Here is a 56,322-nt window from a genome sequence, read left to right as displayed (position 1 = left end):
ACGGTCCGGGCGGCCGTCCGGGCGGGGGGCGCCGCCGACCTGCGGGACGTGCTCCCGGACGCCGTCGACCCGGTCGGCACGATGGCCCGGGAGCGGCTGCGGGCGCTCGGCTGGGAGCCGGCCGGGCGGGACACCCAGCCCCGGTTCACCTTCCGGCTGCCCCTCGCCGGGCGTGAACCCGAGGGCCTGTGGGAGGGGTTGAGCCCGGAGTGGCGGCGGAACATCCGCCGCTCGCGGGCGGCCGGGGTGTCGGTCGCCGAGGGGTCCTTCGCGGACCTGGAGTGCTTCCACGCGCTGGTCGCGGAGACGCAGCTGCGCGGTGACTTCGACCTCGGGCGCGGACTCGGCTACTACCAGCGGCAGTTCACCGAGCTGAACCGTGAACTGCCCGGCCGGATGCGGTTGTTCCTCGCCCGGTACGGCGGCGAGGTGCTGGCCGCGCACAACCTCGTCACGGCCGGCCGGCGGGCCTGGTACCTGACCGGCGGCTCGGCTTCGCACGAGCGGTGGGTGCGGCCGAGCAACGCCCTGCAGTGGGCGATGATCCGGGCCGCGCACGGGCTCGGCGCCGAGGTGTACGACCTGCGGGGCGTGCAGCCGTCGCTGGACCCGGCCGCGCCGGGCCACGGGCTGCTGCGCTGGAAGCTCGGCACCGGCGGCCGGGTGGTGGAGGGCGCCGGCGAGTGGGAGATCGCGGTGAACCGTCCGCTGCACAAGGCGTTCCGGCGCTACCTCGCCCGGCGGCAGGGGTGAGTCGTTTGAGGGCAACTCTGCCTGAGAATAAGGGAGTTGTGGTCGACGGGGGGAGGCCGCCCGTGCTGCGACCAAGCCACCGCCGGCCGCGCCGACGGCTCCCGGCCGGCCTGGTGATGGCCGCCGGCACCGTCGTCTCCCGGGCCACCGGCTTCGTCCGGGCCGCCCTGGTCCTCGCCGTCCTCGGCTCCGGACTGCTCGCCGACGGCTACAACGTCGCCAACACCGTGCCCAACATCCTCTTCGTGCTGCTGATCGGCGGCGCGCTGAACACCGCGCTGGTGCCGCACCTGGTGAAGGCCGCGCGGGAGTCGGAGGACGGCGGCGCCGCGCACGTCGACCGGCTGGTCAGCCTGCTGGTGGTGGCGCTGGCCGGCATCACGGCGGTGGTCGTCCCGGCCGCGCCGCTGATCGTGCGCGCCTACACCTCGTACGGCGGTGCGCAGTTGCACCGCACGGTGCTGCTGGCGTACCTGTGTCTGCCGCAGGTGTTCTGCTACGGCCTGTTCACCGTGCTCGGCCAGGTGCTCAACGCCCGGAAGCGGTTCGCGCCGATGGCCTGGGCGCCGGTGCTCAACAACCTGGTGGTGATCGCCGTCTTCGGCTCGATGCTGGGGACGCGCAGCCTCTCGGACACCCGGCTGATGGTGCTGGGCGCCGGCACCACGCTCGGCGTGGTCGTCCAGAGCGCCGTCCTGCTGCCCTGCCTGCGGGCGGCCGGGGTGCGGCTGCGCCCGCGCCGGGACTGGCGCGAGGCGGGCCTCGGCGAGCCGCTGCGGGCCGCCGGCTGGACGCTGCTGCTGGTGCTCACCGACCAGCTCGGCTACTGGGTGGTGACCCGGCTCGCCACCTCGGTCGGCGAGCGGGCCGAGGCGGCGGGCGTCGTCGGCGGCGTCGGCTACACCGCGTACAGCAGTGCCTACCTGCTCTGGATCGTGCCGCACGGGGTGATGACGGTCTCGCTGGTGACGGCCGTCCTCCCGGGCATGAGCGCGGCGGCGGCCGCGGGCTCGGTGGCCGAGGTGCGGGCACTGGCGTCCCGGGCGCTGCGGACCGTCGCCGTCGTCACCGTCCCGGCCGCGGCCGGACTCGTCGTGCTGGCACCACGGTTGGCGGCCGTCGCGTTCGGGCACGGGAAGGCAGGGGAGGCGGATGTGCGGGCGATCGGGTGGATGCTGACGGCCTTCGCGCCGGGGCTGGTGCTGTACTCGGCGGCGTACGCGCTCACCCGGGTGTTCTACGCGATGCGGGACAGCCGGACGCCGTTCCTGCTCAACCTGCTGCCGGTGACGGCCGCGGCCGCGGGCTCGCTGCTCTGCTACGGGTGCCTGCCGCTGCGCTGGGCGGTGACCGGGATGGCGGCCTGCTACGGCGGCTCCTTCCTGCTGGCGGCCGGCGGGGCGGCGGCGCTGCTGCGGCGCCGGCTGGGCGGGCTGGACGCGGCGCGGATCCTGGGCACCCACGCCCGGATCGTGGCGGCCGCCCTGCCGGCGGGCGCGGCGGCCTGGGCGGCGGCGCGGCTCGTGGACGGGGCGTGGGCCGGGCTGGCGGTCGGCGGGGCGGTGCTGGCCGTGGTGTTCCTGGTGCTCGGGCGGCTGCTGCGGGTGGAGGAGCTGTCGGTGCTGACGGCGCGCCTGCGGCGGCGCTGAGCCGCGGGCGCGCCGTCGGCGCCTGCGCTCACAGGCCGGCGACGAGCTCCGGCAGTTTGCGCATGTCGTCGAAGACGACCGTCCCCGGGCCCTCCAGCAGTGCGGCGGCGGTCAGGCCGCCGGCGTAGCCGAGGGCGCGCATCCCCGCCGCCCGGGCGGCCTGGACGCCGGGGCGGCTGTCCTCGACCACCACGCAGGCGGCCGGGTCGACGCCCATCCGCTCGGCGGTGTGCAGGAAGAGGTCCGGCGCGGGCTTGCCGTGGGCGACCTCGGTGGCGCTGAAGATGCGGCCGGCGAAGTGCTCGTAGAGCCCGGTCCGGCCGAGGGTGTGGCGCATCTTCTCGTGCGAGCCGCTGGAAGCGACGCACGTCGGCAGGTCGATCCCGGCCAGCGCCTCGGGCAGCCCCTCGACGGCCTCCAGCCGGGTGTCCACCTCCACCCGGTGGAGCTGCTCGAAGCGCTCCCACCACACCGCCGCCGTCTCCGCGCCGAGCCGCTCCGCGATCTGCGCGCCGATCGACGCCTGGGACCGGCCGATGAACCGGGCGACGACCTCCTCCTCGGTGAGCGGCCAGCCCAACTCCGCCCCCAGCGCGACCTGGACGCGCAGCGCGATGCGTTCACTGTCGACCAGCACGCCGTCGCAGTCGAAAATCACGAGTTCCACCGGCTTGATCATCCGGCCATTCAACCGCAGGCCCCGCTCGCAGCGGCGGGAACCCGGAGACCGGCCACGCTCTAGGGTCGTCGGCATGAGTGAGATTCAGAACGGGGCCCCGTCCGTCCGCGTGCTGCTCGCGGAGGACCAGGGCATGGTCCGGGAGGCGCTGGCCGCCCTGCTCGGGCTGGAGGGGGACATCGACGTCGTCGCACAGGTGGGCCGGGGCGACGAGGTGGTCGCGGCGGCGGCCGCCCACGACGTGCAGGTCGCGGTGCTGGACATCGAGATGCCCGGGATGACCGGCATCGAGGCGGCGGCGCTGCTGCGCAGGGAGCGGCCGCAGACCAAGGTGGTCATCGCGACCACCTTCGGCCGGCCCGGCTACCTGCGGCGGGCGATGGAGTCGGGGGCGGACGCCTTCCTGGTGAAGGACGCCCCGGCGTCCGAGCTGGCCGAGGCGATCCGCCGGGTGCTGCGCGGCGAGCGGGTGATCGACCCGGTGCTGGCCGCCGCCGCACTCGCCGAGGGGGCGAACCCGCTGACCGCCCGCGAGCGGGACGTGCTGGCGGCCGTCGCCGACGGCGCCGTGAACGCGGACATCGCCCGGCGGCTGCACCTCTCCGAGGGGACGGTGCGCAACTACCTGTCGATGGCGATCCAGAAGACCGAGGCCCGCAACCGCACCGAGGCGGTCCGGATCGCCCGGGAGAAGGGCTGGCTGTAGGGGCTGTCCGCCGGACAACCCCTGGGGGCTGTCCGGCGGATCCTGCCGGGCCCGGGCGTCGGGCCCACCGCCCGCGGCGGGCCTCAGTTCAGCCGGTGTCGCGCCGCCCGGGCGTCCTGGCGGACCCGGGCGGCCGCGTCCGGGTCGAAGGCGTCCAGGATCTCCGCGTACGCGTCCATCTCCGCCGAGCCGCCGAGGAAGTCGCCGGTGCGGACCAGCAGCTCCGCCCGTTCCAGCCGCAGCTGGGCCGGGTGGCGGGGGAGGAGCAGGGCGAGTTCGGTGGCCCAGAGCTGGGTGCGGGCGTGCTCGGGGCGGTCGGCGGCCCAGACCCGGATGTTGCCGAGCACCCGGTGCACGACGTCCAGGGGCTGCGCGGGCGTCAGCAGCCGGGGGCTGAAGGCGTGCCCGGCGCGCTCGACCAGGGCCTCCGCGTCCTCCTGGTCGAGCAGCCGGCCGCCGTGGAACGGGTCGGCGAGGACGTACTCCTCGCCGCCGCCCGGCCCGCCGACCGCGACGATGAAGTGGCCCGGCAGGGCGACGCCGTGCACGGTCAGCCCGGCCCGCCGGCCGACGGCCATCCACACCAGCGAGAGCAGGATCGGCAGCCCGCGCCGCCGCCGCAGCACCTCCGGCAGCAGCGAGGACTCGAGCCGCCGGTAGTCGGACTGCCGCCCGTGGAACCGCTCGCGCCCGCCCAGGACGGCGGCCAGCAGCGCGGCGGTCTCCTCCGGCCCGGCCGGCGCGCGCTCGGCGACGGCCTGCCGGACGGCGGAGGCGTGCCGCTCCAGCGCGGCCTCGCAGGCGGCCAGCAGCGCGTCCAGGGTGGGCGGTTCCCGGTGGTCGCCGGGGTCCGGGGCGGGGCTGTGCTCGGCGGCGGCGAGCAGACAGAGCAGCACCGGATCGGGATGCTCGGCCCGGGCCTCGGTCCGGAAGCGTGCTCGGCTCTGTTCGGTCACGGTGGCTGCGACGGCTTTCGTGGGAACGGGCGGATCGGGGGCGGCTGGCGCGGGGCGCCCTACTCCTGGGGGAGACGGGCGTAGTGGTAAGTGTGACTGGTCGTGAAGCCGAGGCCGTCGTAGAGCGCGACCGCACCGTCGTTCTCCGCCTCGACCTGGAGGTACGCGCCGGTGGCGCCCTCCTCGGCGGCCCGGGCGGCGAGCACCGCCATCACCGTGGTGGCCAGGCCGGCCCGGCGCGCGTGGGGGGCGACCTCGATCGCGCCGAAGCAGGCCCAGGGTCCGTCGATGACGCAGCGTCCGATCGCCAGCGGCGGCCGGCCGGGGGCGCCCGGCACGGTGGCGAACCACACCGACGGGCCGCCGTGGAGGACCAGGGCCGCCGCCTCCTCCACCGCCGGGTCGTCGGTCACCCGTCGGTACAGCGACATCCAGTCGGGGCCGGCCGTCCGGGACAGCCGGACGCGGTCGTGACCGGTGCCGAGCCGGGCCAGCGCTCCCAGGGCGGCGACCCGCACCAGGGTCGGCGAGTACACCGCGCCCAGCCGGTCCAGCTCCGCCCGCAGCGCCTCCGGGGAGCCGGGCGTGCTGACCTCCACCCAGGCCGGCAGCCCGCGCGCCGCGTACCACCGGCGCACCGTGGCGAGCGCCTCGGCGAGCGGCAGTCCGGGACCGCCGAGGGCCTGCACCGAGTTGGCTCGCCGGGTGAAGCCGGCCGAGGCGCGCAGCGTCCACTCGCCGAGCGGCTCCTGCTCGACGGCGGGCCAGCCGCGCGCGGCGGTCCGCTGCAGCTCCACCGGCGACACGCCCGGGAGCGGGGCGCGTCGGGCCGGGAACGGCGGCACCACCTTGCCCGCGACCAGCAGCTTTTCGTCGAAGGAGACCGGACTGCCGCTGCGCGGGACGACCGTCAGCCCATGATCGTCCCAGGATGTGAGCACGCCGATCACATCGCGGAACACCGGGCGGCCGTCGGCGAACTCCGCGACACGCCGGACGGAGACCCTGCGCCCCACGTCAGAGCGGTCTATCCGGACCTCCGGACGGTCCTCGACCGGTCCTCCAGCCGCCATCTGGGCACCTCCTGTGCATTTGCGGTCTCCGACCCGCGATACTAGGGGCGGGCATCGACGACGCCGCGCTCACCCGCGCACGCGAGCAGAACAGAATGGGCCACCAAGGCCCTTCCGAGGAGGAACGACAGCGTGACCTACGTCATCGCGCAGCCTTGTGTCGACGTCAAGGACAAGGCATGCATCGAAGAGTGCCCGGTTGACTGCATCTACGAGGGCGAGCGATCGCTCTACATCCACCCGGATGAGTGTGTCGACTGTGGCGCTTGCGAGCCGGTCTGCCCGGTCGAGGCGATCTTCTACGAGGACGACACTCCCGAGGAGTGGAAGGACTACTACAAGGCGAACGTCGAGTTCTTCGACGACCTCGGTTCGCCCGGTGGTGCCTCGAAGCTCGGCCTGATCGAGCGCGACCACCCGTTCATCGCCGCTCTGCCGCCGCAGAACGCCGACCACTGACCGATCGGTGGCAACTGAGCTGTGAGTAGCAACGACAGCACGCACGCGCCGTTCCCGGGCCACCCGGGGGCGGCGCGCCGCGTTTCCGACCTCCTGCCGGTCTTCCCCTGGGACAAGCTGGAGCCGTTCAAGAGGACCGCGCTCGCCCACCCGGGCGGGCTGTGCGACTTCTCGGTGGGCACCCCGGTCGACCCGGTCCCCGAGGTGATCCAGAAGGCGCTGGCCGCCGCCACCGACACGCCCGGGTACCCGACCGTCTGGGGCCCGGCGGAGCTGCGCGAGGCGATCGCCGGCTGGCTGCACCGCCGGGTCGGCGCCGAGATCGGCCCGCAGGCCGTCCTGCCGACCGTCGGCTCCAAGGAGCTGGTGGCCTGGCTGCCGACCCAGCTCGGCCTCGGCCCGGGCGACCAGGTGGCCTACCCGCGCCTCGCCTACCCGACCTACGAGGTGGGCGCGCGGCTCTGCGGCGCCGAGCCGGTCGAGTACGACTCGGTGGACGAGCTGGACGGCTCGCGGGTGCGCCTGCTCTGGGTCAACTCGCCGTCCAACCCGACCGGCCGGGTGCTCGGCAGGGACGAGCTGCGCCGCGCGGTGGCGTGGGCCCGGGAGCACCGGGTGCTGCTGGTCAGCGACGAGTGCTACCTGGAACTGGGCTGGGAGGCCGACCCGGTCTCGGTCCTGCACCCGGACGTCTGCGGCGGCCCGGCCGACGGACGGCAGCACGAGGGCCTGCTGGCCGTCCACTCCCTCTCCAAGCGCTCCAACCTGGCCGGCTACCGCGCCTCCTTCGTGGCGGGCGACCCGGTGGTGGTCAAGGAACTGCTGGAGGTGCGCAAGCACGGCGGCATGATCGTCCCGGCGCCGGTCCAGGCGGCGACGGTCGCGGCGCTCGCGGACGACGCGCACGTGGCCGAGCAGCGCGGGCGGTACGCGGCGCGGCGCTCGGCGCTGCGGGCGGCGCTGGAGGCGTACGGCTTCCGGATCGAGCACTCGGAGGCGAGCCTGTACCTCTGGGCGACCCAGGACCGGCCGTGCTGGGAGACGGTGGCCGAACTCGCGGAGCTGGGCATCCTGGTGGCGCCCGGTGACTTCTACGGGCCGGCCGGCGAGCGGTTCGTCCGGGTCGCGTTCACGGCGACGGACGAGCGGGTCGCGGCGGCCGTGGAGCGGCTGCGCGGCTGAGCCCGCGGTCTGCACGGCGGAGGGCCGGTGTCCGGGACGGGACACCGGCCCTCCGCATTGCTGCTGCGGGGTGCCTGCGCGGCGGCGCTGCTCGACGGTGCGGCTGTGCGGTGCTGCTTCGCCGTGCTGCTGCGCGGTGCGGCTGTGCGGTGCCGCTGCGCGCTGCGGCGGGAGGGTCAGCCGATCGGCAGGCCGCCGAGGCCGCCGCCGCCGATGGCGCCCAGCAGGCCGGTGATCGGGGAGAGCCCGGACAGCGGGGAGTTCGGGCCCAGGTCGGCGCCGCCGAGGCGGTTGGCCGAGCCGTGCTCGGCCAGGCCCAGCACGTCGGCGCCGGGCAGGGCGGAGGTGGCCTCGGCCGGCAGCGCGCGGCCCAGTGCGCCGAGCGGCAGCGCGTCGGTGACGGCGTTGGTGCCGGGGACGGCGCCGGCGAGCGAACCGGCACCGGGCAGGTTCTGGGTCAGGCCGGCGGTCTGGGAGAGCCCGCCGACCGGGTTGGCGCCGGCACCCGCGCTGCGGCCGGCCGCGCCGTGGCCGCCGGTGACGGCATCGCCGAGCTTGCCGGCCAGTGCGGCGGCGACCTTCGGGGTGATGGCGGAGAGCTGGCCGGTGGTGGCGGCGGTCTTGTCGACCGGGGCGGTCAGCGAGCCGGCCTTCTCGTTCGCCTCGGGGAGCTGCTGGGCGACGATGTTGCCGGTGGCGTCGGCGGTGGCCGGAACGCCCGCGGCGACGGTGGCGGCGCCGGTGTCCCCGGCGGCCCGGCCCAGCTCGTGGGTGGTGTGCTGCAGGGTGGAACCCGCGTCGGTGTTGGTCAGCTGGCCCAGCGGGGCGGCCAGGTCGGACTTGGGCAGCAGGGCGTCGGCGGCGGACGCGGAGCCGGCCGCGACCAGCGGGGTCGCGCCGGCCGCCACGAGCAGCGCAGCCTGGGCGATCCGGCGCGTGAGGGGGTGAGACATGGGGCTCCTCGAAGGGTCTGGGTCCGTCCCGTCCGCCGGGCGGACGAGGGTATTACCGCTTGAGAAGCCAGAAGGTTTCGGCCGGAGCAAGGAAGCGGACCGGCCGACGATCTGATCGTATGTCCGGTGTCGGGCCGGGTCGGCGGTCCCTGTCGTGGGGCGGAGGTCCGGTGCGCCAAGGGAGAGACGGTTCTGCACCCCGGCTCGCCGCAACCGGCCGACCGTCCAGTGGAGTTGACCGCAACCACCCGTTCGGCGGCCACCCGGACACCAGTGCGTCAACGCGCCGCGACGCACCGCCCGGAACAGGTGCCGGGGGTGAGCTCAGGCCTTGGTCAGGCTCAGGCTCAGGCCTCGGTGAGGCTCAGGCCTTGGCCAGCGAGACCAGCACCAGCTTCGTCGAGGTGCCGGTCGGCTGCGGCTTCCAGCCGTCCTCGGACTTGGCCTTGCGCCAGATCTTCCCGTCGTAGGCGACCGTCTCGATGCCCAGCTGCTGGGCCTGGGTCACCGCCCAGTGGGCCACCGCCCAGCCGTTCTGCCGCTCGGCGTCCGGTCCGGCGTCGGTGCTGGCGGCCGGGTCCGGGGTGAGCGAGACGGCGTTCTCGGCGCCCTTGACCGACGAGGTGTACCCGGTGGCGGGCGTCACCGTGCGGCCGAACTCGCGGCGCACCCGGTCGCCCAGCACCTGCGCCCGGTCCGGCTTGGCGGCCGGGGAGGCGGAGGCCGTGGCGGGGGCGGCGGCCGGGTCGGTCGCCGCCGCCGAGGCGGCCGCGTCGTCGCTCTCCGGCGCGGCGAAGTCGTGCACCACGCAGGTGAGCGAGGCCGGCTCGCGGCCGGTCAGCGCGGAGGCCAGCAGCGTCGCCTTGGTCTCGTGCTTGGCGTACGCCTGCGGGTAGCCGCTCTTCTGCACCTGCTGGGCCGCGTCGGTGAGCGGCAGCCGGGTGTAGCCGGGGACCTTGACCAGCCCGTCCAGGAACTTGTTGGTCGCGTAGACCGGGTCCATGATCTGCTGCACCGTGCCCCAGCCCTGGGAGGGCCGCTGCTGGAACAGACCGACCGAGTCCCGGTCGCCGCCGGCCAGGTTGCGGATCTTCGACTCCTGCATCGCCGTCGCCAGCGTGATGGTCACCGCCCGGTCGGGCAGACCACGGGCGTGCGCCACGGCGGCGATCGTCGCCGCGTTGGCCGCCTGCGGGACCTCCAGCGTGCCCTCGCCGGCCGGGGTCTTCACCGAGCAGCCCTCGGCGGTCAACAGCTTCTGGTCGCGCAGCCAGAACAGGCCCGCCGCGACGACCGCGAGCACCAGCAGCCCGATCAGCACCAGGCGCAACGGCCTGCGGCGCCGCCTGGGCGTCGCGTCGCCGCCCCTGCCGCCGCTCTTCCTCCTGCCGGCCACCGCCGCCCCTCTCCACCGTGATCCTGCCCCGACACCGTACCCACTCGGACGGATGTGCGGCGCAAGCGGTTCTGTGATTCGCCCTTCGCCGCCGGGCGCTCGGACCCGGCGCCGACGCTCATCGCTTCGTCGCGCCCTCCTTCGTCGGTTGCTCCCGCGCTCCCTCGCTTTCGGCACCGGCGCGCCCTTCGGCTCAGGGCGGGTGGGTGATTCGCCCTTCGCCGCCGGGCGCTCGGACCCGGCGCCGACGCTCAGGGCGGGCGGGCGATTCACCCGCCGCCGGGTCCGCGCGGACTAGGCTCACCACCATGAGCAGCCCGAACACGCCCCTGGACCTCACCCTCGACGGCGGCGCGCTGACCGCCCGGCTCGTCGACTTCCCGTCGGTCAGCGGCGACGAGCAGGCGCTCGCCGACGCCGTGGAGGCCGCCCTGCGCGGCTACCCCCACCTCACCGTCGACCGGCACGGCAACAATGTGGTCGCCCGGACCGGCCTCGGCCGCTCCGAGCGCGTCCTGCTCGCCGGCCACCTGGACACCGTGCCGATCGCCGACAACCTGCCGTCCTACGTCGAGGGCGACCTGCTCTACGGCTGCGGCACCTCGGACATGAAGTCCGGCGTGGCCGTCCAGCTCCGGCTGGCCGCCACCCTGACCGAGCCCAACCGGGACCTCACCTTCGTCTTCTACGACTGCGAGGAGGTGGAGGCCCACCGCAACGGCCTCGGCCACCTCGCCACGGAGCACCCGGACTGGCTGGCCGCCGACTTCGCGGTGCTGATGGAGCCCAGCGGCGCCGTCGTCGAGGGCGGTTGCCAGGGCACCCTGCGGGTGCAGGTCCGGCTCACCGGCGTGCGCGCCCACGCGGCCCGCAGCTGGCTCGGCGACAACGCCATCCACCACGCCGGCGAGGTGCTCACCCGGCTCGCGACGTACGAGCCGCGCCAGGTCGAGATCGACGGCCTGGAGTACCGCGAGGGCCTCAACGCGGTGCGCATCGACGGCGGTGTGGCCGGCAACGTCATCCCGGACGAGTGCGTGGTGACGGTCAACTTCCGCTACGCCCCCGACCGCAGCGAGGCGGACGCGGAGAAGCACGTCCGCGAGGTCTTCGACGGCTTCGAGGTGACCGTCACCGACTCCGCGCCGGGCGCGCTGCCCGGCCTCGACCGGCCCGCCGCGCAGGCCTTCCTGGCCGCGACCGGCGGCGTCGCCCGGGCCAAGTTCGGCTGGACCGACGTCGCCCGGTTCAGCGCGCTCGGCGTCCCCGCGGTCAACTACGGCCCCGGCGACCCGAACCTCGCGCACAAGCGGGACGAGCACTGCTCGCTCGCCGCGATCGCCGAGACCGAGGCGCGGCTGCGCGCCTGGCTGACGGCCTGATCCCGGCGGACGCCGCGGCGGGGCGGCCGGGGGAGAGGGGGCCGAGCGCCATCTTCCGGTCGCCCAACCGACCTTTCGGCGTTGCCTGAAAACGGGGATCAACGGGCGTAGGGTTTCGTCATGACAGGCACTGGAGACGAAAAGCACTACGGTCACGGTCCCGAGCGGGTGGGCGAGCCGCGCCCGAAGAAGGCCTGGCCCGAGAAGCAGAAGGGCCCGGTGCTGGTGCGCCGGGACCAGGTCGGCACGAGCACCACGGACCAGCGCCTGCTGGACACCACCGGCCCCACCGACTGGCTGCACACCGACCCGTGGCGGGTGCTGCGGATCACCTCCGAGTTCGTCGAGGGCTTCGGCGCGCTGGCCGAACTCCCTCCCGCGATCAGCGTCTTCGGCTCGGCCCGGACCCCGGTCGACTCGCCCGAGTACGCGGCCGGCGTGGCCATCGGCCGGGCGCTGGCCGAGGCCGGCTACGCGGTGATCACCGGCGGCGGTCCGGGGGCGATGGAGGCGGCCAACCGCGGCGCCTCGGACGCCGGGGGCCTGAGCGTCGGCCTCGGCATCGAGCTGCCCTTCGAGCAGGGGCTCAACGAGTTCGTCGACCTCGGGCTGAACTTCCGTTACTTCTTCGTCCGCAAGACGATGTTCGTGAAGTACGCCCAGGGCTTCGTCGTGCTGCCCGGCGGCCTCGGCACGCTGGACGAGCTGTTCGAGGCGCTCACCCTGGTGCAGACGAAGAAGGTCACCCGCTTCCCGGTGATCCTCTTCGGCAGCGAGTACTGGGGCGGCCTGGTCGACTGGCTGAAGAACACCCTGGTCGCGCAGGGCAAGGCGGCCCCGCACGACCTGGAGCTGTTCCACATCACCGACGAGATCGACGAGGTCATGAAGATCCTCGCCGACGCCCGTCGGCCGGTGAACGAGATCTAGGAAGACCCGGGGGTCCCGGGCCGGTTCAGGCCAGCCCCCGGCGGGCGACCGCCGGGGGGCGGGTGCCCCGGATCGAGGCGACCATGTCGAGCACCTGCCGGGTCTCCGCGACCTGGTGCACCCGGTAGACCTGCGCGCCGAGCCAGGCCGAGACCGCGGTGGTCGCCAGCGTGCCGAGCAGCCGCTCGTCCACCGGCTTGTCCAGGGTCTCCCCGACGAAGTCCTTGTTGGAGAGCGAGACCAGCACCGGGAACCCGGTCGCGGTCATCTCCGGCAGCCGCCGGGTCGCCTCCAGCGAGTGCCGGGTGTTCTTGCCGAAGTCGTGCCCCGGGTCGATGATCACCGCGTCCCGCCGCACGCCCAGCCGTACCGCCCGCTCGGCGAGCCCGACGGTCACCCGCAGGATGTCCGCCATCACGTCCTCGTACCCGACCCGGTGCGGCCGGGTGCGCGGCTCGGCGCCGCCCGCGTGGGTGCAGACCAGGCCGGCGTCGTGCCGCGCGGCCACCTCGGCGAGCTTCGGGTCCACCCCGCCCCAGGCGTCGTTCAGCAGGTCCGCGCCGGCCTCGCAGACCGCCTCGCCGACCTCGTGCCGCCAGGTGTCCACGCTGATCACGGCCTCCGGGTGGCGCTTGCGCAGCTCCGCCACGAACGGCACGGTGCGCCGCAGCTCCTCCTCGACGGTGACCTCGTCGCCCGGCCCGGCCTTCACCCCGCCGATGTCCAGGATCGCGGCGCCCTCGGCCATCGCCCGGTCGGCGGCGGCGAACGCGGCCTCGTCGGCGAAGGTGGCGCCCTTGTCGAAGAACGAGTCCGGAGTCCGGTTGACGATCGCCATGATCACCAGCTCGTCGTCACCGAATTCCCGTGGTCCCAGGCGCAGTGCCACCGATGTCTCCTCCACAGCTGCTGCGGGTGCGATGATGGCCCCCGGTCTCTCGGGAACCATGATCCCACCAGGACGGAGGCCGGCCGGGATGTCGGGAGGACAGCACGTGTTCTGGGTGATCGTGGTGGCCATGGCCGTGGTGGTCGGCGGCGCCGCGCTGGTGGCGCTGGGCGGGGGCGGCTCGCTGCCGGAGGCGGTTCACGACCGGATCGCCGCGCGGCTGCCGCAGGACCGGCCGCTGAGCCAGGACGACGTGGACGGGATCCGGCTGCCGATGGCCGTCCGCGGCTACCGGATGGACGAGGTGGACGACGTCCTCGACCGGCTGGGCGCCGAGCTCGCCTACCGGGACGCGCGGATCGCCGAGCTGGAGGCCGCGGCGACGGTGCACGGCGCGATCGAGGCCGGCGGCGGCCCGGTTGCCGGCGCCGAACCGCTCCCCGGCCTGGAGGAGTTCGCCAAGGTGGTCGAGCCCGCGAACCTCACCAAGCAGCCCGGGGGCGCCGGGCAGCCCGAGGACGCCGAGCCGGCGGCGGGCGCCGAGCGGGCGGTGGACCAGTGAGCGCCGGCGGCGCCGTGACCGGCCCGGACGGCCTGCGCCGTTGCGGCTGGGGCGACTCCACGGACGACTACCGGGTCTACCACGACACCGAGTGGGGCCGTCCGGTGCACGGCGACGACGCGCTGTTCGAGCGGGTCTGCCTGGAGGCCTTCCAGTCCGGGCTGTCCTGGCTCACCATCCTGCGCCGCCGCGAGGGCTTCCGGGCCGCGTTCGCCGGCTTCGAGATCGCCAAGGTCGCCGAGTTCGGCCCGGCGGACGTCGAGCGGCTGCTCGGCGACGCCGGCATCATCCGCAACCGCGCCAAGATCGAGGCCGCCGTGGCCAACGCCAAGGTCGCCCGCGACCTCGACGGCGGCCTGGACGCGCTGATCTGGCAGCACGCGGGCGACCCGGACCGGCCGGCCCCCCGCAGCCTGGACGAGGTGCCGGCCGTCACGCCCGAGTCGACGGCGCTGGCGAAGGCGCTCAAGAAGGCGGGCTTCCGCTTCGTCGGCCCGACCACCGCGTACGCGCTGATGCAGGCCTGCGGCCTGGTGGACGACCACCTGGCGGACTGCCACGTCCGCGCCGCCCTCGGCCGGGTCTAGGCGGCCCGAGGCCTAGGCGGCCCCGGGCGACGCCCGGGAGCCCCCAGCGGCCGCTCAGCGGCCGAGGTACTTCGGCTTCTCCTTGGCGATGAACGCGCGGACCGCGATCCGGTGGTCCTCGCTCGCGCCCGCCAGCGTCTGCAGCTCGTCCTCCTTGTCGAGCAGCTCGTCCAGCGAGTGCGAGGCGCCGTACGCCAGGGACTCCTTGATGGCGCCGTACGCCACCGTCGGGCCCTCGGCCAGCTCCTTGGCGAAGACCCGCGCGGTGGCGGCCAGCTCCGCGAGCGGGACCACCTTGGTGGCCAGGCCCAGTTCCATCGCCTCGGTGGCCTTCACGGTGCGCGGCAGCATCAGCAGCTCGGTCGCCTTGGCGTGCCCGACCAGCCGCGGCAGCGTCCAGGAGGCGCCCGAGTCGGCGGTCAGCGCGATCCCGGCGAACGCGGTGTTGAAGCCGGCGGTGTCCGCGACGATCCGGAAGTCGCAGGCGAAGGCCAGCGAGGCGCCAGCGCCCGCGGCCACGCCGCCGACCGCCGCCACCGTCGGCTTGCGCATCCCGGCCAGCGCCCGCAGCAGCGGGTTGTAGTGCTCGGCGACGGTCTTCAGCGCGCCCTCGCCGGTCTCCTCGGCCCGCTTGAGCAGGCCCAGGTGCTCCTTGAGGTCCTGCCCGACGCAGAACGCCCGCTCGCCGGCCCCGGTCAGCAGCACCGCCCGCACCGCCGGGTCCCCGGCCGCGGCGGCCACGGTGTCGCGCAGGGCCACCTTGGTCGCGGTGTCCAGGGCGTTCATCGCCTCCGGACGGTTGATGGTGATGACGGCCAGGCCGCCGTCCAGCTCGTACAGCACGGAATCGGACATGGGCGAGGGGACTCCCTTGTGTGATCGTCACGGGTCGGTCGTGTGTCAGGATGCCGGAGCGCACGGCCGGGTGGGGAGTGTGAGGTATCGCACCTTCCGGTGGCGTACGCACCTGCGCCGCGCCGGGGCTTCTGGCGGGAAATGTGCCGGTTGGGGCCGGTCCGGCCCTGGTTGCGCCGAGAGTGATGTTGGTCATCAGGCCGTGGCATGCGGGATAATGGCTTCCGATCAATGCGTTCGATACCGGCGGTGGACGGACTGCCGGTGCGTAGCTGAGCGGTTGCAGGAAGGGGAACGAGCATGGCGGCCATGAAGCCGCGGACGGGTGACGGCCCGCTCGAAGTCACCAAAGAGGGGCGGGGCATCATCATGCGCGTTCCGCTCGAAGGCGGCGGACGCCTCGTGGTGGAGCTCACGCCTGACGAGGCCGACGCCCTCGGCGAGGCCCTGAAGAAGGCCTGCGGCTGACCGCAGCGGGTGCTCGCCATCTCCTGGAGATGTGCTGCCGGGCCCGGGTACGACGATCTCGTCGACCCGGGCTCTGTGGTTTCCGGGACCGCCCGGGATCACCCCGGGACCGCCCGGGACCACCCTGGGGCCGCCCCGGGACCACCCTGGGGCCGCCCCGGGCCCGCCCGCTACCGCTTCACGGCGCAGAGCAGCCCGTCCGAGACCGGCAGCAGCGCCGGCAGCAGCGCCTCGCTCTCCCGGACGTCGCGGACCAGGTCGCGCACCGCCTGGGTCTGCGGGTCCTGCTGCTCCGGCTCGGCCAGCCGGCCCTCCTGGAAGACGCCCTCGAAGCAGACCATCCCGCCCGGCCGCAGCAGCCGCAGCGACTCCGCCAGGTACTCCCGGGACTCCGCCGGGTCCCCGTCGCAGAACACCAGGTCGTACTGGCCGTCCGCGAGCCGGGGCAGCACCTCCAGGGCCCGCCCCGGTATGAACCGCGACCGGTTGGCGGCGAACCCGGCCGCCTGGTACGCCTCCCGGGCCAGCTGCTGGTGCACCGGCTCGGAGTCCACCGTGGTGAGCACGCCGTCCGGCCGCATCCCGCGCAGCAGGTAGACCCCGGAGACGCCCGTCCCGGTGCCGATCTCGGCCACCGCCTTGGCGTCCAGTGCCGCCGCGAGCAGGCGCAGGCAGGCGCCGCCGCTGGGGCCGATCGCCTTGATGCCGGTCCGCGCGGACTGCGCCCGGGCGTAGGTCAGCACCGCGTCCTCGCCGACGTAGGTGTCGGCGAGGGCCGCGCGCGCGGGCCCGAACTCGCTGATGGCTGCCTCTTTCGGAGCCCCGGGCGGCGGCCCGGCGCGGAGCGGATGTCGAAGCGGATGTCGATATTTCCTGCCACAGATTACTGGCCGACCGGGAACCGCGTACGGCGGCGGGCCGTTGGGTGGAGCAGGGACCGGGTGAGCCGGTACCCCGGGCCGGTGGTCCGGGCCCGGTGCACCCGGGCCGGGCCTGCGGAGGCCCGACGCACGGGGGCTTGACGGCCCCGGCACTTTTATCCGGGCTTGACGGGTGAGGTGGATATGGTGGTGGCCCTGCTGGGCAGAAGAGCCGACCGAGGAGGTGTGGCCGAGGGCGACGTCCCTGTGCGGCGGCACATCCGCGGCACCACGTCGGCCCGTACGCCGAAGCCCGTGATGAACCAGCCTGCGCACTCCCCCCTGGACCAGCCGGCCGCCGGGTCGCCGGCCACCGGTACCACCGAGGCCCCCGCCGCCCTCGCGAGCTTCGCCGAGGGTCCCGACGCGCAGACCTGGACTCCGCCCACGTGGGAGGAGATCGTCGAGGCCCACAGTGCCCGCGTCTACCGCCTCGCCTACCGCCTGACGGGCAACCAGCACGACGCCGAGGACCTCACCCAGGAGGTCTTCGTCCGGGTGTTCCGCTCGCTGTCCACCTACACCCCCGGCACGTTCGAGGGCTGGCTGCACCGGATCACCACCAACCTCTTCCTGGACATGGTCCGCCGCCGCCAGCGGATCCGCTTCGACGCGCTCGGCGACGACGCGGCCGAGCGCCTGGCCAGCCGCGAGCCCAGCCCGGCCCAGGTCTTCAGCGACACCCACTTCGACGCCGACGTCCAGCAGGCGCTGGACACCCTCGCCCCGGAGTTCCGCGCCGCCGTGGTGCTCTGCGACATCGAGGGCCTCTCCTACGAGGAGATCGCGGCCACGCTCGGCGTCAAGCTCGGCACTGTCCGCAGCCGGATCCACCGCGGCCGCTCGCACCTGCGCGCCGCGCTCAAGCACCGCGCGCCCGGCGCGGCCCCCGGCCGCGAGCGCCGGGGCGGCTCCGAGGAGCCGGTGCCGGTCGGCGCCGCCGTCGGCGAGGCCACCGGCGCGCCCGGCGGGCGCGGACGGAGGCGATCGTGAGCGGAACCGGCCGGTCCGGGCCGGGCGGGCCGGACGCGGTCGGCAAGGCCGCCGCCCGCCGGAGCGGCTGGCCCCAGCTGGGCCGCCGCGGCCAGGACGGGCCCGACGCGGTCCTGCCGCCCGCCGCCGCCCTGCCGGGCGAGGCCGCGCTGCGCGCGGTCGCGGTCCGGCCCACCGAACCCGCCGCCGAGGAGCACCACCTCGGGGAGCGGCTCTCCGCCTTCGTCGACGGCGAACTCGGCCACGACTCGCGCGACCGCGTCCAGGCCCACCTGGCGACCTGCCCGCAGTGCCTCGCCGAGGCCGACGAGGGCCGCGCCGTGAAGCACCTGCTGACCCGCACCGACACCCCCGGCCCGTCCTCGGCGCTGATGGCCCGGCTGATGGCCGTCGGGGCCCTGCCGGACGAGCTGCCGGACGACCGTCCCCGGTCGGCGGACCGGCCGCGCCGGGACGACGACGACCTGCCCGGCGGCGGCCTCCCCGCCGCCGGGGGCACGCTCGGCGGCAGCCGGCTGAACGGCGGCTCCTTCGGCCGCGGCGCCGGCGCCTCCTTCGGCGCGGGTGCGCTCGGCGCCGACGCGCCGGTGCCGGGCATCGACCCGCGGGCCTTCGGGCGTGGCGGCTCGGTGCTGCGCCCGCTGATGGGCCGCCGGTCCGGCCGGCCCGAGGCCGCCGCCCGGCCGGAGCCCGCCGCGGCCGCTTCCGCTCCGGCGGCTCCCGCCGTCGTCCGGCAGGCCCCGCCGCGCGGGCGCCGCTTCGTCTTCGCCGCCGCCGGGGCCTTCTCGGTGGCCGCGGTGACGCTGGGCGGGGTCGGCGGCTTCACCGCGCAGGGCGAGGACCAGCACGGGACGTCGGTCAGCCCGGTCGGCGACACCGGCCGCGGCGGCGGGCTGGTCCCGATGAACGCCCAGGTCCCGGTCGACTTCCCGGTCCGCCCGGTGGCCGCCACCCGCAGCGCGAACCCGCCGCAGTCCCTGCCGGACGGCGCCGCACCGGACGGCGCCGCACCGAACGTCGCCGCACCGAACGTCGCCGTGCCGGACCGCGTACCCAGCTCCGGCCTCGCCGGGCTGCACCACGAGACCCGGTAGCGCACTCCGGCCCCTCGGGCCACGGCCATCGGCAGGTCTTCACCACGGCTTCATCACATCGTGGGGCCGGGACCGGCCGGTGGCCATTACGCTGTAGGAACCGGTCCGACGAGCTAGGGAGCACAGGTGTTCAGCGACGTAGGCGGGCTGGAGGTCCTGACCCTGGTCATCATGGCCATCGTCATCTTCGGTCCGGACAAGCTGCCGAAGCTGATCCAGGACTCCATGGGCTTCATCCGGAAGATCCGGTCCTTCGCCGACAACGCGAAGGAGGACATCCGCAGCGAGCTCGGCCCGGAGTTCAAGGACTTCGAGTTCGAGGACCTCCACCCGAAGACGTTCGTCCGCAAGCAGCTGATGGGCGGCCAGGAGGACCCGCTGGGCCTCAAGGACATGCGGGACGGCCTGGACATCCGCTCGGTGCTGGACGACAAGCCCCCGGTGAACGGCCACGGCCGCACCGGCACGGTCAGCATGGACAAGTCCGCTGCCCCCGCCGCGGCGGCCGCCTCCGCCGGCACGCCGCTCCAGCCCGGCGAGCGTCCCCCGTTCGACCCCGACGCGACCTGACGCGCTGACGCGGTGACCCGCCCCGGGGGCGGAGTTCGCCGCCGCGTCACCCCCCGCGCCTCCGGGCGGCCACGCACCCGCCCGACGACGCCACCGCCCCGCCCGGCCGCCCGGCTGAGCGGGGCGGCGGCGTTCACGCCGCTATTGTGCTGATTGTCCCGCTGTGCCGTCTGTCACTTCCGGTCCCTTCTTGGGCCGAAGACGCCCGGTGGGGACGCCGCGGTACGCCACCATGGGAGCGCGCTGCGGCAGGCAAACGTGCGTTGAGGAGGACCGGGGATGGACGCGACGAGTCATGCGGTGGGGACGGCCACGGCCGGTGGCCGGGTGGTCGGCGGCCAGGCCGGCCCGGCGGACCCGCTGGTGCCCTATCTGTCCGCGGACTTCCCCTGGTACGGCCTGGACGACGGCTGGACCGGCCGCCGCTACCTGATGCAGGCCGGCGCCGGCGGCCCGCGCACCGGCGCGCCCGGCAGCGTCGACTACGGCACCCTCGGCCACGGCGAGGAACCGGCCCGCCAGTACGAGCCGCGCGACATGCGGCGGTTCGCCGTCGTCGTCACCGTCGCCCGCCGGGACAGCCGGCGCAGCGCCGACAACACCGGCACCCTGGAGGCGACCTCCGCCTCCTCGGCCGCCTGGCTGGCCGGCTCGGGCCTGCTCGCGGCCACCTGGCCGGGCCAGCTCGACCGCGCGCTGCGCCAGGACTGGCTGGACCAGCAGTCGTCCCTCGCCTGGGACCTCGCCGACGACCTGGCCGGCCCCGGCTGGTCCACGCTGAGCCTCCCCGTCAACGGCCTCCCGCAGCCCTTCCGCTACCGCGAGTCCGAGTACGGCTGGGTCCTCGCCGGCGAGGCCCCCGGCGTCCTCCTCGGCGCCTACGGTCGCGGCGTCAGCGCCTACGGCACCGGCTTCTCCACCGTCCCCGACCTGGCCGCCTACACCCGACCGTAGCGCCCCCGGGCACGCGAAGGGGGCCGGACGCAGCGCGCCCGGCCCCCTTCGGGTGCCGATCTTCAGGTGCCGGTCAGAACTTGTTCTTCGGCGTCAGCCCCAGGGAGAGGCCGGAGAGGCCGCGCTGGCGGCCGCCGAGCTTGCCGGCGACGGCGCGCAGGGCGGCGCCGGCCGGGGAGTCGGGGGCGGCCAGGACGACCGGGCGGCCGTCGTCGCCGCCCTCGCGCAGGCGGACGTCGATCGGGATCGAGCCCAGCACCGGGACGGTGGCGCCGACGGTCCGGGTGAGCGCGTCGGCGACGGTCTGGCCGCCGCCGGTGCCGAACACGTCGATCATCTCGTCGCAGTGCGGGCAGGGCATGCCGGACATGTTCTCGATCACGCCGACGATCTTCTGGTGGGTCTGCACCGCGATCGTGCCGGCCCGCTCGGCCACCTCGGCGGCGGCCATCTGCGGGGTGGTGACGATCAGGATCTCCGCGTTGGGGACCAGCTGGGCCACCGAGATCGCGATGTCGCCGGTGCCGGGCGGCAGGTCCAGCAGCAGGACGTCGAGGTCGCCCCACCAGACGTCGGCGAGGAACTGCTGCAGCGCGCGGTGCAGCATCGGGCCGCGCCAGACCACCGGGGCGTTGCCCGGGGTGAACATGCCGATCGAGATGACCTTCACGCCGTTCGCCTGCGGCGGCATGATCATGTCCTGGACCTGGGTGGGCCGGCCCTCGACGCCCAGCATCCGCGGCACGCTGTGGCCGTAGATGTCGGCGTCGACCACGGCCACCTTCAGGCCGTCCGCGGCCATCGCGGCGGCGAGGTTGACCGTCACCGAGGACTTGCCGACGCCGCCCTTGCCGGACGCGACCGCGTAGACGCGGGTCAGCGTGCCGGGCTTGGCGAACGGGATCTCCCGCTCGGGGGCGCCGCCGCGCAGCAGCTGGGAGAGCTCCTTGCGCTGCTCGTCGCTCATCACGTCGAGCTCCACCTCGACGCCGGTGACGCCCGGCACCCGGCCGACCGCTTCGCGGACCCGGGTGACGATGGTGTCCCGCATCGGGCAGCCGGAGACGGTCAGGTAGACCGCGACACGCACGGCCCCGCCCTCGGCGATCTCGACCGATTTCACCATGCCGATCTCGGTGATCGGGCGGTTGATCTCCGGGTCGTTGACGGTCGCCAGCGCCTGGCGTACGGACTCCTCCGTGACGCCGGCCGCGACCTCTGTCTCGTTGGCCATGCCTTGATGGTACGGCGCCGGGCGTACCGCTTAACCCGTCGGTAGCGTGCCGCCGGTCACAGCACCTCGGAGGTCTCCCGGCGCTCGTCGATCTCCTTGAGCAGCGACTGGAGTTCGGAGCGGATGCCGCTCAGCTCGGAGGCGATGAAGGCACGGGTGGCGACCTCGCCCAGGCCCTGGCGCAGCGACGCGACCTCGCGGGTGAGGTACTCGGTGTCGGCGATGTTCCGGTCGCTGCGGGCCCGGTCCTGCTCCATGTTGACCCGGTCCCGGTTGTCCTGCCGGTTCTGCGCCAGCAGGATCAGCGGTGCCGCGTACGAGGCCTGGAGCGAGAGCATCAGGGTGAGGAAGATGAACGGGTAGTCGTCGAAGTGGACGGAGTCCGGCAGCAGGGTGTTCCAGCCGACCCAGACGATGACCACCACCGTCATCCAGACGATGAACCGCCCGGTGCCGAGGAAGCGGGCGATCCGTTCGGAGAGCTTGCCGAAGGCCTCCGGGTCGTAGGTCGGCAGGTTGATCAGGCCGGGGCGGGTGGTGCGCGGCTGGTCCAGCCGGGCGCGGGCGGGGGCGGTGCCGGCGGGCTCGGTGCGCCGGTCGCGGCCGCCCTCGCGGGCGCGCACTTCGCGCAGCCGGCGCAGCTCCTTCAGCTCGCCCTGCAGCCGCTGGCGGGGGGACTCGTCCCGGCGGCCCTTGCGGTCAGCGTCCACCGGTCACCTCTCTCTCGTCGGCGGGCCCGTGCAGGGCGGCCTCGCGCCAGTCCTCGGGCAGCAGGTGGTCGAGCACGTCGTCCACGGTGACCGCGCCGACGAGGTGGTCGGCCTCGTCGACCACGGGGGCGGCGACGATGTTGTACGTCGCCAGGTAGCTGGTGATCAGCGGCAGCGGGGTGTCCGGCGGCAGCGGGTCGAGGTCGTCGTCCACCAGCGAGCCGACCAGGGTGTACGGGGGCTCGCGGAGCAGCCGCTGGAAGTGCACGATGCCCAGGTACTTGCCGGTGGGGGTCTCGTTCGGCGGGCGGCAGACGAAGACCTGGGCGGCCAGCGCCGGCTTGTTGTCGGCGACCCGGACCCGGGCGAGCGCCTCGGCGACGGTGGAATCGGGCTCCAGCACGATCGGCTCGGTGGTCATCAGACCGCCGGCGGTGTTCTCCTCGTACCTCAGCAGGCGGCGGACCGGCTCGGCCTCGTCCGGCTCCATCAGCTGGAGCAGCCGTTCGGCCTCCTCGCCGGGCAGCTCGGAGAGCAGGTCGGCGGCGTCGTCCGGGTCCATCGCCTCCAGGATGTCGGCGGCCCGCTCGTCCTTCAGCTTGCCGATGATCTCGACCTGGTCGTCCTCGGGCAGCTCCTCCAGCACGTCGGCGAGCCGCTCGTCGTCCAGGGCGGCGGCCACCTCGGCGCGGCGCTTGGACGACAGGTGGTGCATGACGTTGGCGAGGTCGGCGGGGCGCAGCTGGTCGAAGGTGGCGAGCAGGTTGGCGGCGCCCTGGTCCTCCTCGGTGACGGAGAAACCGGTGACGTCCTTCCAGTCCAGGGTGAGCGTCTCGCCCTTGGCCTTGCGCAGCCGGCCGACCCGGCCGACCTGGACGAAGACCTTGCTGATCTCCCACTCGCGCAGCCGGGTCTGCACCATCGCGACGTCCAGGACGGTGACCTCCTGGGCGTTCTTGCTCCAGGTGACGGTGCGGTCGAGCAGTTCGCCGAGGACGAGGGTCTCGGACTGGCGCTGCTCGAAGCGGCGCATGTTGATCACGCCGGTGGTGAGCACCTGGCCGGACTCCAGGCTGGTGACCCGGGTCATCGGGAGGAAGATCCGGCGGCGGCCGATCACCTCGACCACCAGTCCGAGCACCCGGGGCGGGCGGCCGCCGATGCGCAGCGAGACCACCACGTCGCGGACCCGGCCGACCTGGTCGCCGTTGGGGTCGAAGACGGCGACCCCGGAGAGGTGGGAGATGAAGACCCGGCTGCCTGGCCCTGCCATGGACTCCCTCGCCTCGTTCGACGCCCGGACGGGCGCGCGGGCGCGCCCCGGGGCCAAGGCTACCCGGGCACCCGGGGCCCGGCCCGGCGAGCCGGCGGCCCGCGAGGGGGCGACCGAGGGGGCGGGTGACCTGCGGGGGAGCCGTACGGGAAGCCGGCCGGGCCGACTTCCGGTGCAGTGGGGCGGGCGGGGCTCAGCCCTTGCGGCGCTTGAGCAGCAGCTTGGGCAGGCCGGCCGGGGTCGGCATCCGGGTGGTGGCGGTGGTGGGCATCGGGGCGGCGGCGTGCGAGGCGTCCGGCATCGCCCCCGGGCGCTCGGTCAGTCCGGCGGGCTCCAGGCGCAGCACCCGGCACTCGCGGGCCCAGCGGTCGGCGATGGTGTCGGTGTCGGGCGCGTTCAGCCGCTTGCCCTTGAGCTCCTCCACCGCGCCGAGCCAGGCCTCGCTGCCCGGCGCCAGTTCGGAGACCCGGGCCGGCCAGCCGGTGAGCCGGCCGCCCTTGTCCTTGCTGCGGACGGTCACCACCGCGCCGGTCCCGGCGGCCAGCCCGTGCAGCGGCTGCTCGGCGCCGTCGCCGACCACCACCACGGCGCCGTCGTACCAGGCGTGCCAGAGCGCCCGGCTGTGCTCCTGGCCGTCCGCCCGGACCCAGAGCAGTCCGGACTTCTTCGCGGCCTCCTCCACCAGGGCCTGGTCGAGGAAGTCGTCGGCGGTGGCGGCGGCAGCGGGCGTACGGTCCATGGCCGACAGCGTAGCTCCCGGGCCCGTTCCGGGTGTCCGACGGATGTCTCACCCGTCGGGCGACAGTTCCGTGGCGGCCGCACGGGCCTTACCGTAGGAGCCGCCCACACCCGCACCCCGAGCCAGAGGAGCGCCGTGCCCGCCGCCCGGCCCGAGACAGCCGCCCCCGCCCCCGCCGCCGTCGCCTCCGCCGCCGCGACCGGGCCGGCCCCCGGGCACCCGCTGCCCAGGCTCGACCTGCTGCTGCTCGCCGTCTCCGTCTCCGGCATCTCCCTCTCCGCGCCGCTGATCAGCGCCACCGCCGCCCCGGCACTGGCGATCGCGTTCTGGCGCAACGTCATGTCGGTGGGCGTGCTCGGCCCCTACGCGCTGCTGCGGCACCGTGCCGAGCTGCGCGGGATCGGCCGCCGGGCGCTGCTGCTGGCGGCGGCGGCCGGGGCCCTGCTCGCCGTGCACTTCGCGCTCTGGATGCCCAGCCTGCGGATGACCTCGGTGGCCTCGGCGACCGCGCTGGTGACCACCACCCCGCTGTGGACCATCCTGCTGATGCGGTTCTTCGGGGTACGGGCGCCCCGGCTGGTCTGGACCGGCATGGCGGTGGCCTTCGCCGGCGTGCTGGTGCTCACCGGGGTCGACCTGTCGCTCTCCCCCCGCGCGCTGCTCGGCGACGCGCTGGCGCTCGGCGCCGGGCTCGCGGCGGCCGGGTACATGCTGCTCGGCGCGGAGGTCCGCAAGACCGTCAGCACCACCGCGTACACCCTGGTCTGCTACGCCACCACGGCGGTGGTGCTGCTGGCGATCTGCCTGGTCGCCGGCACGCCGATGAGCGGCTGGCCGGCCGGGGCCTGGTGGCAGATCGTGCTGCTGATGGTCACCGCGCAGCTGCTCGGGCACTCGCTCAGCAACCGGGTGGTGCGCACCCTCGGCCCGTCCGTCACCTCGACCGCGATCCTGCTGGAGACCCCGGGGGCCGCGCTGATCGCCGCGCTCTGGCTCGGCCAGTGGCCCCCGGTGGCCGCCTATCCGGCGGTGGTGCTGATCCTGCTCGGGCTGGTCCTGGTCGCCCGCGGCGGCCGCCGCTGACAGGCCTCAGAGCCAGCCGTTGCGGCGGAAGCCGCGGTACATGCCGATGCAGATCAGCACGACGCTGCCGAGCACCATCGGATAGCCGTACTTGTGGTGGAGCTCCGGCATGTAGTCGAAGTTCATGCCGTAGACGCCGGTGATCATGGTGGGCACGGCGAAGATCGCCGCCCACGCGGTGATCTTGCGCATGTCCTCGTTCTGCGCCACCGAGACCTGCGCCAGGTTGGCCTGGAGCAGCGAGTTGAGCAGCTCGTCGAAGCCGTGCACCTGCTCGGTGACCCGGGCGAGGTGGTCGGCGACGTCGCGGAAGTACTTCTGGATGTCCGGGTCGACCAGCCGCTGCAGCGGCTCGGAGAGCTGCTGCATGGGCCGCAGCAGCGGTGCCACCGCCCGCTTGAACTCCAGCACCTCGCGCTTGAGCTGGTAGACCCGGCCGACGTCGGTGCCGCGGCCGCCCTTGTTGGAGAAGACGTCGAACTCGATCTCGTCGACGTCGGTCTGCAGCCGGTCGGCGACCAGCAGGTAGTTGTCCACCACGTGGTCGGCGATCGCGTGCAGCACCGCGGACGGGCCCTTGGCGAGCAGCCCGGTGCCGTCCGCGTCGGCCTCCAGCCGGTGGCGCAGCTCCTGCAGCGAGCTGTGCCCGCCGTGCCGGACGGTGATCACGAAGTCCCGGCCGGCGAACACCATCAGCTCGCCGGTCTCGACCACCTCGCTGGTCGGGGTGAGCTGGTCGTGCTCGACGTAGCGGATCGTCTTGAAGACGGCGAACAGCACGTCGTCGTACCGCTCGACCTTGGGGCGCTGGTGCGCGTGGACGGCGTCCTCGACGGCCAGCGGGTGCAGGCCGAAGCGCTGCGCGATGCCCTCGAACTCGGCCTCGGTCGGCTCGTGCAGCCCGATCCAGCTGAACGATCCCGCACCGTCCGGGAGTTGCTGCGAGGCCTTGACACGGCGGACCGCCTCGCGTGGGCTGCAGCTGTCGCCGTTCCGCTTGCCGTGCTGGTAGACCGCGCAGTCCACCACCGCCGAGGTGGACGCGCCCGGGTGGATCGAGTCGTACAGGCCGGCCGCCGAGCGGCGGCGGTTGGTGCGGACGGCGGCGCGCAGGCTGTTGATCATCGACATGGCAGGCTCCCTGGGGCAGGAGCCGCCGCACGGCGGCGCGGTGACGGCTGGCCGTGGTGCGACGGCGGAGGAACACCGGTGGAAGGGCGGCTGCGGTCGGTCCTCGGCCTTGCTGGGGCGCGCAATGGAACGACCGGACGCCGGTGAAGGTGCTCTCCCGGGCCGGACCGGCACTGCCTCGGTCCGTCTCGGCGGACGCGGCGCGATCAGCTACCGATGGTGCTGTTTCAGCCTGCGTGACGAGGGGTACGGGGAAGGCGTCCGGGCCGGGTAGAGCTGCCGGTACTGCATGGTCGGCTGGTATCCACCGCAACCACCTCCTTCACGCCGCTGCCCCGGAGAGAAGGATCCCCGGTGGCCAGTCGCTCACACTAACATCTGACCGGGCGTCGCCGCTGCGGCGCTGCCGTGACGCTCGTGACAGCCGCGCGGGTGCCCCGGGGTTACGCTCACCGGCATGGCGCACGACTTCCCGCTCTTCGGCGACCCGACGGATCCGCACGGCGGTCCGCACGACCCCTCCGGCCTCTCCCGCGAGGCGGTCCTGGCCGCCGTCGAGGCGCGGCTGCTGACCACCTTCGGCGAACCGGGCGGCCGCGCCGCGGTCACCTTCCTCGGCGCGGACCGGATCGAGGTGCTGCGCTTCGGTCCGGACGCCGAGGGCCTGGTCCGCTACGCCACGCTCGGGATGTCCGCGGCGCCGATGGCCGACCCCACCGCGATGGTCGCCGACCAGGTCCGCGGCCCGCGCGCCGAACTGGTCCTGACGATCCGTGGGGGCCGCGACAGCGTGCTCCGGACGCTGGCCACCTTCGCCGCGACCCCGCAGGTGGAGGGCCTGGTGGTGGCCCCCGGCGGCTCGCTGGACCTCGGCTCGCCGCTCTGGGACGGCGCCCCGTTCACCTCGGTGCTGGCCGCCGCACCGGGCGGCCTGGTGCCCGACCTGGAGCTGGACGAACCGGCGGACCCGGTCCGCTTCCTGCCGCTGCTGCCGATGACGCCCAACGAGGCCGGCTGGAAGCGGGTGCACGGCGCCGCCGCGCTGGAGGAGCGCTGGCTCAAGCACGGGACCGACCTGCGCGACCCCGACCGCCGTGCGGTGCCGCTGGACTGACGGCGGATCGGCCGGGGTCGGAGCAGCGCCGGAGCGGCGCCGGGCCCGGGCCACCCCGGCCGGGTGACGGCCTGCAGCCCGGGCGCCACCACGCCGTACGCTCCCGCGCCCCGGCGTGCACGCCGGGGCCGCCCTACCCCCCGATCGGCTTCACGCCGGTCGCCTGGCCCACCAGTGCCTCGTAGACGGCGGGATCGGTGGTGTGCTCGCCGAGCCGGACGGTCTTGCGGTGGCCGTGGTAGTCGCTGGACCCGGTGGTCAGCAGGCCGAGTTCGGCGGCCAGCCTGCGCAGGTGCGCGCGGGCGGCCTCGTCGTGGTCGACGTGGTCCACCTCCAGCGCCGCCAGCCCGGCCGCCGCGAGGTCCGCGATCACCTGGTCGGACACCGTCCGCCCGCGCTTGACCGCACCCGGGTGCGCGAAGACCGGCACCCCGCCGGCCGCCCGGACCAGCCGGACCGCCTCGACCGGGTCGGTCTCGTGCTTGCGGACGTCCGCGCGCCCGCCGTTGGCCAGCCACTCCGGGGTGAACGCGTCCGAGACGGTGGCCACCACACCGGCCTCGACCAGCGCGCTGGCGATGTGCGGCCGCCCGACCGAGCCGGTGCCCGCGATCCGCTCGACCTGCTCCCAGCTGATCTCCGCGCCCAGCTCCCGGCAGCGCTCGACGATCGCCCGCCCGCGCCGGAACCGGTCGGTGCGCACCAGCTCGCGTTCCTGCGCGAACGCCGGCTCGGCCGGGTCGAACAGGTAGGCCAGCAGGTGCATGCTGATGCCCTCCACCACGCAGGAGAGCTCGGCGCCCGGGACGAGGGCCAGCCGGCTGCCGGCCGGCAGCGCGTGCACCGCCTCGGCGGCCTCCGCGTGGCCCGCGACCGTGTCGTGGTCGGTGAGCGCCACCACGTCCAGGCCCGCGGCGACCGCCGCCGCGACCAGCTCGGCCGGGCTGTCGGTGCCGTCGGAGGCGTTGCTGTGGGCGTGCAGGTCGATGCGCACGGGGGTCGGCTCCTGGGGGTGGGTGGCGGGTGCCGCCCAGGATAGGTCAGCCGAGCAGGCGGGGGGAGAGCGCGCCGCAGGGCAGCAGGTCCAGCTCGGCGCCCGCCTCGCGCAGGTCGGTGAGCACCAGCTCGTCGTACATCACCAGTGCCGACTGCTCGGGCCAGGCCACCGCCCAGAGCCAGAGGCCGCGGGCCTCGCCGACGAAGACCGCGCGGTCGGCCGGCGCGTCCGGGACGTGGAACATCGGGGTGGGCCGCCCGGCCGCCATCAGCTTGGCGTCGGCGGGCTTGTAGAGGGCGACCGACTCGCCAGGGTCCGGGCCGGACAGCCCCGCGTACCGGGCGCCGAGCCCGACGCCGAGCTCCTCGGCGACCAGCACCAGCTCGCCGAAGCCGCCGAGCGGCGCGGGGCCGGAGCAGGCGACGGCGGTGGCCCGGGCACCCGAGACGTCGTCACCGACGTGGGCGATGCCGGTGTAGAGCCAGCCGACCGGGAGCGGCCAGGGCAGCCAGACGGGGACCTGTGAACGGGCGACGGCGACGCCGAGCGCCTCCACGCTCGGGGGCAGCACCGGCTGCATCGGGTGCACGGCTCCGTGCCGGTCGCACTGCCAGGTGTCTGAGAACAGACCGGGGGCGCGGACCCGGCCGGCGCACCTCGGGCAGCTTGGCTCGCCCCTCATAGCCGACAACGCTCCTCCCTCCGGACCGCCGCGTCAAGGACGATCACCCGTACGGAGGGCTCGGCGGCACCTGTCGGTGGCGGGTGCCCGTCCGACGCGGGGTGGGCGTGGTACGGGCGGCTCCCGGTAGGGGATGTCCAGCGGCGGGCGGCGGCAAACGTCGGCCCCGGTGGCCTGCGGCGGGACCCGGATGCACTGACGCCCCGTCATCGGCGGATCGCGATGACAGGGCGTCAGTCGGGTATCGGAACGTCGGGATCGGACGTTCCCGGGTCGTCGGCGGCGGGTGAGGGCTCCCGGTCGGAGGCGCCGCGCGGGATCAGACGGCCGGGCACGGACGGATGAGCAGGCGCTCGCCGGTGCGGGCGGCGTCCTGGACCAGCTCGCGGACGGTCTCGGCGTCGGCGATCAGGCGGTCGGTGGCGGTGCCGCGGGCGTCGTCCAGTCGGAGGATCTCGAAGCGCATGGGCCTCTCCTGTTCCTGCCCCGGCTGGCGGGGCGGTCGTGGCTGAGTCGGTATCAGCCCTTTCGGGGTCTGTCGTGCCGAACGGTCGGCGGTCTGCTGCGGCAAAGGGCTCCCCCTGCTTGCCGGGGACGCCTGGTCCCTCGTGAACCACTCTGTCGTGGTGCTGCTACCGGGCCGTTGCCCGTCCGTAACGTCCTGGTTTCGGCCGATTCGGCCGGTCGATGTCGTCGATGAGACCGACGATGGTTCCCGGACAGAATCAAATATTACCGCAACTAACGAATTTTGTCCTGTGCGAAACAGAACCGGGGTGCGAACAGGGGTCGCCCGGTCTGCGGGTAGGGGTTTCCGCGCGGGGCGCAGGGGTGCGGACGGGCCGCCGTAGGGGTCGGGAGCGGCCCGTCAGGGCGTCAGGGCACCGGGTCGTCAGGGCGCCGGGTCGGCGGGCCGGCGGGCCGGCGGGCCCGTCAGGCCCAGAAGTCGAGGAGGGCCTTCGCGGTGGCGGCCGGCTGCTCGGCGTTGGGGGAGTGGCCGGCGTCGTCGATCACCACGCGGCGGGCGCCCAGGCGCCCGGCCATCGCGGTCTGCTCGGGCACCGGCCAGGCGTAGTCGCGGACGCCGGAGAGCACCAGGGCGGGCAGCCCGGCGGCCGACGCGGCCGCGGCCAGCTCGTCCACCCGGTCCGGCGCGGCGACCAGGTGCCCGCCGGTGGTGATCAGCGCCTGCGGCACGTTGGCCAGCCAGCGGCGGTGCAGGAACTCCGTGACCTCGGGCACCGGGCGCCGCGCCGGATCGCCCGAGCCCTCCTCCATCTGCTGGAGCACCTGCCAGATCTCCTCCAGGCTCATCGTCGGCAGCACCGAGATCAGCAGCTTGGTGCGCTCCGCCTCACCCGGTTCGATCGCGCCCGGCCCGGTGGACATCAGGGTCAGCGAGCGCCAGGGCAGCGGGCCCTCCGCGGCGGCCGCCAGGACGGCCTCCCGGACCACCTGGCCGCCGAAGGAGTGGCCCAGCAGGTGCAGCGGCAGGCCGTCGCCGGCGAGCGCCGCGGAGACCGCCCGGACGTCCGCGCCGAGCGCGTCGACGGCGTAGGCGGCGGGGTCGTCCGGGCCGCCGGTCTCGTACTGGCCGCGCTGGTCGACCGCCGTCACCCGGTAGCCGGCCGCCGCGAGCGGCTCCAGCAGCGCGATGAAGTCCTCCTTGCTGCCGGTGAACCCGGGCACCAGCAGCGCCGAGCCGCGCACCTCGCCCGCCGGTTCGGCCCGCAGCGCGGCGAACTCCCCGCGCGCGGTGGGCAGCCGCAGCGCCCGCGCGCAGCCGGGGAGGGTGAGGAACGGCGGCGTGCTCATGGGCGGATCTCCTGGTGCTCCGGGCGGACGGCCGAACGGACGGGGTGACCGGCCGGTAACCCCGAGCGTAGCGGGGCGGGTACGCCGGAGGGGGCGGCCCCGCCCCGACGTGCGGGACCGGGCCGCCCCCTCCGGGCGGTGTGCTGCCTGGGCAGGCTCAGCTCTCCGGCGCCGCCTCGGCTGCGGCCGGGCGGCGGGTCCGGGTCCGCTTGCGCGGCGCCGGGGTCTCGGCCGGGGCGTCCGCGGCGGCCGCGGGTACGGCGGCGGCCTCGGGGGCCGGCTCGGCCTTCGCCTTGGCCCGGCTGCGGGTCCGGCGGGCCGGCTTCTCCGCAGCGGTGTCGGCGTCGGCGGCCGGCGCGGCGGCCTCGGCGACCGCGGCCGGAGCCTCGGCCACCGCGGCGACGGCGGTCTCGCCGGCGGCGGTGCTGCGCGGACGGCGACGGCGGCGGCGCGGGGCCTCGCCCTCGGCGGCCTCGACGGCCGGGGCCGCCGGGGCCTCGACCGCGGTGGCGGCCTCGGCGGGCGCCTCGGTCACCGTCTCGCCCGCGACCGCGCTACCGGCACGGGTGCGGCGGCGCTCACGGGTCCGGCGGGCCGGCTTCTCCTCGGTGGTCTCGGCGGCGGGCTTGGCGGAGCCGCCCCGCGCACCGCCGCGGCCACGGCCGCCGGCCGAACGCGAACCGCGCCCGCCGGTCTCGCCGAGGTCCTCGACCTCCTCCGCGCCCAGGCCGGCCCGGGTCCGCTCGGACCGCGGCAGCACACCGGTGGTGCCCTTGGCGATCTTCAGCAGCTCGAACAGGTGCGCCGAGGTGGAGTAGGTCTCCTCCGGCTCGTTGAACGGCAGGTCCAGCGCCTTGTTGATCAGCTGCCAGCGCGGGATGTCGTCCCAGTCGACCAGCGTCACGGCGGTGCCGGACGCGCCGGCCCGGCCGGTGCGGCCGATCCGGTGCAGGTAGGTCTTCTCGTCCTCGGGGCACTGGTAGTTGATGACGTGCGTGACGCCCTCGACGTCGATGCCGCGGGCGGCGACGTCGGTGCAGACCAGCACGTCGACCTTGCCGTTGCGGAACGCGCGCAGCGCCTGCTCGCGGGCGCCCTGGCCGAGGTCGCCGTGGACGGCGCCGGCCGCGAAGCCGCGCTGGGTCAGCTGGTCGGAGACGTCGGCGGCGGTGCGCTTGGTGCGGCAGAAGATCATCGCCAGGCCGCGGCCGTCGGCCTGCAGGATGCGCGAGACGACCTCGACCTTGTCCAGCGAGTGCGCACGGAAGATGTGCTGCTCGATGTTGGCGACGGTCGTGCCGGTGTCGTCCGGCGCGGCGGCCCGGATGTGGGTCGGCTGGCTCATGTACCGGCGGGCGAGGCTGATCACCTGGCCCGGCATGGTGGCCGAGAACAGCAGGGTCTGCCGCTTGGCCGGCAGCATGGTGAGGATCTTCTCGACGTCGGGCAGGAAGCCCAGGTCGAGCATCTCGTCGGCCTCGTCCAGGACCAGCGCGCGGACCTGGGAGAGGTTGAGCTTCTTCTGCCCGGCCAGGTCGAGCAGGCGGCCCGGGGTGCCGACCACGATGTCGACGCCCTTCTTCAGGGCCTCCACCTGCGGCTCGTACGCCCGGCCGCCGTAGACGGCGAGCACGCGCACGTCGCGGACCTTGCCGGCGGTCTGCAGGTCGTTGGTGACCTGGGTGCAGAGCTCGCGGGTCGGGACGACGATCAGCGCCTGCGGGAACTCGGAGAGCTGCTCCTCGGTGGCGCGGCCGGCGTCGACGTCGGCGCGGACGACCACCCGCTCGATCAGCGGGAGACCGAAGCCGAGCGTCTTGCCGGTGCCGGTCTTGGCCTGGCCGATGACGTCGTGGCCGGTCAGCGCGACCGGGAGGGTCATCTCCTGGATGGGGAAGGGGTGGACGATGCCGACGGCCTCCAGGGCCTCGGCGGTCTCCGGGAGGATCCCCAGCTCCCGGAAGGTGGTCTTGGTGGGTTCAGCGGTGGTGGACAGGGTGCTGCCTCTTCCGTGTGGAGGGGCCGAGAGCGAGCGGCGGGCGGGCAGCCGCGCGGCTGCGTACGGGCCTGGGCGGCCCTGATACAGCTGCGCGGACGCACAACCGCGCCGGTCCCTGCGGCCGGCCGGTGGTTCGCGCGGCCAGGTGAGGGGCGCGTCGCCGGCGGCGTCGGGGAGGATTCCCGTGAGGGACCTGCGCGGGACCTGCGCCGGGATGGCGCGGTCTCGGCGGCCCTCGCTCGGCCACTGATGCGGTGCCAAGGCTTGAAGTCCAAGCCATGGTCGGAGCCGATCGGCTCTCCGACCGGGCATCCGCGTACGTGAGTACCCGGCTTCCGGTCAACGGGCACGTCCTGACGGACGGCGCCGCTGCGGAGCGGGCCTGCCCGGCGCACCGAGACGGCGGTGACACCGTGCGAGCACTACGGGCCTCCGTACCACCATACAGTCACGCGACGACTCGAACACGTGACGCGTGCGACATCGCTGCTCGGAGGGCCTGCGGAGGCCCGTCGGGCCGGGGCTCACCGGTGCGGGGGCGGGGCGCCTGCGGCGGGCCGGGGGCGGATGGGGCGGGGGTGGGGGCGTGCCCGGTGGCCGCGTGGGGCGGGGCGGTGGACCGGGTCCGCCTCGGCGGCACCGTACGTGTGCGGGAGGGCGCGCGGGGCTAAGGTGGCAGGTCATGGAGACCCATGGTGAGACGCAGGACGACGCGGCCGGCTCGATCGGCGACTGGGCGAGCTGCTCGGCCGACCCCGGGTACCGGGCGGCCGTGCTGGACCTGCTCGGCGCCCTCGCTTACGGCGAGCTGAGCGCCTTCGAGCGGCTCGCCGAGGACGCCAAGCTCGCGCCGGGCCTCGCCGACAAGGCCGCGCTCGCCCGGATGGCCTCCGCCGAGTTCCAGCACTACCAGCGGTTGCACGACCGGCTCGCCGAGGTCGGTGCGGACCCGCAGGAGGCGATGCAGCCGTTCGTCGAGCCGCTGGAGCTGTTCCACCGGATGACCGCGCCCTCGGACTGGCTGGAGGGCCTGGTCAAGGCGTACGTCGGCGACGCGATCGCCACCGACTTCTACCGCGAGGTGGCCGTCCGCCTGGACGACGACACCCGCGACCTGGTCCTCGGCGTCATGTCGGACACCGGGCACGCCCAGTTCGCCGTCGACAAGGTGCGGCAGGCGATCGAGGCCGACCCGCGCGCGGGCGGCCGGCTGGCGCTCTGGGGCCGGCGGCTGATGGGCGAGGCGCTGAGCCAGGCCCAGCGGGTGGTGGCCGAGCGGGACGCGCTCTCCAATCTGCTGGTCGGCGGCGTCCGGGTGCAGGGCTTCGACCTGGTCGAGGTCGGCAAGATGTTCAACCGGATCACCGAGGCGCACACCAAGCGGATGGCCGCGCTGGGGCTCGCCTCCTGAGCGACGCGGCCCAGCGGCCCAGCGGCCCAGCAGCCCAGCGGCTGCGCGGCTCAGGCGTGCCGGTGCCGACGGTGTGCGCCCGCACCGGCCCGGTGCGGGTGGTGCCGGTGGGCGGGCCGGCGACCGGCCGCGAGGTCGGGCCGGGCCAGGACCGAGGTGAGCAGTGCCGAGGCCGTCGCCGAGATCGCGATGCCGGCCGCCGGGGCCGCGCCGTCCAGCGCGAAGTGCGCGATCACGCCGCTCAGCAGGGCCGAGACCAGGGCCGTCCCCATCGTCAGCGTCCGTCCGGACGGGAAGTACGCGGGCAGGGACAGCAGCGCGGCGGCGCCGACGACCAGGCCGACGAGGGCGAAGGCGAGCGTCTCGACCAGCAAAGGTGCCTCCCCGGGGTGCGGGCGCGCGGCGCATCGGACGGCCGCACTGTCGCCGTACCCGGGCCGCCCCGGCCGTACACACAGCGGTGCCCCGCTTCCCCGGCCGGGGGAAACGGGGCACCGCGGTACGACTCAGAGCGTGCCGAAACCGACCTTGCGGGCGGCCGACTCGCCGATCTCCACGTACGCCAGGCGCTCGGCCGGGACGATGACGCGGCGGCCGTGCTCGTCGGTCAGGGTGAAGAGCTTCTCGGTGCCCTCCAGCGCCTTGGCGACCGCGCTCTGGACCTCATCGGCAGTCTGCGAGCTCTCGATCACGATCTCGCGCGGCGCGTTCTGCACGCCGATCTTGACCTCCACGGCTTCCGTCCCTCCGGGGTTGCAGCCATCCACGCGCGGCACCCGGACCGCCCGGAACAGGCGGTCGCGGCGACCGCGCCGTACGGCTTCACCATAGAGCACCGGATCAAGGCCGAGGCGAAAGCCGGTGGATCACTGCCCGTCGGCGGGGGCCTCGGACTGCTCGGTGGCGGGGTGCATCGGGAAGCCCTTCAGGCCGCGCCAGGCCAGGCTGGCGACCAGGCGCGCGGCCTCGTCGCGCGGGATCTCCAGCCCCTGCGAGAGCCAGTAGCGGGCGGTGATCTGGGCCAGGCCGCAGACGCCGGCGGCGAGCAGCTTGGACTCGGACTCCGGGAGGTCGGTGTCCTCCTGGATCACCTTGCTGACCAGCGTCGCGCTGGCCTCCGAGGCCCGCTCGACCCGCTCGCGCACGGCCGGCTCGTTGGTCAGGTCCGACTCGAAGACCAGCCGGAAGGCGCCGGACTCGCTGGAGACGTAGTTGAAGTACGCGTCCATGGTCGCGGCGACGCGCTGCTTGTTGTCGGTGGTCGTGGACAGCGCCTCGCGGGTCGACTCGACCAGCGCGTCGCAGTGCTTGTCCAGCAGCGCCAGGTAGAGCTCCAGCTTCCCGGGGAAGTGCTGGTAGAGCACCGGCTTGCTGACCCCGGCGCGGTCGGCGATGTCGTCCATGGCGGCCGCGTGGTAGCCCTGCGCGACGAACACCTCCTGGGCGGCACCGAGCAGTTGTTCACGGCGGGCGCTTCGCGGCAGGCGGGCACCGCGCGGGCGCTCCTGCGCCTCCTGGATGGCCGTCACGGCGCTCCTCACTTCACGGGTTGTTCGGGGCTGGCAAGATGACCGATTCTACTTTTCGGTAACCGTGTCCGCGCTTGGCAGACGCAAGAAAACCACGGCGCCCCCTTGTCAGGAGCCCACAATACGGCGCTGACCACGGGCAACGGCAGTGGTGTGACAACAGCTGAGACGTCCGGTCCCGCCAGGGGCCGCAGCGGCCGCGGCTCACTACCATCGTCCACCATGAGCAGCGCTGAGCAGCAGATACGCACAGAGGCGGGGGAGCCCGCACCGTTCCGTGAGGTCGAGGTGCCGGGCGCGGTGCTGGCGGTGCACCGGGCCGCCGGCGACGGCGGTCCGGCCGACGGGCGGGAGCCGGCGCTCTTCGTGCACGGGCTCGGCGGATCCGCCGGGAACTGGACGGCGCTGATGGCGCGGCTCTCCGGGCTGGTCGACGGCGAGGCCGTGGACCTGCCGGGCTTCGGCCGCTCCGGGCCGCCGGCGGACGGCAACCTCTCCGTCTCCGGGCACGTCCGCGCGGTGATCGGCTACCTCGAGGCGGCCGGGCGCGGCCCGGTGCACCTGTTCGGCAACTCGCTCGGCGGCGCCGTCTCGGTCCGGCTCGCGGCGGTCCGCCCGGACCTGGTGCGCAGCCTCACCCTGATCTCGCCCGCCCTGCCCGAGCTGCCGCCGCAGCGCAGCGCCTGGCCGACCGCCCTGCTGGCGGTGCCCGGCGTGCCCGCGCTGCTGAGCCGGCTGCCCGCGAACGGGCGCAGCCCGGAGGACACCACCGACGGCCTGCTGCGGCTGGTGTACGGCGACCCGGACGTGCTGTCGCCGGCCGCCCGGGCCGAGGCGGTGGCCGAGTACCGGCGGCGGGCCGAGCTTCCGTACGCGATGCAGGTGCTGATCGGCTCGGCGCGCGGGATCGTCTCGGCGTACACCGAGCGCGGTGACCAGGCGCTCTGGCAGCAGGCCCGGCAGGTGAAGGCGCCGACGCTGCTGGTGTACGGGCTGCGGGACAAGCTGGTCTCGTACCGGTCGGCGCGGCGGGCCTGCCAGGCCTTCGCGGACGCCCGGCTGCTGGTGCTGCCGGACTCCGGGCACGTGGCGATGATGGAGCACCCCGACCAGGTGGCCCGGGCGGTGCGGGAGCTGCTCGCGCGGGCCTGAGCCGGGGCGCGCACGGGACCGGCGCAGGGAACGGGCAGAGCAGGGCAGGGGCAGGGCAGGGCGCGGTCAGGAGAGGGAAGGAACGGCCGGGGCCGCGGGCGTCGTAACGCCGCGGTCCCGGGCGAGGTCACGCCGGTTCACTCGTTCAGGTGGCTGCCAGGCATGTGACCGATGGATGGCCGGGGGCCGGTCCTACCTTTCTGCTGTCGGACCGAACACATGTGGGGGAGTCGCGGCCGCCGGAGCGTCCGGGACCATCCGGACGGCGGCCGAAGCGGGGGTACCGGCGTGCGGCTCCACGGTCCTCAGGCCCATTCGACGTAGCAAGCCCTTGGTCTTCAACGCCCTTCCACGGGCGGCATTAGGAGGTCTCCCGTGCGCGTAGCCCTGCTGACCGAGGGTGTCCGACGGCATCCGGAGAGTGGTCCCGGCGGCTGGTCCGACCGGCTGGCCGAAGGCCTCCGGGAGCACGACTTCGAGCTGTACGTGCTGGCCGGCCAGGAGGCCGGGGCGCTGCCGCGGGGCCGCTGGCTCGGGGTGCACGAGCTGGCCCTCCGGGGGCGCCGCCCGGGCGGCCGCGCGCCGGGAGCGTTGCGCAGACGGCAGTACGCGCGGGCGTACGGGGAACTCGTACGGGCGCTGGTCATGCCGGGTGCGCGGGGCGGTTTCGGGGGCGGGCTGTACCGGCTGGCGGCGCTCGCCAGGGAGGACGGCGCACTGCCGGCGTTCCTCGCCTCGGCGCACGCCCGCCGCACGCTGGAGCGGGTCTGGCACTCGCCGGGGGCCGACACCTCGGCCGGGCAGCCGCTGGTCTGCGACGTCCTGGTCGCGGCCGACCTGCTGGAGCAGTGCCTGCGGCCGCTCTCCGCCCCCTGGTACGGCACCGGGCCGGGCGGCCTCGGCGCGGCGGACCTCTGCCACGTGGTCGGCGGCGGCCCCGCGGCGCTGCCCGCGCTGGTCGCCAAGCAGCTGCACGGCGTGCCCTTCGTGGTCACCGAGCACGGTCTGCACCTGCGGGAGCAGTATTTGGGCCGTCCGCCCCGAGCCGAAGGGCGCGCCGGTGCCGAGAGGGTGGGCCCCTCCTGCTCGCCGGCGGGCGAGGAGGGCAAGCGACGAGCGAGGGACGAGCGCCGGAGCGACGACCGTCGGCACCGGGTCCGAGCGCCCGGAGGCGAGTGGGCGAGTCACCGCGAAGTGCCCTATCGGTGGCCGGTCCGGGCGCTGCTGCTCTCCTACTTCCGGGCGCTCACCGAGGAGACGTACCGGCAGGCCGCGATACTGACCCCCGGCAGCGCCCACGACCAGCAGTGGCAGCGGCGCTGCGGCGCCGACCCGGAGCGGACCAGGGTGGTCTACGAGGGCACCCCGGCGGTGGCCCGCGCGGCGGCCGGTCCCGAGCCGGACCTGCCGACCCTGGCCTGGGCGGGCGCGCTGGAGCCGGGCCGGGACACCGAACTGGTGCTGCACGCCTTCGCGCGGGTCCGGGCCGAGCTGCCCGCGGCGCGGCTGGTGGTGCACGGCGAGGAGACCGTCGGCGGCTACCGGGCGCACTGCGAGGCGGTGGCCGGACGGCTGGGGGTGGCCGGCGCGGTGGAGTTCGCCGGGCGGCCCGGGTCGGCCGCGGCCGCCTGGGAGAGCGGCACGGTGGTCGTCTTCTCGGCGCTGTCCCAGCGCAGCCCCCGGCTGCTGGCGGACGCGATGCTGAGCGGGCGCGCGGTGGTCTCGACCGACGTCGGGGTGGCCCGGGAGGTGGTCGGCCCGACCGGGCTGCTCGTCCCGCCGCGCGACCCGCAGGCCCTGGCCGGCGCCTGCCTGGCGCTGCTGCGCGACGAGGAGCGGCGGGCGAGGCTCGGGCTGGCCGGGCGGCTGCGGGCGCAGGAACGCTTCGCCGTGGAACCGGTGATCGGGGCGTTCCGGGAGATCTACCTGGAGCTGGTCTCGCAGTGGCCGGCCTTCCCGGCCGCCGCAGGCCCGGCCGACGGGCAGCCGCGCCCGTTCGCCCGGCCCGCCGAGTACTGGCTGGCCGACCGCCACGGCGGGGGCCGGGCGGCGGACGGGGACGGCACGGAGGCCGGCGGAGCGCACGGCGGCGGACCGGGTGCGGCGGTCGGCGGGACGCTCGCGGACGGGCCGGTCACGGCGGCCGACCGGCCGGGCACCCTCGCGGAGGCGGTCTGATGGCCGGCGGCGGCCGGGCGGCCGGGGTGCCCGTGGCCTCCGGGCTCTCCGGCGATCCGGTCCGGGAGGTGATGGCGGAGCACCGGCTGCTGTGCGAGCGCGCGGTCGACCCGCTGGAGATCGCCGCCGGCCTGGAGGAGGCCGGGCTGGGGGCGGAGACGGCCGCGCGCTGCCGGCACGCCGACGTGTTCGGGCTCGCCGAGGAGCTGTACGCCCGGGTGCCGCGCCGCCCGCCGCCCCCGGCCGACGGGCCGCGCGAGAGCTGGCAGCGGCGGTGCGCCGAGGCGCTGCGGTCGTCGGCGCTCGCGGTGCTGCCGGTCGCGGCGGCCGCCGGGCTCGGGGGACGCTGGCCGGCGCTGCTGCCGGCCGCCGTCCCGCTCGTCCTGCGGCCGGCCGGGGCGGCGGACCGCGCGCTCCCCGGGGAGGCCGGGGCAGCGGGGGAGGCCGGGGAGCTCTGGTCCGGCCCGCCGCGCCCGGCCCGGGCACGGCGGTGGCGGCCGGCCTCGCTCGGCCACGGCGCCGGGGTGGCCGGGCTGCTGCTGCTCCCGCTGGCCGGGGCGACCGGGGATGGCCGGGTGACGGCCGCGCTGGTGCTGGCGGCGGCGCTGTCGGCGGGGTCGGCCGAGTGGGCCGCGCGCTGGTTCCGCCACATCGGCCGCGGCCACCTGCGGGCGGCGGGCACCCTCGCCGAGTTCCGTTCCCGGATGCGCCCGGTGCTGCCGGTGGCGGTCGCCCTGCACCTGGCCGTGCTGGCGGTGCTCAGCTTCGCCGCGCTCGCCGTTCTGACGGCCGTCGCGCCGCGGCCCGGCCCGGGCCACGGCGGCGGGCTGCTGCACCTGGCGGCCGAGCGCGCCGGCCCGCTCCAGTGGGCGGCGCAGGGCGTGCTGGGCCTGCTGCTGGTGCTGCCCGCCCTGCTGGCCGGCTGCGGCCGCCGCGGCGCCGCCGCGCTGGGCGCGCTCGCCGGGGCGGCCGCCCTCGCGGCACCGCTCGCGCTGGGCCGGTCCGCGCCGGTGGCCGGCCTGCTCGGCGGCGGGGCCGTCGCGCTGGTGCTGTTCGGGTACGCCTGGCCGGTGCTCGGCCGGGCCGGCGCGCACCGCTGACGCTCCGCGGCCCCGTCCGACCGCCGGCCACAGGCCCGCCGACTGCCGACCACAGGCCCGCCGGCCGCCCGGTCACCCGGATTCTCTGCTCTGTACTCACACTGTCCGCCAGGTCGAACCCGACCTCGCTTCGTGGAAGGACACCCCCGATGAGGGTGCTGCTGCTGGGCGCCGACGGCTTCATCGGCCGCCGGGTCACCGATCGTCTGCTCGTGGACCAGGAGTTGCAGGTGACGGTGCTCGGCCGGCGTGACTCGGCCGACATCCGCTTCGACCTGACCACCGGAAGCCCGGGCGCGCTGGCCCGGTTCCTGGACGCGGTCGCGCCCCAGGTGGTGATCAACTGCGCGGGCGCGACGTACGGCAGCTCGCGCACCCTGATCCGGGCCAACACGCTGGCCGTGGCCACCGTCTGCGAGGCGATCCGGCGCAGCCGCGAGCCCGCGCGGCTGGTGCACGTCGGTTCGGCGGCCGAGTACGGCCCGGTGCCGGGCGGCGTGCCGGTGTCGGAGGCCGCCGAGCCCCGCCCGGTCGGCCCGTACGGGGTGTCCAAGCTGGCCGGTACGGAACTGGTGCTGGCCTCCGGGCTGGATGCGGCGGTGCTGCGGGTGTTCGACGTGGTGGGCCCGGGGGCGCCGACCGCCTCGCTGTTCGGGCGGCTCGCCGAGGGGCTGCGCCGGGCGCTGGAGCGGGACGAGCCGCAGGTGCGGATGCCGGACCTGTCCGGATACCGGGATTTCGTGGACGTCCGGGACGTCGCCCGGGCGATCCGGGCGGCGGCCGTGTCGGCGGCCACCGGCGTGATCAACATCGGCAGCGGGCACGCCGTCCGGGCCCGCGAGGCGGCCCAGCTGCTGGTCCGGGCGTCCGGGTTCGAGGGGGCGATCGTGGAGGAGAACCGGCAGGTCGTGCTGCCCGCGCAGGCGGCCGGGTCGGCCGACCACCTGGTCCCGCACCCGGGTCAGCACCACCTGCCGGGGCACCGCCCGGCGGAGCCGCGGCCGGCCGAGGCGCGGATGGCGCCGGGGGAGCCGGTGCCGTGGCGGCAGGCGGACGTGCGGACCGCCCGCGACCGTCTCGGCTGGCGGACACAGGTGCCGTTGGAGGAGTCGCTCGGGGACGTCTGGCTGGAGACGGCGTGCCGGGTCTGACCGCCGCCGGGCGCGGGCGGCGCGGCCCGGCCGGGGGTGCGGGGGCCCGGTGGCGGCGGGCCTCCGGTGCCCCTGACCTGCGGCCGGACGGCGGTGGGCGCGGGCGTCCGCACGGTTCCACCATCCGGCGCCGGCCGTCTCGCCTGTCGGACAGGCTGTCTCGGAATACCGGGGCGGCATGACACTGTTGGCGTAGCAGAGCCACCTCAGGGTGGCGGAGCGCAAGCCACAAGAGGTTGGCCCCGGCCACCTGAACCGACGACCATCGGAGTCCCCGTGTCGCTGCCACCCCTGGTCGAGCCGGCCGCCGAGCTCACCGTCGACGAGGTCCGCAGGTACTCCCGCCACCTGATCATCCCCGACGTGGGCATGGCCGGGCAGAAGCGGCTGAAGAACGCCAAGGTGCTGTGCGTGGGCGCCGGTGGCCTGGGCTCTCCCGCGCTGATGTACCTGGCCGCGGCGGGCGTGGGCACGCTCGGCATCGTCGAGTTCGACGTGGTGGACGAGTCCAACCTCCAGCGGCAGATCATCCACGGCCAGTCGGACATCGGCCGCTCCAAGGCCGAGTCGGCGCGGGACTCCGTCAAGGAGATCAACCCCTACGTCGACGTGATCCTCCACGAGGACCGCCTCGACAACTCCAACGTCATGGAGATCTTCTCCGGCTACGACCTGATCGTGGACGGCACCGACAACTTCGCCACCCGCTACCTGGTGAACGACGCGGCGGTGCTGCTCGGCAAGCCGTACGTGTGGGGCTCGATCTACCGCTTCGACGGCCAGGCCAGCGTGTTCTGGGCCGAGCACGGTCCGTGCTACCGCTGCCTCTACCCGGAGGCCCCGCCGCCGGGCATGGTCCCGTCCTGCGCCGAGGGCGGCGTGCTGGGCGTGCTCTGCGCGTCCATCGGCTCGATCCAGGTCACCGAGGCGATCAAGCTGCTGGCCGGCGTCGGCGAGCCGCTGGTCGGCCGGCTGATGATCTACGACGCCCTGGAGATGAACTACCGCCAGGTGAAGGTCCGCAAGGACCCGAACTGCGCGCTCTGCGGCGAGAACCCGACGGTCACCGAGCTGATCGACTACGAGGCCTTCTGCGGCGTCGTGTCGGAGGAGGCGCAGGCCGCCGCCGCCGGTTCGACCATCACCTCGAAGCAGCTCAAGGAGTGGCAGGACGACAAGGAGGACATCTTCCTGGTCGACGTCCGCGAGCCCGGCGAGTACGAGATCGTCAACATCCCCGGCGCGGTGCTGATCCCGAAGAACGAGTTCCTGATGGGCAACGCCCTGGAGTCGCTGCCGCAGGACAAGAAGATCGTGCTGCACTGCAAGTCGGGCGTGCGCTCGGCCGAGGTGCTGGCCGTGGTGAAGTCGGCCGGCTTCGCCAACGCCGTCCACCTGGGCGGCGGCGTGCTCGGCTGGATCAACCAGATCGAGCCGCACAAGCCGGTCTACTAGGAACCACCGCCGCACCGGTACGGCAGAAGGACCGGTACGGCAGCGGACCGGTACAGCAGGAAGGGCCCGCTCCGGCGGGCCCTTTCGCGTACTGCCGCGCCTACAGCGCGCCCTTGCGCTGGAGCACGTTGTAGGAGATCCAGCCGGGCAGCACCGGCAGCCAGAAGGTGAGCGCCCGGTAGAGGAAGACCGCCGGGGTGGCGATGGCCGGCGGCACGTCGGCGACGGTGAGGGCACCGATCAGGGCGACCTCGACCGGGCCGATGCCGCCGGGGGTGGGGATGGCCGAGCCGGCCGCGTTGGCGGTCAGGAAGACCACCGCCACCGCCGAGAAGCTGATCGAGCCGCCGAAGGCCTGCACCGAGGCGTCCAGGCAGGCGGTGAAGGAGAGCGTCAGCAGCAGGATGCCGCCGAATCCGGTGACCAGCTTGCTGGGCGTCTGCATCAGGTCGAGCATCCGCGGCACCACGCCGAAGAACAGCGAGCGCAGCCGGTTCAGCACGAACCGCCGCAGCGGGGCGACGGCCGCCACCACCAGGGCGAGCACGGCGGCGGTCAGCACGCCGATGATCACCGCGCGGGAGGCGGAGAGGTCCCCGTTGTTCTGGCTGCCGGTGATCAGGCCGAAGCTGAACAGCAGCAGCAGGTGCCCGGCCAGGCCGGCCAGCTGGGAGGCGCCGACCGACGCGACCGCCTGTCCGGACCGGATGCCGGCCTTCTGCAGGTAGCGGGTGTTCAGCGCGATGCCGCCGATCGCGGCCGGCGCGACCAGCTTGACGAAGGACCCGGCCAGCTGGGCGGCGACGGTGCGCCGGAACGGCAGCTTCTCGGGGACGAAGCCGGTCAGGCTCATCGAGGCGGCGACGTAGCTGAACGCGGCCGCCGCCAGGGCCACCGCGGCCCAGGCCCAGTTCATCTGGGAGAGCTTGAGCTGGGCCGGCTTGATGGTGGTCAGCGCCAGGTAGGCGGCGAAGGTGAGCGCGATCACCATGATCAGGCTCTTCGGCTTGAGCCGCTCCAGCTTGGCCGGCTCCATCGGCGCCTCGGGCGCGATCTGGAGGATCTGGCCGCGGATCCGGCTGAGCAGGTCCTCGCCGGCGACCGCGATGTCCTCCTCGGCCTGCTGCTGGGTGCGCTCGCCGGCGGCGACCTGCTCCAGCGCCCGGGCCTGGGCGGCGGCCTTCCGCTCCTTGGTGAGCTTCCGCAGGTCGACGCGGGTCGAGCGGCTCATCCCGACCGGCTGGAGCAGCGGCAGCGCCTGGGCGACCCGGTCGGCGCCGAGCACGGCGTTGGCGGTGGAGACGGCCCGCTCCGGGCCGATCCGCAGCGCGAAGGTGGTGACCAGCTGGGCGACGTCGATGCGCAGCGTCAGGTCGGTGGCGGCGATGTCACCGCCGGAGAGGTTGACCAGGCAGGCCGTCTTCTCGTCGACGACCAGCAGCGACTCGCCGGTGAGCCGGCGGTGCGCGATCCGGCGTTCGTGCAGGGCGGCGACGGACTCCCAGAGCGAGGCCATCACCTGGTCGGTGACCTCCTCGTCGGCGAGCTCGTCCAGGGTGCGGCCCTCGACGTTCTCGTAGACCAGGATCGCGGCGTCCGGGCCCAGCTCGGAGGTGGCCACCAGCTGGGGGGCGCGGGCGCCCGAGGCGGCGGCCGCGTAGGCGATCAGCGCCTCCTGCTCCAGCGCCTGGCGCAGCGACTGCGGGCTGCGGCGGACGGCCACCGAGCGCAGCCGCAGCCGCCGCCAGGCCCGGTAGAAGAAGCCGGAGGCCTGCTGCTCGCGGTCGACGATGTGGACGTCCAGCGGCGGGCCGCTCTGCTGGGCGACGAAGTAGCGGCGGGTGCCGCCGGGCGCGTCCGGGGCGCGGTGGGCGCTGGCCGGGGTGAAGCCGACCTTGCGCAGGCCGATCATCAGGTGCTGGCCGGTGGGCCGGATGTTCGGCGAGCCGATCGCGTACAGCGTGCCGTAGGCGACGGACCAGCCGATCAGGACGGTGAGCAGCAGCGAGAGCGGGGTGGTGTAGCCGCCGAGCAGCTCGGTGATCCCGCTGAAGATCACCACCACCCAGAGGGCGACCCGCCAGCGGGGCCGGCTCGACATGCCGACCGCGGTCATGTAGGCGATCACCGGCGCGAGGTAGCCGTGCACCGGGTCGGTCAGGGTGCTGCTGCTGTCCAGCGGGAAGCGGGTGAGGGCGTCGCGGATGTGGTCGGACGCGCCCTCGGCGACCCACCAGTCGATGCCCAGCGAGACGCCGTAGGCGAGTACCGAGGCGAGTACGCCGTCGGCGACCCGCAGGCCGTCGCGTTTGATCAGCCGTTCGACCGCGAAGGCGAGCGGGACGGCGAGCACGGCGACGCTGGAGACCAGGCCGGTGATGGTGGAGAGCACCGGGGAGAAGCGCGGCGCGTTGGACGCGATGTCTATCTCGATGCCGGTGGTGGTCGAGGTCGCCACCCCGGCGAGGATGAACACGGCGACGATGCCGAGCACGCCGGCCACGAAGCGGATCAGGTCGGACGGGCGGTGCGCGCGGGCGGCGAGCAGCGGCTCGTCGACGTCCAGGTGCGGGGTGTCGTCGTGGCCGTCGGCCTCGTCGGACTTGTCCGGCCCGTCGGGCTCGTCCGGCCCGGCGGAGGACGCGGGGTCCGCCGGGGGCGCCGGAGGTCCGGGCGGCGCGGGCTGCTGGGCCGGGACGCCGGCGGCCGGCGGCGCCGGCTCGGGCCGGGGCTCGGGTGCGGTGGGCTGTGGGGTCTTGATCGTCCCGTCCTTGATCAGGGAGACTTCCGGGGACGGCTCGGCGGCAGGCCCGCCGCCCGGACCTGCGCGCATGGCGTCGGCGGACTCGTCGGAGTCCTCGTGCGCGCCCACGTCAGCCGTCCCGGTCATCTGGTCTTGTCCTCGTATCACCACTCACCGCCCCGAAGATGGTGGCATGCCGCGGCGCCCCGTGCTGGACAGGGGCCGGATCGGGCGCGGCGGATCGTTCGTACGGGACCCCGCGGCTTCCCCCATGAGGAAGAATGCCGCAGGTGACGGACGCTGACGACGACGGCGACCGCGGCGCCCTGCCGCCCTTCGCCGAACTGGTGCTCGACCTGACCGAGCGGATTCCACCCGGCAGGGTGATGACCTACGGGGACGTTGCCGAGTACCTCGGCCAGGGCGGCCCCCGGCAGGTCGGCCGGGTGATGGCGCTCTACGGCGCCGCCGTGCCCTGGTGGCGGGTGATCCGCGCGGACGGCCGGTTCCTGCCCGGCCACGAGCACCGGGCCCTCGCCCACTACGGCGAGGAGGGCACCCCGCTGCGGGAACTCGCCGACCCGCCCCGGGTCGACCTCAAGCGGGCCCGCTGGGACGGCCGGCCGGCGGGGGATTGAGCCGAACCGGATGCGCGGACGGGAATGACGGGGCAGGATCGTAGGCTCGATACGGACGGGCCCCCGGGTGGGGCCCGCCTTCCGTGGCCCGCAGCACAACCCCCAGGACATCCGTGAGCTCCCCCTACCGTCTGGTGCGCAGCCCCCTCGCCCAGCCCGCCCCGCCCGTGCTGGACGAGTACCAGCGCGCCGTGGCCGAGCACGCCGGCGGCCCGCTGCTGGTGCTCGCCGGGCCCGGGACGGGCAAGACCACGACGCTGGTGGAGGCGGTCGCCCGGCGGATCGAGCGCGGCACCGACCCCGAGCGGATCCTCGTCCTCACCTTCAGCCGCAAGGCCGCGATGGAGCTGCGCGACCGGATGTCCGCCCGGCTCGGCGCCTCCGCCACGGCCCGCGCCGCCGCCCCGCAGGCCACCACCTTCCACTCCTTCAGCTACGCCCTGCTCCGCGCCCACCAGGACCCGCAGGAGTACGCCGAGCCGCTGCGGCTGCTCTCCGGCCCGGAACAGGACGTGATGGTCCGCGAGCTGCTGGCCGGCGGCGCCGAGGACGCCCGGGCCGGCGGCGGCCGGATCTCCTGGCCGCTCGACCTGCGCGCCTGCCTGACCACCCGCGGCTTCGCCGACGAGGTCCGCGCCGTGCTCGCCCGCAGCCGCGAGCTGGGCCTCGGCGAGGCCGAGCTGGCCCGCTTCGCCGAGGGCGTCCAGCGCCCCGACTGGGCCGCCGCCGCGCACTTCCTCGCCGACTACCTGGACGTGCTCGACCTGCGCGGCGTCCTCGACTACGCCGAGCTCGTCCACCGCGCCGTCCTGCTCGCCGAACGCCCCGAGGTCGGCGAGGAGCTGCGGCAGCGGTACGACGTGGTCTTCGTCGACGAGTACCAGGACACCGACCCCTCCCAGGTCCGGCTGTTGCGCCGGCTGGCCGGCGGCGGTCGGGAGCTGATCGCGGTCGGCGACCCGGACCAGTCGATCTACGCGTTCCGCGGGGCCGACATCAACGGCATCCTGGAGTTCCCGCAGACCTTCCGGCAGGCCGACGGCAGCCCCGCCGAGGTCAGGGTGCTCCGCGTCTCCCGCCGCTCCGGCGCCGTCCTGCTCGCCGCCTCCCGGGAGCTCGCCCGGCGGATGCCGATGGGCCGGCTGCCCGCCGACAAGCTCGCCCAGCACCGCGCCCTGCTGCCCTCCCGCGAGGGCGGCCGGGTCGAGGTGTACACCTACCCCACGCCCGGCACCGAGCTCGACTCGATCGCCGACCTGCTGCGCCGCGCCCACTTGGAGGACGGCGTGCCGTGGGGCGAGATGGCCGTGCTGGTCCGGGCCGGCGCCCGGTCCATCCCGGGCGTGCGGCGGGCGCTCGGCGCGGCCGGCGTCCCGCTGGAGATCGACGGCGACGACCTGCCGCTGCGCGAGGAGCCGGCCGTCGCCCAGCTGCTGCTCGCCCTGCGGGTCTGCGCCGAGCAGGCCGCCCGCGACCGGCACGGCCACGCCGGGAGCCCGGACGCCGGGACCCCCGACCCGCTCACCACCGAACTGGCCCACACCCTGCTCACCGGCCCGCTCGGCGGCATGGACGGCTCCGACCTGCGCCGCCTCGGCCGCGCCCTGCGCGAGGAGGAGCGCGCCGTCCTGCGCGCCGACGGCCGGCCCGCCGCAGTGCCGCGCCCGGCCGGGGAGCTGATCCGCGAGGCCCTCGGCGAACCCGAGCGGCTGATCGCCCTCGACCCCTCCTACGCCCGGCGCGCCCGCGACCTCGGCACCCTGCTGCGCAAGGTCCGCGAGCGGCTGGCCGGCGGCTGCACCGCCGAGGACGCGCTCTGGGAGCTCTGGGACGGCAGCCGCCGCTGGCGCGAGCGCCTGGAGCGGGCCGCCCTGCGCGGCGGCGCGGCCGGCCGCAACGCCGACCGGGACCTCGACGCGCTCTGCGCCCTGTTCGAGACCGCCGCCCGCGCCGAGGAGCAGGTCACCGGCCACCGCAGCGCCCTCGACCTGCTCGCCGAGCTGGAGGCCCAGGACATCGCCGCCGACACCCTCACCGTGCGGGCCGTCCGCCCCGAGGCCGTCCGGCTGATGACCGCGCACCGCTCCAAGGGCCTGGAATGGCGCCTGGTCGTGGTCGCCGGCGTCCAGGAGGGCCTCTGGCCGGACCTACGCCGCCGCGGCTCGCTGCTGGAGGCCGACCGGATCGGCCGCGACGGCCTCGCCGAGCCGCTCTCCCCGGCCGCCCTGCTCGGCGAGGAACGCCGCCTCTTCTACGTCGCCGCCACCCGGGCCAGGGAGCGGCTGGTCGTCACCGCGGTCAAGGCACCCGCCGAGGACGGCGACGAGCCCTCGCGTTTCCTGCGCGAGCTCTACCGGGAGGACGTCGACCCCAGGACCGGCCGGGTCGTCCGCCGCACCCCGCCCGCGACCGTCGAGGACGTCACCCACCGGCCGCGCCGCCCGCTCTCCGTCCCGGCGCTGGTCGCCGAGCTGCGCGCGGTCACCGTCGACCCGGCCCGCTCGCCCGAGCTGCGCCGCGCCGCCGCGGAACGGCTCGCCACCCTGGCGCTGGCCGCCGACGAGGACGGCCTGCCGCTGGTGCCGGCCGCCCACCCGGACCGCTGGTGGGGCCTGGACGACGCCACCGCCGCGCCCGAGCCGCTGCGCAGCGCCGACCTGCCGGTCCGGCTCTCCGGCAGCGGCCTGGAACAGCTGGAGAACTGCTCGCTGCAGTGGTTCCTGGACAAGGAGGTCAAGGCGCGCAGCTCCTCCTCCGCCGCGCAGGGCTTCGGCAACGTGGTGCACGCCCTCGCCGACGAGGTCGGCTCCGGGCGCACCCCCGCCGACCTCGCCGTCCTGATGGAGCGGCTGGACACGGTCTGGGACGCGCTGGCCTTCGACGCGCCCTGGAAGTCCCGGCAGGAGAAGACCGAGGCGCGGGCCGCCCTGGAGCGCTTCCTCAACTGGCACGTGCTGGAGCGCGGCCGGGACGTCGTCGCCACCGAGCACGGCTTCGACGTCACCCTGGACGCCGGCGGTGTCCGGGTGCGGATCCGCGGCTCGATGGACCGGGTCGAGAAGGACGAGGCCGGGCGCGCCTACGTGGTCGACTTCAAGACCGGCAAGGAGGCGCCGACCGACAAGTCGCTGCCCGACCACAAGCAGCTCGCCGTCTACCAGCTCGCCGTCCGCGCGGGCGCGCTCAACGAGCTGCCCGGCTTCGACGGCCGCGCCCCCGAGTCCGGCGGTGCCGAGCTGGTGCAGCTGCGCAAGCCGGACAAGGCGGTGCCGGAGTCACCCAAGGTGCAGCGGCAGGACCCGCCCGAGGGCGAGCCGTGGATCGAGAACCTGCTCGCCGACGCGGCCGGGCGGGTGCTCGCCGAGCGCTTCGTGCCGCAGACCGGCGGCGGCTGCGACCGCTGCTCGTTCCGGCGCAGCTGCTCCGCCCAGCGCGACGGCGCCCAGCTGGTGGAGTAGCGAGGCGGAGTGGCGAGGGCCGGAGTGGCGAGGGTGGAGTAGCGAGGGTCACCCCGGCCGGGCGTCCGGAGTGTCGGTGCGCCCCGTTAACGTTGCGGGGTGACCGCCGTGCTCGACCGCCCCGACCAGCTCAAGGAACTGCTCGGCATCCCGTTCAACCGGGAGCAGATGGCGGCCATCGGCGCCCCGCTGGAACCGGCCGTGATCGTGGCCGGGGCCGGCTCCGGCAAGACCACCGTGATGGCCGCCCGGGTGGTCTGGCTGGTCGGCTCCGGTGCGGTCCGGCCCGAGGAGGTGCTCGGCCTCACCTTCACCAACAAGGCGGCCGCCGAGCTGTCCGAGCGGGTCCGCTCGGCCCTGCAGCGGGCCGGAATCGCGGAGCCGGACGAGGAGCCGCTCGGCGAACCGGAGATCTCCACCTACCACGCCTTCGCCGGCCGGCTGCTCAAGGAGCACGGCCTGCGGATCGGCATCGAGCCGGACGTCCGGCTGCTCGCCGACGCCACCCGGTTCCAGCTCGCCGCCAAGGTGCTGCGCACCGCCCGCGGCCCCTTCCCGGCCCTCACCGGCACCTTCGCCAACCTGGTCGCCGACCTGATCGCGCTGGACGGCGAACTCGCCGAGCACCTGGTCGGGCCGGAGGCGCTGCGGTCCTTCGACGAGGAGCTGCTCGACACCCTCGCCACCGTCAGGCTCACCAACGACGACCTGCGCGCCGTCCCCGGCACCGCCCGGGCCCGGCTGGAGCTGCTCCGTCTGGTCGAGGAGTACCGGCGCCGCAAGGCCGCGGCCGGGCTGATGGACTTCGGCGACCAGATAGCCGCCGCCGCCCGGCTCGCCCAGCAGCGCCCCGAGGTCGGCGAGCTGCTGCGCGGCCGGTACCGGGTGGTGCTGCTGGACGAGTACCAGGACACCTCGGTCGCCCAGCGGCTGATGCTGGCCGGCCTCTTCGGCGCCGGTCCGGACGGGCACGGCGGCGGCCACCCGGTCACCGCGGTCGGCGACCCCTGCCAGGCGATCTACGGCTGGCGCGGCGCCTCGGTGGCCAACCTGGACGAGTTCCCCCGGCACTTCCCGCGGGCGGGCGGCGACCCCGCCACCCGGTACGCGCTGAGCGAGAACCGCCGCAGCGGCGGCCGGCTGCTCGCCTTCGCCAACGGGCTGGCCGCGCCGCTGCGCGCGATGCACGAGGGTGTCGAGGCGCTGCGCCCGGCCCCCGGCGCCGAACAGGACGGCTACGTCCGGACCGCGCTGCTGCCCACCCACGCCGAGGAGATCGACTGGCTGGCCGACTCGGTCGCCCACCTGGTGCGCACCGGCACCGCCCCGGGCCGGATCGCCGTGCTCTGCCGGGGCGGCGCGGCCTTCCCCGACATCCACGCGGCGCTGGTCGCCCGGGAGGTGCCGGTCGAGGTGGTCGGCCTCGGCGGGCTGCTCCAACTCCCCGAGGTCGCCGACCTGGTGGCGGTCTGCGAGGTGCTCCAGGACCCGACCGCCAACGCCGCACTGGTCCGGCTGCTGATCGGCCCGCGCTGGCGGATCGGCCCGCGTGACCTGGCCCTGCTGGGCCGTCGCGCCGCCGACCTGGTCCGCACCGCCCGGCCCGAGGGTGTCGAGGCCCTGGCCGCCGCCGTCGCCGAGACCGACCCGACCGAGGTGGTCTCGCTCGCCGACGCGCTGGAGACCTTCCTCACCGCCCCGGCAGAGGAGGAGCGGCCGCAGGCCGACGACCTGCCGTTCTCCGCCGAGGCGAGGCTGCGCTTCGCCCGGCTCGCCCGGGAGCTGCGCGAGCTGCGCCGCTCGCTCGCCGACCCGCTGATGGACGTGCTGCACCGGGTGCTCGCCGTCACCGGGTTGGAGGTCGAACTCGCCGCCTCCCCGCACGCGCTGGCCGCCCGCCGGCGGGAGACCCTGCACGCCTTCCTGGACGTCGCGGCCGGCTTCGCCGACCTGGACGGCGACCCGGGCCTGCCGGCCTTCCTCGGCTTCCTGCGCGCCGCCCAGGAGTACGAGCGCGGCCTGGACAGCAGCCTGCCCGGCGGCGAGGACACCGTGAAGGTGCTCACGGCGCACAAGTCCAAGGGCCTGGAGTGGGACGTCGTCGCCGTTCCCGGGCTGGTCAAGGGCGCGTTCCCGTCCTCGACCGCGCGGGAGCGCTGGACCAGCACCAAGCGGGTGCTCCCGCACGCCCTGCGCGGCGACGCGGCCACCCTGCCCGACGTCCGCGGTGGCTGGACGGCCAAGTCCATGGCCGCGTTCAAGGCCGAGCTGGCCGGGCACTCCGGCACCGAGGAACTGCGGCTCGGCTACGTCGCCTTCACCCGGCCGCGCTCGCTGCTGCTCGCCTCCGGGCACTGGTGGGGGCCGAGCCAGAAGACCCCGCGCGGCCCGTCCGCCTTCCTGGAGCAGCTGCGGGAGCACTGCGAGCAGCCCGGGGCGGGCGAGGTCGAGCACTGGGCCCTGCCGCCGGAGAAGGGCGACGCCAACCCGGCGCTGGCCGCCCCCGTCGAACGGCCCTGGCCGCTGCCGCTGGACCGGGCCGCCCAGCACGCCCGCCGCCGGGTCGCCGAGGTGGTGTACCGGCGGCTCGCCGGGCAGCCCGCCCCCGAACCGGAGCCGATGGCCGCCGAGGACCGTCGCCAGGTCGAGTCCTGGGACCGCGATCTCACCGCGCTGCTGGGCGAGTTGGAGCGCTCCCGGCGCAACGTGCGGGAGGTGCCGCTGCCCGCCGCGCTCTCCGCCACCCAACTGCTGCGGCTGGCCGCCGATCCGGACGGCTTCGCGCACGACCTGGCCCGTCCGATGCCCCGTCCGCCGCAGCCGGCCGCCCGCCGGGGCACCCGGTTCCACGCCTGGGTGCAGTCCCGGATCGAGCCGCTGCTGCTGATCGAGCCGGGCGCCCTGCCCGGCGCGGACGACGACGGCATCGAGGACGAGCAGGACCTGGAGCGGCTCAAGGAGGCGTTCCTGCGCACCCCCTACGCGGACCGGGAGCCGTACCGGGTCGAGGCGCCGTTCCAGTTGGTGCTGGGGGGCCGGGTGGTGCGCGGCCGGATCGACGCGGTCTACCGCGAGGGTGACGGCCGGTCAGGATCCGGCGGCGCGTCACGCTACGAAGTGGTGGACTGGAAGACGCACCGCGAGGAGACCGCCGACCCGCTCCAGCTCGCGGTGTACCGGGTCGCCTGGGCCGAACAGGCGGGCGTTCCGCTGGAGCAGGTCACGGCGTCGTTCCTGTACGTCCGCAGCGGTCGGATCGAACAACCCGCAGGACTTCCCGGCCGAAAAGAGTTGGAACGGCTCCTGATCGGGAACAGTGAAGAATGAGTCACGGAGAGCATTCAAGTCATCACGGCATCGGGCGAAACCTGTGCGTCGTGCACGTTTCGCGCCTATTGTGGGGTCGGTAACCGGTCAACCCCCGTACTCCGGCCGCCAGCGAGGCCCGCATTCCCCAACCCTCAGTCATCACCGCAGGTGCCCACGGGCATCGGCGTCTTCTGCTGGAGAGACCGAAGTTGAGCGCGACCGGATGGATCAGAGAGCGGTTCGCCGGGCCGACCCCGGGGGCCGCTCCGGGCGCGACCGGCACCTGGCCGAGGACGGCGCTGTCGCTGCCGTTCATCGGCATGGCGCTGGTCGTCGTCCTCGACTACTTCACTGACGCCGCGGTGACCGTCGAACCGGCGCTCACCGCCGTCCCCGCGCTGGCCGCCGTGGTCAGCCGCCGAACCTGGTACCCGCTCGCGATCGGCCTCCTCACCGAGGCCTTCGCCTTCCTGATGGCCTTCCACAACGACGTGCTCGGCGAGTCCGTGCACAGCGCCACCGTCTTCGCCATCGTGCTGGTCGCCGCGATCGGGTGGGTCAGCGCCACCCTGCGGCTGCGTCAGGAGAGGGCGCTCGCCGACGCCCAGCTGGTCGCCTCGATCGCCCGCCGGGTGCTGCTGCGGCCGGTCCCCGAGCGGGTCGGCAGCGTCCGGGCCGCCGTGCACTACGAGGCGGCCGCCGCCCACGCCCGGATCGGCGGCGACCTCTACGAGGTGGTCAACACCCGGCACGGCGTCCGGGCCGTGGTCGGGGACGTCCGCGGCAAGGGGCTGGGCGCGGTGGAGACCGCGGCCGCCGTGCTCGGCGCCTTCCGCGAGGCCGCCCACCAGGAGCCCGCGCTGGACCGGGTGGCCGGCTGGCTCGCCGTCAGCCTCGACCGGGCCCTGCACGAGAACGACCACCCCGGCGTGGAGGAGGAGTTCGTCACGCTCGTGCTGATCGGGGTCCGGCCCGACGGCACCGCGGAGATCGTCAACTGCGGCCACCCCTCGCCGTTGCTGCTGCGCAGCGGCGAGCCGGTCCGGCCGCTGGAGCTCGCCGAGGCGGTGCCGCCGCTCGGCGTCCTCGACCCGGCCGACGTCCTTCCGCCGGTGCACGAGGTCCCGCTGCGCGGCGGGGACCGGGTGCTGCTGTTCACCGACGGCGTCATCGAGGCCCGCGACCGGGCCGGCACCTTCTACCCGCTCGCCGAACGGCTGCCGCACTGCGCGGACGGCCGCCCGGCCGAGGTCCTGCAACGCCTGCACGAGGACGTCGTCCGCCACGTCGGCCGCCAGCTCGGCGACGACGCGGCCATGCTGCTGCTCCAGTACGACCCTCCCCCAGCCTCCGGCCGGGGGGACCCCCATGCCGCCGGGCCCCACGTCCCGCACCAGAACGGGGTGCTGACCAGGCACTGAGCAGTCAGAGCGAGACCTGCACCACCAGCGGGCGGTGGTCCGAGACCGCCGCCCGCGGCGCGTCCGCCGGGCCGACGGCGGACCGCGGCACGCCCACCGCCAGCACGTGGTCGAACTGCACGGCCGGCCGGTGTGAGGGATAGGTGGGGGTGCGCGCCAGGTCGTACCAGCCCTGGAGCCGTGCCCGCGGCTCCCGCACCCGCCGCCGGCGCTGGGCCGGCAGGGCCGGCCTCGCCCGCCGGGCCGTCCGCAGTTCGCGCACCCGCTCCCGGGGCGCGGTTCGGTCCAGCGCGGTCGCCCCGCCCAGTACCGTCCGGGGCACCGCGCCGATCAGGTTGAAGTCCCCCAGGACGAGGTACGGCTGCGGCAGGTCGGCGATCCACCGCCGGATCCCGGCCAGCTGCGCCATGTTCCAGCCCGGCACGAAGGACAGGTGCGCCGCCACCACCGTGAACGGCCCGCGCTCGCCCTCCAGGACCGCCGCCAGCGCGGCCCGCGGCTCGTCCGGGACGGGGGTGAGCCCGCGCCGCCCGGCCACCCGCAGCGGCAGTCCGAACGGCGCCGGGGCGAACCGGCGGGCCCGCCAGTGCCGTACCGGCAGGCGGGTGAGCAGCGCGGTGCCGTACGCGGGCGGGGCCTCGTCGCCGACCTCGCCCGGCCCGTACACCCGGATCCCGGCGGGCGCGGACGCGTCCGGGACCCAGCCCGCCACCGGCGCGGGCCGGCCGTGCAGCGCGGCCGCGAACCGCCAGTCCGCGGCGCCCATCGCCTTGGCGGCGACCGCCGCCTGGTCGGTGCCGCCGGAACGGGGCTGGTACCGGTCCACCTCCTGGACCGCCAGGACGTCGGCGTCCAGCGCGGCCACCGCCTCGGCCAGCGGCTCGCCGGCGTCGTCCGGGTAGGGCCGCGGGGTGCCGTCCGGCGCGAGCGGCTGACCGTGCAACAGGTTGAAGGTGGCGATGCGCAACTGGCTCACACCGCACGACGGTACCCGCTCGCCGGGGGGCGCCGCTTGACCCGTCGGGCATACCGGGTATACATACTCGGTATGTCCATCCGTCACGGCCTGCTCGCCCTGCTCGACCAGGGCCCGCGCTACGGCTACCAGCTGAGAACCGAGTTCGAGGCGCGCACCGGCGCCACCTGGCCGCTCAACGTCGGCCAGGTCTACACCACGCTGTCCCGGCTGGAACGTGACGGCCTGGTCGAGTCCGCGGGGGAGGACGCGGAGGGCCACCAGTTCTACGCGGCCACCGAGGCCGGCCGTGCCGAGCTGCGCGCCTGGTTCGACACCCCGGTGCCCCGGACCAACCCGCCGCGCGACGAGCTGGCGATCAAGCTGGCCATGGCGGTGACCGTCCCGGGGGTGGACGTGCCCGCCGTCGTCCAGGGCCAGCGCCGGCACAGCATCAAGGCGCTCCAGGACTACACCCGGCTCAAGGGCCGGGCGCTCGCCGGAGAGTCCCGGCCCGGCGGCTCCGGCCAGCCGGCCGAACCCGGCGCCGACCTCGCCTGGCTGCTCGTCCTCGAACAGCTGATCTTCCAGACCGAGGCCGAGATCCGCTGGCTCGACCACTGCGAGACCAGGCTCGCCCAGCAGGCCGAGATCGAGCAGGCGCGGGCCGCCGAGGCGCGCAAGGCCGAGCCCGCGCCCCGGTCCGGCCCCGCCGCCCGGCTCGGCCGCCGCCGGACCAAGGCCTAGGACGTGCCCGGCACGCGCTAGCGCCGTCCGACCTCACGAACCACCGGCCCGGGCGGAGACCCCGACCCGGGCCACTAAACAGCAGGGGGAAGTGTGTCCCACACCGATCCGTCCGGGAGCGCCGTCCGACCGGTGCTGCACCTGGACCACGTCACCCGGGTCCACGGCCAGGGCGCCGGCGAGGTCCAGGCGCTGCGCGGGGTCGACCTGAAGGTCCACCCCGGCGAGTTCGTCGCCGTGATGGGCCCGTCCGGCTCCGGCAAGTCCACCCTGCTGACCCTCGCGGGC

The 56,322-nt window shown here is 75.1% G+C and carries 49 protein-coding genes and 2 pseudogenes (1 of these 51 only partly in view); 28 read left to right on the top strand and 23 right to left on the bottom strand.

Going from position 1 to position 56,322, the window contains the following annotated elements; genetic code table 11:
* Window positions 1–753, top strand: the 3' portion of a protein-coding gene (locus tag ABZ885_RS01900) for a peptidoglycan bridge formation glycyltransferase FemA/FemB family protein (RefSeq protein ID WP_360182125.1). Its footprint begins 402 nt before the window's first position; only the last 753 of its 1,155 coding nucleotides appear in the window; its start codon lies beyond the left edge, outside the window; its stop codon occupies window positions 751–753.
* Between the two features lie 62 nt (window positions 754–815).
* Window positions 816–2,402: a murein biosynthesis integral membrane protein MurJ gene (gene murJ / locus ABZ885_RS01895; RefSeq protein ID WP_360182122.1), complete on the top strand. Its 1,587-nt coding sequence runs from the start codon at window positions 816–818 to the stop codon at window positions 2,400–2,402.
* Window positions 2,403–2,430: 28 nt separating this feature from the next.
* On the opposite strand, the gene ABZ885_RS01890 is transcribed toward murJ, so the two are convergent.
* The gene (locus tag ABZ885_RS01890) at window positions 2,431–3,081 is read right to left on the bottom strand and encodes an HAD family hydrolase (RefSeq protein WP_360182119.1); all 651 of its coding nucleotides are present in this window, start codon (window positions 3,079–3,081) and stop codon (window positions 2,431–2,433) included.
* 73 nt (window positions 3,082–3,154) lie between these two features.
* Between ABZ885_RS01890 and ABZ885_RS01885 the strand changes: the two genes are divergently transcribed.
* Window positions 3,155–3,787 carry a response regulator transcription factor gene (locus tag ABZ885_RS01885; RefSeq protein ID WP_360182116.1) on the top strand — a complete coding sequence of 211 codons (633 nt, stop codon included), beginning with the start codon at window positions 3,155–3,157 and terminating at the stop codon, window positions 3,785–3,787.
* 83 nt (window positions 3,788–3,870) lie between these two features.
* On the opposite strand, the gene ABZ885_RS01880 is transcribed toward ABZ885_RS01885, so the two are convergent.
* Together ABZ885_RS01880 and ABZ885_RS01875 are read right to left on the bottom strand one after the other, a co-directional pair.
* On the bottom strand, window positions 3,871–4,743 hold the full coding sequence (locus tag ABZ885_RS01880; RefSeq protein WP_360182113.1) for a transglutaminase-like domain-containing protein: 873 nt from the start codon (window positions 4,741–4,743) through the stop codon (window positions 3,871–3,873).
* 59 nt (window positions 4,744–4,802) lie between these two features.
* Complete coding sequence (locus ABZ885_RS01875) at window positions 4,803–5,816, bottom strand: GNAT family N-acetyltransferase (protein WP_360182110.1); 1,014 nt, start codon at window positions 5,814–5,816, stop codon at window positions 4,803–4,805.
* 132 nt (window positions 5,817–5,948) lie between these two features.
* Here ABZ885_RS01875 and fdxA point away from each other — a divergent pair, with 132 nt between their 5' ends.
* Window positions 5,949–6,275, top strand: coding sequence for a ferredoxin (fdxA, locus tag ABZ885_RS01870; RefSeq protein ID WP_030061559.1), 327 nt, complete (start codon window positions 5,949–5,951; stop codon window positions 6,273–6,275).
* A 21-nt stretch (window positions 6,276–6,296) separates the two neighbouring features.
* Window positions 6,297–7,457, top strand: coding sequence for a succinyldiaminopimelate transaminase (dapC, locus tag ABZ885_RS01865; protein WP_360182107.1), 1,161 nt, complete (start codon window positions 6,297–6,299; stop codon window positions 7,455–7,457).
* A gap of 836 nt (window positions 7,458–8,293) precedes the next feature.
* Here dapC and ABZ885_RS01860 read toward each other — a convergent pair.
* A pseudogene (locus ABZ885_RS01860) lies at window positions 8,294–8,410 on the bottom strand (ATP-binding protein); the annotation flags it as partial.
* 364 nt (window positions 8,411–8,774) lie between these two features.
* A complete protein-coding gene (locus ABZ885_RS01855; RefSeq protein ID WP_360182104.1) occupies window positions 8,775–9,806 on the bottom strand; it encodes a hypothetical protein in 1,032 nt (343 codons plus the stop codon).
* A gap of 308 nt (window positions 9,807–10,114) precedes the next feature.
* On the opposite strand from ABZ885_RS01855, the gene dapE reads away from it, so the two are divergent.
* Window positions 10,115–11,188 carry a succinyl-diaminopimelate desuccinylase gene (dapE, locus tag ABZ885_RS01850; protein WP_360182101.1) on the top strand — a complete coding sequence of 358 codons (1,074 nt, stop codon included), beginning with the start codon at window positions 10,115–10,117 and terminating at the stop codon, window positions 11,186–11,188.
* Between the two features lie 120 nt (window positions 11,189–11,308).
* Window positions 11,309–12,118 (top strand): TIGR00730 family Rossman fold protein, encoded by an 810-nt coding sequence (locus ABZ885_RS01845; RefSeq protein WP_360182098.1) that lies wholly within the window; start codon window positions 11,309–11,311, stop codon window positions 12,116–12,118.
* A gap of 25 nt (window positions 12,119–12,143) precedes the next feature.
* On the opposite strand, the gene folP is transcribed toward ABZ885_RS01845, so the two are convergent.
* On the bottom strand, window positions 12,144–12,956 hold the full coding sequence (folP, locus tag ABZ885_RS01840) for a dihydropteroate synthase (protein WP_360182164.1): 813 nt from the start codon (window positions 12,954–12,956) through the stop codon (window positions 12,144–12,146).
* A gap of 139 nt (window positions 12,957–13,095) precedes the next feature.
* Here folP and ABZ885_RS01835 point away from each other — a divergent pair, with 139 nt between their 5' ends.
* Complete coding sequence (locus tag ABZ885_RS01835; protein ID WP_360182095.1) at window positions 13,096–13,569, top strand: DivIVA domain-containing protein; 474 nt, start codon at window positions 13,096–13,098, stop codon at window positions 13,567–13,569.
* Window positions 13,566–14,156 carry a DNA-3-methyladenine glycosylase I gene (locus ABZ885_RS01830; RefSeq protein ID WP_360182092.1) on the top strand — a complete coding sequence of 197 codons (591 nt, stop codon included), beginning with the start codon at window positions 13,566–13,568 and terminating at the stop codon, window positions 14,154–14,156. Before ABZ885_RS01835 ends, ABZ885_RS01830 begins: the two co-directional genes overlap by 4 nt.
* Window positions 14,157–14,210: 54 nt before the next feature.
* On the opposite strand, the gene ABZ885_RS01825 is transcribed toward ABZ885_RS01830, so the two are convergent.
* Window positions 14,211–15,011, bottom strand: coding sequence for an enoyl-CoA hydratase-related protein (locus ABZ885_RS01825; RefSeq protein WP_360182089.1), 801 nt, complete (start codon window positions 15,009–15,011; stop codon window positions 14,211–14,213).
* A gap of 300 nt (window positions 15,012–15,311) precedes the next feature.
* On the opposite strand from ABZ885_RS01825, the gene ABZ885_RS01820 reads away from it, so the two are divergent.
* Window positions 15,312–15,479: a DUF3117 domain-containing protein gene (locus tag ABZ885_RS01820; RefSeq protein ID WP_014137929.1), complete on the top strand. Its 168-nt coding sequence runs from the start codon at window positions 15,312–15,314 to the stop codon at window positions 15,477–15,479.
* Between the two features lie 170 nt (window positions 15,480–15,649).
* On the opposite strand, the gene ABZ885_RS01815 is transcribed toward ABZ885_RS01820, so the two are convergent.
* Entirely contained in the window at window positions 15,650–16,282 is a 633-nt protein-coding gene (locus ABZ885_RS01815) for an O-methyltransferase (protein ID WP_360182161.1), read from the bottom strand.
* Between the two features lie 261 nt (window positions 16,283–16,543).
* Between ABZ885_RS01815 and sigE the strand changes: the two genes are divergently transcribed.
* From sigE to ABZ885_RS01795, 4 genes are all read left to right on the top strand, one after another.
* Window positions 16,544–17,392, top strand: a complete 849-nt coding sequence (gene sigE / locus ABZ885_RS01810; RefSeq protein WP_360182158.1) for an RNA polymerase sigma factor SigE — start codon at window positions 16,544–16,546, stop codon at window positions 17,390–17,392.
* The gene (locus ABZ885_RS01805; protein WP_360182086.1) at window positions 17,389–18,486 is read left to right on the top strand and encodes a zf-HC2 domain-containing protein; all 1,098 of its coding nucleotides are present in this window, start codon (window positions 17,389–17,391) and stop codon (window positions 18,484–18,486) included. The genes sigE and ABZ885_RS01805 overlap by 4 nt, the downstream gene beginning before the upstream one ends.
* Before the next feature lie 126 nt (window positions 18,487–18,612).
* A complete protein-coding gene (locus ABZ885_RS01800) occupies window positions 18,613–19,056 on the top strand; it encodes a sec-independent translocase (RefSeq protein WP_360182083.1) in 444 nt (147 codons plus the stop codon).
* Window positions 19,057–19,335: 279 nt separating this feature from the next.
* Entirely contained in the window at window positions 19,336–20,010 is a 675-nt protein-coding gene (locus ABZ885_RS01795) for a hypothetical protein (protein ID WP_360182080.1), read from the top strand.
* A gap of 73 nt (window positions 20,011–20,083) precedes the next feature.
* Here ABZ885_RS01795 and ABZ885_RS01790 read toward each other — a convergent pair whose 3' ends face one another.
* The 4 genes from ABZ885_RS01790 to ABZ885_RS01775 form a co-directional block, all read right to left on the bottom strand.
* Window positions 20,084–21,244: an Mrp/NBP35 family ATP-binding protein gene (locus ABZ885_RS01790; RefSeq protein ID WP_360182077.1), complete on the bottom strand. Its 1,161-nt coding sequence runs from the start codon at window positions 21,242–21,244 to the stop codon at window positions 20,084–20,086.
* A gap of 56 nt (window positions 21,245–21,300) precedes the next feature.
* Window positions 21,301–21,867: a DUF1003 domain-containing protein gene (locus ABZ885_RS01785; RefSeq protein WP_360182155.1), complete on the bottom strand. Its 567-nt coding sequence runs from the start codon at window positions 21,865–21,867 to the stop codon at window positions 21,301–21,303.
* Window positions 21,868–21,943: 76 nt separating this feature from the next.
* Complete coding sequence (locus ABZ885_RS01780) at window positions 21,944–23,227, bottom strand: CBS domain-containing protein (protein WP_360182074.1); 1,284 nt, start codon at window positions 23,225–23,227, stop codon at window positions 21,944–21,946.
* Between the two features lie 193 nt (window positions 23,228–23,420).
* Entirely contained in the window at window positions 23,421–23,966 is a 546-nt protein-coding gene (locus tag ABZ885_RS01775; protein ID WP_360182071.1) for a hypothetical protein, read from the bottom strand.
* A gap of 222 nt (window positions 23,967–24,188) precedes the next feature.
* Between ABZ885_RS01775 and ABZ885_RS01770 the strand changes: the two genes are divergently transcribed.
* The gene (locus ABZ885_RS01770) at window positions 24,189–25,049 is read left to right on the top strand and encodes a DMT family transporter (protein ID WP_360182152.1); all 861 of its coding nucleotides are present in this window, start codon (window positions 24,189–24,191) and stop codon (window positions 25,047–25,049) included.
* A gap of 6 nt (window positions 25,050–25,055) precedes the next feature.
* On the opposite strand, the gene corA is transcribed toward ABZ885_RS01770, so the two are convergent.
* Window positions 25,056–26,180: a magnesium/cobalt transporter CorA gene (gene corA, locus ABZ885_RS01765; RefSeq protein WP_360182068.1), complete on the bottom strand. Its 1,125-nt coding sequence runs from the start codon at window positions 26,178–26,180 to the stop codon at window positions 25,056–25,058.
* 457 nt (window positions 26,181–26,637) lie between these two features.
* On the opposite strand from corA, the gene ABZ885_RS01760 reads away from it, so the two are divergent.
* Complete coding sequence (locus ABZ885_RS01760; protein WP_360182065.1) at window positions 26,638–27,294, top strand: suppressor of fused domain protein; 657 nt, start codon at window positions 26,638–26,640, stop codon at window positions 27,292–27,294.
* A 133-nt stretch (window positions 27,295–27,427) separates the two neighbouring features.
* Here ABZ885_RS01760 and ABZ885_RS01755 read toward each other — a convergent pair whose 3' ends face one another.
* The 5 genes and pseudogenes from ABZ885_RS01755 to ABZ885_RS01735 form a co-directional block, all read right to left on the bottom strand.
* Window positions 27,428–28,288 carry a PHP domain-containing protein gene (locus ABZ885_RS01755; RefSeq protein ID WP_360182062.1) on the bottom strand — a complete coding sequence of 287 codons (861 nt, stop codon included), beginning with the start codon at window positions 28,286–28,288 and terminating at the stop codon, window positions 27,428–27,430.
* 46 nt (window positions 28,289–28,334) lie between these two features.
* Window positions 28,335–28,973, bottom strand: a complete 639-nt coding sequence (locus ABZ885_RS01750; protein ID WP_360182059.1) for a DUF6758 family protein — start codon at window positions 28,971–28,973, stop codon at window positions 28,335–28,337.
* A gap of 319 nt (window positions 28,974–29,292) precedes the next feature.
* Window positions 29,293–29,439: a hypothetical protein gene (locus ABZ885_RS01745; protein WP_360182056.1), complete on the bottom strand. Its 147-nt coding sequence runs from the start codon at window positions 29,437–29,439 to the stop codon at window positions 29,293–29,295.
* Window positions 29,440–29,906: 467 nt separating this feature from the next.
* Window positions 29,907–30,788, bottom strand: a complete 882-nt coding sequence (locus ABZ885_RS01740; protein WP_360182053.1) for an alpha/beta hydrolase — start codon at window positions 30,786–30,788, stop codon at window positions 29,907–29,909.
* Between the two features lie 163 nt (window positions 30,789–30,951).
* Window positions 30,952–32,784, bottom strand: a pseudogene (locus ABZ885_RS01735) (DEAD/DEAH box helicase); the annotation flags it as partial.
* A gap of 685 nt (window positions 32,785–33,469) precedes the next feature.
* Here ABZ885_RS01735 and ABZ885_RS01730 point away from each other — a divergent pair.
* Window positions 33,470–34,198 (top strand): ferritin-like fold-containing protein, encoded by a 729-nt coding sequence (locus tag ABZ885_RS01730; protein ID WP_360182050.1) that lies wholly within the window; start codon window positions 33,470–33,472, stop codon window positions 34,196–34,198.
* A 50-nt stretch (window positions 34,199–34,248) separates the two neighbouring features.
* On the opposite strand, the gene ABZ885_RS01725 is transcribed toward ABZ885_RS01730, so the two are convergent.
* The 3 genes from ABZ885_RS01725 to ABZ885_RS01715 all read right to left on the bottom strand — a co-directional run bounded on the left by ABZ885_RS01725 (window position 34,249) and on the right by ABZ885_RS01715 (window position 35,727).
* Entirely contained in the window at window positions 34,249–34,572 is a 324-nt protein-coding gene (locus tag ABZ885_RS01725; protein ID WP_360182047.1) for a hypothetical protein, read from the bottom strand.
* 132 nt (window positions 34,573–34,704) lie between these two features.
* Window positions 34,705–34,932, bottom strand: coding sequence for a DUF3107 domain-containing protein (locus ABZ885_RS01720; RefSeq protein ID WP_360182044.1), 228 nt, complete (start codon window positions 34,930–34,932; stop codon window positions 34,705–34,707).
* A 132-nt stretch (window positions 34,933–35,064) separates the two neighbouring features.
* Window positions 35,065–35,727, bottom strand: a complete 663-nt coding sequence (locus tag ABZ885_RS01715) for a TetR/AcrR family transcriptional regulator (protein ID WP_360182041.1) — start codon at window positions 35,725–35,727, stop codon at window positions 35,065–35,067.
* A 222-nt stretch (window positions 35,728–35,949) separates the two neighbouring features.
* Here ABZ885_RS01715 and ABZ885_RS01710 point away from each other — a divergent pair, with 222 nt between their 5' ends.
* The 5 genes from ABZ885_RS01710 (at window position 35,950) to moeZ (ending at window position 42,763) form a co-directional block, all read left to right on the top strand.
* Window positions 35,950–36,879: an alpha/beta hydrolase gene (locus ABZ885_RS01710; RefSeq protein WP_360182038.1), complete on the top strand. Its 930-nt coding sequence runs from the start codon at window positions 35,950–35,952 to the stop codon at window positions 36,877–36,879.
* A gap of 375 nt (window positions 36,880–37,254) precedes the next feature.
* Window positions 37,255–39,057: a glycosyltransferase gene (locus tag ABZ885_RS01705; protein ID WP_360182035.1), complete on the top strand. Its 1,803-nt coding sequence runs from the start codon at window positions 37,255–37,257 to the stop codon at window positions 39,055–39,057.
* The gene (locus ABZ885_RS01700) at window positions 39,057–40,157 is read left to right on the top strand and encodes a hypothetical protein (protein WP_360182032.1); all 1,101 of its coding nucleotides are present in this window, start codon (window positions 39,057–39,059) and stop codon (window positions 40,155–40,157) included. The genes ABZ885_RS01705 and ABZ885_RS01700 overlap by 1 nt, the downstream gene beginning before the upstream one ends.
* Before the next feature lie 149 nt (window positions 40,158–40,306).
* Window positions 40,307–41,308, top strand: coding sequence for an NAD-dependent epimerase/dehydratase family protein (locus tag ABZ885_RS01695; protein ID WP_360182029.1), 1,002 nt, complete (start codon window positions 40,307–40,309; stop codon window positions 41,306–41,308).
* 276 nt (window positions 41,309–41,584) lie between these two features.
* Window positions 41,585–42,763 (top strand): adenylyltransferase/sulfurtransferase MoeZ, encoded by a 1,179-nt coding sequence (moeZ, locus tag ABZ885_RS01690; protein ID WP_360182026.1) that lies wholly within the window; start codon window positions 41,585–41,587, stop codon window positions 42,761–42,763.
* A 100-nt stretch (window positions 42,764–42,863) separates the two neighbouring features.
* Here the strand turns inward: moeZ and ABZ885_RS01685 are convergent, their stop codons facing one another.
* On the bottom strand, window positions 42,864–45,653 hold the full coding sequence (locus tag ABZ885_RS01685; RefSeq protein ID WP_360182023.1) for a lysylphosphatidylglycerol synthase transmembrane domain-containing protein: 2,790 nt from the start codon (window positions 45,651–45,653) through the stop codon (window positions 42,864–42,866).
* A gap of 134 nt (window positions 45,654–45,787) precedes the next feature.
* Between ABZ885_RS01685 and ABZ885_RS01680 the strand changes: the two genes are divergently transcribed.
* The 4 genes from ABZ885_RS01680 (at window position 45,788) to ABZ885_RS01665 (ending at window position 54,332) form a co-directional block, all read left to right on the top strand.
* Window positions 45,788–46,144 carry an MGMT family protein gene (locus ABZ885_RS01680; RefSeq protein ID WP_360182020.1) on the top strand — a complete coding sequence of 119 codons (357 nt, stop codon included), beginning with the start codon at window positions 45,788–45,790 and terminating at the stop codon, window positions 46,142–46,144.
* A 113-nt stretch (window positions 46,145–46,257) separates the two neighbouring features.
* Window positions 46,258–49,602 carry an ATP-dependent DNA helicase gene (locus ABZ885_RS01675; RefSeq protein WP_360182017.1) on the top strand — a complete coding sequence of 1,115 codons (3,345 nt, stop codon included), beginning with the start codon at window positions 46,258–46,260 and terminating at the stop codon, window positions 49,600–49,602.
* A gap of 99 nt (window positions 49,603–49,701) precedes the next feature.
* Window positions 49,702–52,929 (top strand): ATP-dependent DNA helicase, encoded by a 3,228-nt coding sequence (locus ABZ885_RS01670; protein WP_360182014.1) that lies wholly within the window; start codon window positions 49,702–49,704, stop codon window positions 52,927–52,929.
* A gap of 191 nt (window positions 52,930–53,120) precedes the next feature.
* Window positions 53,121–54,332 carry a PP2C family protein-serine/threonine phosphatase gene (locus tag ABZ885_RS01665; protein WP_360182011.1) on the top strand — a complete coding sequence of 404 codons (1,212 nt, stop codon included), beginning with the start codon at window positions 53,121–53,123 and terminating at the stop codon, window positions 54,330–54,332.
* A 4-nt stretch (window positions 54,333–54,336) separates the two neighbouring features.
* Here ABZ885_RS01665 and ABZ885_RS01660 read toward each other — a convergent pair whose 3' ends face one another.
* Entirely contained in the window at window positions 54,337–55,308 is a 972-nt protein-coding gene (locus ABZ885_RS01660) for an endonuclease/exonuclease/phosphatase family protein (RefSeq protein WP_360182008.1), read from the bottom strand.
* A gap of 72 nt (window positions 55,309–55,380) precedes the next feature.
* On the opposite strand from ABZ885_RS01660, the gene ABZ885_RS01655 reads away from it, so the two are divergent.
* Window positions 55,381–56,034, top strand: a complete 654-nt coding sequence (locus ABZ885_RS01655; RefSeq protein ID WP_360182005.1) for a PadR family transcriptional regulator — start codon at window positions 55,381–55,383, stop codon at window positions 56,032–56,034.
* A 93-nt stretch (window positions 56,035–56,127) separates the two neighbouring features.
* Window positions 56,128–56,322, top strand: a 195-nt coding sequence (locus ABZ885_RS01650) for an ATP-binding cassette domain-containing protein (protein ID WP_360182002.1), incomplete at its 3' end; no start/stop codon positions are given.

The organism is Kitasatospora sp. NPDC047058 (assembly GCF_040643935.1).
Classification (GTDB): domain Bacteria; phylum Actinomycetota; class Actinomycetes; order Streptomycetales; family Streptomycetaceae; genus Kitasatospora.
Note: the sequence above shows the minus strand (reverse complement) of the source record. Positions and strands in the feature narration are given on the sequence as shown.

Excerpts from the sequence above, each read along its gene's own strand:
- ABZ885_RS01890 (WP_360182119.1), bottom strand. The coding sequence starts at position 3,081 with ATGATCAAGCCGGTGGAACTCGTGATTTTCGACTGCGACGGCGTGCTG.
- ABZ885_RS01885 (WP_360182116.1), top strand. The coding sequence starts at position 3,155 with ATGAGTGAGATTCAGAACGGGGCCCCGTCCGTCCGCGTGCTGCTCGCG.
- ABZ885_RS01875 (WP_360182110.1), bottom strand. The coding sequence starts at position 5,816 with ATGGCGGCTGGAGGACCGGTCGAGGACCGTCCGGAGGTCCGGATAGAC.
- dapE (WP_360182101.1), top strand. The coding sequence starts at position 10,115 with ATGAGCAGCCCGAACACGCCCCTGGACCTCACCCTCGACGGCGGCGCG.
- ABZ885_RS01845 (WP_360182098.1), top strand. The coding sequence starts at position 11,309 with ATGACAGGCACTGGAGACGAAAAGCACTACGGTCACGGTCCCGAGCGG.
- folP (WP_360182164.1), bottom strand. The coding sequence starts at position 12,956 with ATGGCGATCGTCAACCGGACTCCGGACTCGTTCTTCGACAAGGGCGCC.
- ABZ885_RS01835 (WP_360182095.1), top strand. The coding sequence starts at position 13,096 with ATGTCGGGAGGACAGCACGTGTTCTGGGTGATCGTGGTGGCCATGGCC.
- ABZ885_RS01825 (WP_360182089.1), bottom strand. The coding sequence starts at position 15,011 with ATGTCCGATTCCGTGCTGTACGAGCTGGACGGCGGCCTGGCCGTCATC.
- ABZ885_RS01820 (WP_014137929.1), top strand. The coding sequence starts at position 15,312 with ATGGCGGCCATGAAGCCGCGGACGGGTGACGGCCCGCTCGAAGTCACC.
- sigE (WP_360182158.1), top strand. The coding sequence starts at position 16,544 with ATGGTGGTGGCCCTGCTGGGCAGAAGAGCCGACCGAGGAGGTGTGGCC.
- ABZ885_RS01795 (WP_360182080.1), top strand. The coding sequence starts at position 19,336 with ATGGACGCGACGAGTCATGCGGTGGGGACGGCCACGGCCGGTGGCCGG.
- ABZ885_RS01790 (WP_360182077.1), bottom strand. The coding sequence starts at position 21,244 with ATGGCCAACGAGACAGAGGTCGCGGCCGGCGTCACGGAGGAGTCCGTA.
- ABZ885_RS01780 (WP_360182074.1), bottom strand. The coding sequence starts at position 23,227 with ATGGCAGGGCCAGGCAGCCGGGTCTTCATCTCCCACCTCTCCGGGGTC.
- ABZ885_RS01775 (WP_360182071.1), bottom strand. The coding sequence starts at position 23,966 with ATGGACCGTACGCCCGCTGCCGCCGCCACCGCCGACGACTTCCTCGAC.
- corA (WP_360182068.1), bottom strand. The coding sequence starts at position 26,180 with ATGTCGATGATCAACAGCCTGCGCGCCGCCGTCCGCACCAACCGCCGC.
- ABZ885_RS01760 (WP_360182065.1), top strand. The coding sequence starts at position 26,638 with ATGGCGCACGACTTCCCGCTCTTCGGCGACCCGACGGATCCGCACGGC.
- ABZ885_RS01750 (WP_360182059.1), bottom strand. The coding sequence starts at position 28,973 with ATGAGGGGCGAGCCAAGCTGCCCGAGGTGCGCCGGCCGGGTCCGCGCC.
- ABZ885_RS01745 (WP_360182056.1), bottom strand. The coding sequence starts at position 29,439 with ATGCGCTTCGAGATCCTCCGACTGGACGACGCCCGCGGCACCGCCACC.
- ABZ885_RS01740 (WP_360182053.1), bottom strand. The coding sequence starts at position 30,788 with ATGAGCACGCCGCCGTTCCTCACCCTCCCCGGCTGCGCGCGGGCGCTG.
- ABZ885_RS01730 (WP_360182050.1), top strand. The coding sequence starts at position 33,470 with ATGGAGACCCATGGTGAGACGCAGGACGACGCGGCCGGCTCGATCGGC.
- ABZ885_RS01710 (WP_360182038.1), top strand. The coding sequence starts at position 35,950 with ATGAGCAGCGCTGAGCAGCAGATACGCACAGAGGCGGGGGAGCCCGCA.
- ABZ885_RS01700 (WP_360182032.1), top strand. The coding sequence starts at position 39,057 with ATGGCCGGCGGCGGCCGGGCGGCCGGGGTGCCCGTGGCCTCCGGGCTC.
- ABZ885_RS01695 (WP_360182029.1), top strand. The coding sequence starts at position 40,307 with ATGAGGGTGCTGCTGCTGGGCGCCGACGGCTTCATCGGCCGCCGGGTC.
- ABZ885_RS01685 (WP_360182023.1), bottom strand. The coding sequence starts at position 45,653 with ATGACCGGGACGGCTGACGTGGGCGCGCACGAGGACTCCGACGAGTCC.
- ABZ885_RS01680 (WP_360182020.1), top strand. The coding sequence starts at position 45,788 with ATGCCGCAGGTGACGGACGCTGACGACGACGGCGACCGCGGCGCCCTG.
- ABZ885_RS01655 (WP_360182005.1), top strand. The coding sequence starts at position 55,381 with ATGTCCATCCGTCACGGCCTGCTCGCCCTGCTCGACCAGGGCCCGCGC.